The 56313-nt window shown below is 67.7% G+C and carries 56 protein-coding genes and 1 tRNA gene (2 of these 57 only partly in view); 35 read left to right on the top strand and 22 right to left on the bottom strand.

Going from position 1 to position 56313, the window contains the following annotated elements:
* Positions 1 to 1482, top strand: partial view of an ABC-F family ATP-binding cassette domain-containing protein gene (locus H5J31_RS00595; RefSeq protein WP_181770402.1) — the 3' portion only. It extends 291 nt beyond the left edge of the window; 1482 of the gene's 1773 nt are visible here — the last part of the coding sequence; the start codon falls outside the window, past its left edge; its stop codon occupies positions 1480 to 1482.
* 51 nt (positions 1483 to 1533) lie between these two features.
* A complete protein-coding gene (locus H5J31_RS00590; protein ID WP_181770401.1) occupies positions 1534 to 3225 on the top strand; it encodes a fatty acyl-AMP ligase in 1692 nt (563 codons plus the stop codon).
* A gap of 60 nt (positions 3226 to 3285) precedes the next feature.
* Here the strand turns inward: H5J31_RS00590 and H5J31_RS40355 are convergent, their stop codons facing one another.
* From H5J31_RS40355 to H5J31_RS00570, 4 genes are all read right to left on the bottom strand, one after another.
* A complete protein-coding gene (locus H5J31_RS40355; protein ID WP_181770400.1) occupies positions 3286 to 3615 on the bottom strand; it encodes a DivIVA domain-containing protein in 330 nt (109 codons plus the stop codon).
* A complete protein-coding gene (locus H5J31_RS00580) occupies positions 3615 to 3974 on the bottom strand; it encodes a DivIVA domain-containing protein (RefSeq protein WP_181770399.1) in 360 nt (119 codons plus the stop codon). The genes H5J31_RS40355 and H5J31_RS00580 overlap by 1 nt, the downstream gene beginning before the upstream one ends.
* Positions 3975 to 4133: 159 nt before the next feature.
* The gene (gene pth, locus H5J31_RS00575) at positions 4134 to 4730 is read right to left on the bottom strand and encodes an aminoacyl-tRNA hydrolase (RefSeq protein WP_181770398.1); all 597 of its coding nucleotides are present in this window, start codon (positions 4728 to 4730) and stop codon (positions 4134 to 4136) included.
* A 10-nt stretch (positions 4731 to 4740) separates the two neighbouring features.
* On the bottom strand, positions 4741 to 5352 hold the full coding sequence (locus H5J31_RS00570) for a 50S ribosomal protein L25/general stress protein Ctc (protein ID WP_181770397.1): 612 nt from the start codon (positions 5350 to 5352) through the stop codon (positions 4741 to 4743).
* 340 nt (positions 5353 to 5692) lie between these two features.
* Between H5J31_RS00570 and H5J31_RS00565 the strand changes: the two genes are divergently transcribed.
* Together H5J31_RS00565 and H5J31_RS00560 are read left to right on the top strand one after the other, a co-directional pair.
* Positions 5693 to 6814, top strand: coding sequence for a hypothetical protein (locus H5J31_RS00565; RefSeq protein WP_181770396.1), 1122 nt, complete (start codon positions 5693 to 5695; stop codon positions 6812 to 6814).
* Positions 6815 to 6909: 95 nt separating this feature from the next.
* Positions 6910 to 7527, top strand: a complete 618-nt coding sequence (locus H5J31_RS00560) for an NAD(P)-dependent oxidoreductase (RefSeq protein ID WP_181770395.1) — start codon at positions 6910 to 6912, stop codon at positions 7525 to 7527.
* On the opposite strand, the gene H5J31_RS00555 is transcribed toward H5J31_RS00560, so the two are convergent.
* The 5 genes from H5J31_RS00555 to H5J31_RS00535 all read right to left on the bottom strand — a co-directional run bounded on the left by H5J31_RS00555 (position 7521) and on the right by H5J31_RS00535 (position 12899).
* The gene (locus H5J31_RS00555; protein ID WP_181770394.1) at positions 7521 to 8390 is read right to left on the bottom strand and encodes a TIGR03621 family F420-dependent LLM class oxidoreductase; all 870 of its coding nucleotides are present in this window, start codon (positions 8388 to 8390) and stop codon (positions 7521 to 7523) included. The two genes, H5J31_RS00560 and H5J31_RS00555, sit on opposite strands and share 7 nt — an antisense overlap.
* A 127-nt stretch (positions 8391 to 8517) precedes the next feature.
* Positions 8518 to 9498: a ribose-phosphate diphosphokinase gene (locus tag H5J31_RS00550; RefSeq protein WP_181770393.1), complete on the bottom strand. Its 981-nt coding sequence runs from the start codon at positions 9496 to 9498 to the stop codon at positions 8518 to 8520.
* Positions 9495 to 10982 (bottom strand): bifunctional UDP-N-acetylglucosamine diphosphorylase/glucosamine-1-phosphate N-acetyltransferase GlmU, encoded by a 1488-nt coding sequence (gene glmU / locus H5J31_RS00545; RefSeq protein WP_181770392.1) that lies wholly within the window; start codon positions 10980 to 10982, stop codon positions 9495 to 9497. Before glmU ends, H5J31_RS00550 begins: the two co-directional genes overlap by 4 nt.
* A gap of 44 nt (positions 10983 to 11026) precedes the next feature.
* Positions 11027 to 12784 (bottom strand): GGDEF domain-containing protein, encoded by a 1758-nt coding sequence (locus H5J31_RS00540; protein WP_181770391.1) that lies wholly within the window; start codon positions 12782 to 12784, stop codon positions 11027 to 11029.
* A gap of 43 nt (positions 12785 to 12827) precedes the next feature.
* A tRNA-Gln gene (locus tag H5J31_RS00535) sits at positions 12828 to 12899 on the bottom strand.
* Between the two features lie 172 nt (positions 12900 to 13071).
* On the opposite strand from H5J31_RS00535, the gene H5J31_RS00530 reads away from it, so the two are divergent.
* The 3 genes from H5J31_RS00530 to H5J31_RS00520 all read left to right on the top strand — a co-directional run bounded on the left by H5J31_RS00530 (position 13072) and on the right by H5J31_RS00520 (position 15429).
* Positions 13072 to 14022 carry an acyl-CoA desaturase gene (locus H5J31_RS00530; protein ID WP_181770390.1) on the top strand — a complete coding sequence of 317 codons (951 nt, stop codon included), beginning with the start codon at positions 13072 to 13074 and terminating at the stop codon, positions 14020 to 14022.
* A gap of 98 nt (positions 14023 to 14120) precedes the next feature.
* The gene (locus tag H5J31_RS00525; protein WP_037318732.1) at positions 14121 to 14714 is read left to right on the top strand and encodes a TetR/AcrR family transcriptional regulator; all 594 of its coding nucleotides are present in this window, start codon (positions 14121 to 14123) and stop codon (positions 14712 to 14714) included.
* 82 nt (positions 14715 to 14796) lie between these two features.
* The gene (locus H5J31_RS00520; RefSeq protein WP_181770389.1) at positions 14797 to 15429 is read left to right on the top strand and encodes an LppU/SCO3897 family protein; all 633 of its coding nucleotides are present in this window, start codon (positions 14797 to 14799) and stop codon (positions 15427 to 15429) included.
* Positions 15430 to 15433: 4 nt separating this feature from the next.
* Here H5J31_RS00520 and H5J31_RS00515 read toward each other — a convergent pair whose 3' ends face one another.
* Together H5J31_RS00515 and H5J31_RS00510 are read right to left on the bottom strand one after the other, a co-directional pair.
* Positions 15434 to 15826, bottom strand: coding sequence for an NUDIX hydrolase (locus tag H5J31_RS00515; protein WP_181770388.1), 393 nt, complete (start codon positions 15824 to 15826; stop codon positions 15434 to 15436).
* A gap of 3 nt (positions 15827 to 15829) precedes the next feature.
* Positions 15830 to 16351 carry an isochorismatase family protein gene (locus tag H5J31_RS00510; protein ID WP_181770387.1) on the bottom strand — a complete coding sequence of 174 codons (522 nt, stop codon included), beginning with the start codon at positions 16349 to 16351 and terminating at the stop codon, positions 15830 to 15832.
* 32 nt (positions 16352 to 16383) lie between these two features.
* Here H5J31_RS00510 and H5J31_RS00505 point away from each other — a divergent pair, with 32 nt between their 5' ends.
* Complete coding sequence (locus tag H5J31_RS00505; RefSeq protein ID WP_181770386.1) at positions 16384 to 17109, top strand: SDR family NAD(P)-dependent oxidoreductase; 726 nt, start codon at positions 16384 to 16386, stop codon at positions 17107 to 17109.
* A gap of 160 nt (positions 17110 to 17269) precedes the next feature.
* On the opposite strand, the gene H5J31_RS00500 is transcribed toward H5J31_RS00505, so the two are convergent.
* Together H5J31_RS00500 and H5J31_RS00495 are read right to left on the bottom strand one after the other, a co-directional pair.
* Entirely contained in the window at positions 17270 to 18454 is a 1185-nt protein-coding gene (locus tag H5J31_RS00500; RefSeq protein ID WP_181770385.1) for a PQQ-dependent sugar dehydrogenase, read from the bottom strand.
* 47 nt (positions 18455 to 18501) lie between these two features.
* Positions 18502 to 19266: a helix-turn-helix transcriptional regulator gene (locus tag H5J31_RS00495; protein WP_181770384.1), complete on the bottom strand. Its 765-nt coding sequence runs from the start codon at positions 19264 to 19266 to the stop codon at positions 18502 to 18504.
* 86 nt (positions 19267 to 19352) lie between these two features.
* Between H5J31_RS00495 and H5J31_RS00490 the strand changes: the two genes are divergently transcribed.
* The 4 genes from H5J31_RS00490 to H5J31_RS00475 all read left to right on the top strand — a co-directional run bounded on the left by H5J31_RS00490 (position 19353) and on the right by H5J31_RS00475 (position 25864).
* A complete protein-coding gene (locus H5J31_RS00490; protein WP_181770383.1) occupies positions 19353 to 20267 on the top strand; it encodes an LLM class flavin-dependent oxidoreductase in 915 nt (304 codons plus the stop codon).
* Between the two features lie 56 nt (positions 20268 to 20323).
* Positions 20324 to 23878, top strand: coding sequence for a transcription-repair coupling factor (gene mfd, locus H5J31_RS00485; protein ID WP_181770510.1), 3555 nt, complete (start codon positions 20324 to 20326; stop codon positions 23876 to 23878).
* A gap of 76 nt (positions 23879 to 23954) precedes the next feature.
* Positions 23955 to 24950, top strand: coding sequence for a hypothetical protein (locus H5J31_RS00480; RefSeq protein WP_236004419.1), 996 nt, complete (start codon positions 23955 to 23957; stop codon positions 24948 to 24950).
* Positions 24947 to 25864 (top strand): MazG family protein, encoded by a 918-nt coding sequence (locus H5J31_RS00475; protein ID WP_181770381.1) that lies wholly within the window; start codon positions 24947 to 24949, stop codon positions 25862 to 25864. Before H5J31_RS00480 ends, H5J31_RS00475 begins: the two co-directional genes overlap by 4 nt.
* Here the strand turns inward: H5J31_RS00475 and H5J31_RS00470 are convergent.
* On the bottom strand, positions 25861 to 26784 hold the full coding sequence (locus H5J31_RS00470; protein ID WP_181770380.1) for an NADP-dependent oxidoreductase: 924 nt from the start codon (positions 26782 to 26784) through the stop codon (positions 25861 to 25863). The two genes, H5J31_RS00475 and H5J31_RS00470, sit on opposite strands and share 4 nt — an antisense overlap.
* A 66-nt stretch (positions 26785 to 26850) precedes the next feature.
* On the opposite strand from H5J31_RS00470, the gene H5J31_RS00465 reads away from it, so the two are divergent.
* The 6 genes from H5J31_RS00465 to H5J31_RS00440 are packed head-to-tail and all read left to right on the top strand — an operon-like array spanning position 26851 to position 31442.
* On the top strand, positions 26851 to 27267 hold the full coding sequence (locus H5J31_RS00465; protein WP_181770379.1) for a winged helix-turn-helix transcriptional regulator: 417 nt from the start codon (positions 26851 to 26853) through the stop codon (positions 27265 to 27267).
* A gap of 54 nt (positions 27268 to 27321) precedes the next feature.
* A complete protein-coding gene (locus tag H5J31_RS00460) occupies positions 27322 to 27864 on the top strand; it encodes an RNA polymerase sigma factor (RefSeq protein WP_181770378.1) in 543 nt (180 codons plus the stop codon).
* Positions 27861 to 28676: a zf-HC2 domain-containing protein gene (locus H5J31_RS00455; RefSeq protein ID WP_181770377.1), complete on the top strand. Its 816-nt coding sequence runs from the start codon at positions 27861 to 27863 to the stop codon at positions 28674 to 28676. The genes H5J31_RS00460 and H5J31_RS00455 overlap by 4 nt, the downstream gene beginning before the upstream one ends.
* Before the next feature lie 17 nt (positions 28677 to 28693).
* A complete protein-coding gene (locus H5J31_RS00450; RefSeq protein WP_181770376.1) occupies positions 28694 to 29497 on the top strand; it encodes an ABC transporter ATP-binding protein in 804 nt (267 codons plus the stop codon).
* A complete protein-coding gene (locus H5J31_RS00445) occupies positions 29494 to 30876 on the top strand; it encodes a hypothetical protein (protein WP_181770375.1) in 1383 nt (460 codons plus the stop codon). Before H5J31_RS00450 ends, H5J31_RS00445 begins: the two co-directional genes overlap by 4 nt.
* Positions 30873 to 31442 (top strand): hypothetical protein, encoded by a 570-nt coding sequence (locus H5J31_RS00440; protein WP_207897212.1) that lies wholly within the window; start codon positions 30873 to 30875, stop codon positions 31440 to 31442. The genes H5J31_RS00445 and H5J31_RS00440 overlap by 4 nt, the downstream gene beginning before the upstream one ends.
* A gap of 69 nt (positions 31443 to 31511) precedes the next feature.
* On the opposite strand, the gene H5J31_RS00435 is transcribed toward H5J31_RS00440, so the two are convergent.
* From H5J31_RS00435 to efeU, 4 genes are read right to left on the bottom strand one after another with little or no spacing between them, the layout of a single operon-like run.
* Complete coding sequence (locus H5J31_RS00435) at positions 31512 to 31922, bottom strand: PPOX class F420-dependent oxidoreductase (RefSeq protein WP_181770374.1); 411 nt, start codon at positions 31920 to 31922, stop codon at positions 31512 to 31514.
* 33 nt (positions 31923 to 31955) lie between these two features.
* Positions 31956 to 33221: an iron uptake transporter deferrochelatase/peroxidase subunit gene (efeB, locus tag H5J31_RS00430; protein ID WP_181770373.1), complete on the bottom strand. Its 1266-nt coding sequence runs from the start codon at positions 33219 to 33221 to the stop codon at positions 31956 to 31958.
* The gene (gene efeO / locus H5J31_RS00425; protein ID WP_181770372.1) at positions 33218 to 34348 is read right to left on the bottom strand and encodes an iron uptake system protein EfeO; all 1131 of its coding nucleotides are present in this window, start codon (positions 34346 to 34348) and stop codon (positions 33218 to 33220) included. The genes efeB and efeO overlap by 4 nt, the downstream gene beginning before the upstream one ends.
* Positions 34349 to 34353: 5 nt before the next feature.
* A complete protein-coding gene (gene efeU / locus H5J31_RS00420; RefSeq protein WP_181770371.1) occupies positions 34354 to 35196 on the bottom strand; it encodes an iron uptake transporter permease EfeU in 843 nt (280 codons plus the stop codon).
* A 264-nt stretch (positions 35197 to 35460) separates the two neighbouring features.
* On the opposite strand from efeU, the gene H5J31_RS00415 reads away from it, so the two are divergent.
* A complete protein-coding gene (locus H5J31_RS00415; protein ID WP_181770370.1) occupies positions 35461 to 36171 on the top strand; it encodes a lysozyme family protein in 711 nt (236 codons plus the stop codon).
* Here H5J31_RS00415 and H5J31_RS00410 read toward each other — a convergent pair.
* Positions 36144 to 37064, bottom strand: coding sequence for an NAD(P)/FAD-dependent oxidoreductase (locus tag H5J31_RS00410; RefSeq protein ID WP_181770369.1), 921 nt, complete (start codon positions 37062 to 37064; stop codon positions 36144 to 36146). The genes H5J31_RS00415 and H5J31_RS00410 overlap by 28 nt on opposite strands.
* Positions 37065 to 37118: 54 nt before the next feature.
* Here H5J31_RS00410 and H5J31_RS00405 point away from each other — a divergent pair, with 54 nt between their 5' ends.
* Entirely contained in the window at positions 37119 to 37688 is a 570-nt protein-coding gene (locus tag H5J31_RS00405) for a helix-turn-helix domain-containing protein (RefSeq protein ID WP_181770368.1), read from the top strand.
* A gap of 28 nt (positions 37689 to 37716) precedes the next feature.
* Here H5J31_RS00405 and H5J31_RS00400 read toward each other — a convergent pair whose 3' ends face one another.
* Positions 37717 to 38130: a tetratricopeptide repeat protein gene (locus H5J31_RS00400; RefSeq protein ID WP_181770367.1), complete on the bottom strand. Its 414-nt coding sequence runs from the start codon at positions 38128 to 38130 to the stop codon at positions 37717 to 37719.
* A gap of 72 nt (positions 38131 to 38202) precedes the next feature.
* Between H5J31_RS00400 and H5J31_RS00395 the strand changes: the two genes are divergently transcribed.
* The 12 genes from H5J31_RS00395 to H5J31_RS00340 all read left to right on the top strand — a co-directional run bounded on the left by H5J31_RS00395 (position 38203) and on the right by H5J31_RS00340 (position 51183).
* A complete protein-coding gene (locus H5J31_RS00395; protein ID WP_181770366.1) occupies positions 38203 to 38703 on the top strand; it encodes a VOC family protein in 501 nt (166 codons plus the stop codon).
* Positions 38704 to 38807: 104 nt separating this feature from the next.
* Positions 38808 to 40094, top strand: a complete 1287-nt coding sequence (gene eno / locus H5J31_RS00390; RefSeq protein WP_181770365.1) for a phosphopyruvate hydratase — start codon at positions 38808 to 38810, stop codon at positions 40092 to 40094.
* Positions 40095 to 40280: 186 nt separating this feature from the next.
* A complete protein-coding gene (locus tag H5J31_RS00385; RefSeq protein ID WP_207897211.1) occupies positions 40281 to 40643 on the top strand; it encodes an FtsB family cell division protein in 363 nt (120 codons plus the stop codon).
* 57 nt (positions 40644 to 40700) lie between these two features.
* Positions 40701 to 41177 (top strand): DUF501 domain-containing protein, encoded by a 477-nt coding sequence (locus H5J31_RS00380; protein WP_407925034.1) that lies wholly within the window; start codon positions 40701 to 40703, stop codon positions 41175 to 41177.
* Between the two features lie 183 nt (positions 41178 to 41360).
* On the top strand, positions 41361 to 42524 hold the full coding sequence (locus H5J31_RS00375) for a lytic transglycosylase domain-containing protein (RefSeq protein ID WP_181770363.1): 1164 nt from the start codon (positions 41361 to 41363) through the stop codon (positions 42522 to 42524).
* 77 nt (positions 42525 to 42601) lie between these two features.
* On the top strand, positions 42602 to 43555 hold the full coding sequence (locus H5J31_RS00370) for a Ppx/GppA phosphatase family protein (protein WP_181770507.1): 954 nt from the start codon (positions 42602 to 42604) through the stop codon (positions 43553 to 43555).
* A 257-nt stretch (positions 43556 to 43812) separates the two neighbouring features.
* Positions 43813 to 45429: a peptide ABC transporter substrate-binding protein gene (locus tag H5J31_RS00365; RefSeq protein ID WP_181770362.1), complete on the top strand. Its 1617-nt coding sequence runs from the start codon at positions 43813 to 43815 to the stop codon at positions 45427 to 45429.
* A gap of 93 nt (positions 45430 to 45522) precedes the next feature.
* On the top strand, positions 45523 to 46449 hold the full coding sequence (locus H5J31_RS00360; protein ID WP_181770361.1) for an ABC transporter permease: 927 nt from the start codon (positions 45523 to 45525) through the stop codon (positions 46447 to 46449).
* On the top strand, positions 46442 to 47395 hold the full coding sequence (locus tag H5J31_RS00355; RefSeq protein WP_181770360.1) for an ABC transporter permease: 954 nt from the start codon (positions 46442 to 46444) through the stop codon (positions 47393 to 47395). Before H5J31_RS00360 ends, H5J31_RS00355 begins: the two co-directional genes overlap by 8 nt.
* Positions 47396 to 47401: 6 nt before the next feature.
* Positions 47402 to 48394 carry an ABC transporter ATP-binding protein gene (locus tag H5J31_RS00350; protein WP_181770359.1) on the top strand — a complete coding sequence of 331 codons (993 nt, stop codon included), beginning with the start codon at positions 47402 to 47404 and terminating at the stop codon, positions 48392 to 48394.
* The gene (locus tag H5J31_RS00345) at positions 48387 to 49385 is read left to right on the top strand and encodes an ABC transporter ATP-binding protein (RefSeq protein ID WP_181770358.1); all 999 of its coding nucleotides are present in this window, start codon (positions 48387 to 48389) and stop codon (positions 49383 to 49385) included. Before H5J31_RS00350 ends, H5J31_RS00345 begins: the two co-directional genes overlap by 8 nt.
* Positions 49386 to 49461: 76 nt before the next feature.
* The gene (locus tag H5J31_RS00340; protein ID WP_181770357.1) at positions 49462 to 51183 is read left to right on the top strand and encodes a S8 family serine peptidase; all 1722 of its coding nucleotides are present in this window, start codon (positions 49462 to 49464) and stop codon (positions 51181 to 51183) included.
* Positions 51184 to 51276: 93 nt separating this feature from the next.
* Here the strand turns inward: H5J31_RS00340 and H5J31_RS00335 are convergent, their stop codons facing one another.
* Complete coding sequence (locus H5J31_RS00335; RefSeq protein ID WP_328701326.1) at positions 51277 to 52176, bottom strand: hypothetical protein; 900 nt, start codon at positions 52174 to 52176, stop codon at positions 51277 to 51279.
* 200 nt (positions 52177 to 52376) lie between these two features.
* A complete protein-coding gene (locus H5J31_RS00330) occupies positions 52377 to 53873 on the bottom strand; it encodes a S10 family peptidase (RefSeq protein ID WP_181770355.1) in 1497 nt (498 codons plus the stop codon).
* A 28-nt stretch (positions 53874 to 53901) separates the two neighbouring features.
* On the opposite strand from H5J31_RS00330, the gene nfi reads away from it, so the two are divergent.
* The 3 genes from nfi to H5J31_RS00315 all read left to right on the top strand — a co-directional run.
* The gene (gene nfi, locus H5J31_RS00325; protein ID WP_181770354.1) at positions 53902 to 54582 is read left to right on the top strand and encodes a deoxyribonuclease V; all 681 of its coding nucleotides are present in this window, start codon (positions 53902 to 53904) and stop codon (positions 54580 to 54582) included.
* On the top strand, positions 54579 to 55271 hold the full coding sequence (locus H5J31_RS00320; RefSeq protein ID WP_181770353.1) for a uracil-DNA glycosylase: 693 nt from the start codon (positions 54579 to 54581) through the stop codon (positions 55269 to 55271). Before nfi ends, H5J31_RS00320 begins: the two co-directional genes overlap by 4 nt.
* Positions 55272 to 55355: 84 nt before the next feature.
* Positions 55356 to 56313, top strand: the 5' portion of a protein-coding gene (locus H5J31_RS00315; RefSeq protein WP_181770352.1) for an NAD(P)/FAD-dependent oxidoreductase. 371 nt of this gene lie beyond the right edge of the window; 958 of the gene's 1329 nt are visible here — the first part of the coding sequence; the start codon lies at positions 55356 to 55358; the stop codon falls past the right edge of the window.

The following is a 56313-nucleotide window of genomic DNA, read 5'->3' as shown; positions in this document are numbered from 1 at the left end:
TGGGCCGCTGACGCGCGAGTCAGGTCCATTATGGACGGTCTGGGGATCACCGCGCTCGGGGTCGAAACGCCGACGGCGAACCTGTCCGGTGGTGAACGCCGCCGCGTCGCACTGGCTGCGGCTCTCACCGGCGAACTCGATCTCGTGGTCCTCGACGAGCCGACCAACCACCTTGACGTCGAAGGTGTGCGCTGGCTGGCGGATCACCTGCTCAACCGCAGGATCGCGGTCGTGGTCGTCACTCACGACCGGTGGTTCCTCGACACGGTCGCGAGTCTGACTTGGGAGGTCTCCAACGGTCGCGTAGAGCAGTACGAAGGTGGCTACGCGGACTGGATCTTCGCGCGCGCCGAACGGGCGAGGTTGGCGGCCACGGCCGAAGAGAAGCGGCAGAACCTGGCGCGCAAGGAACTCGCATGGCTGCGTCGCGGCCCGCAGGCCAGGACCTCGAAGCCGCGCTACCGCGTCGAGGCAGCCGAGGCGCTGATCTCGGACGTGCCGGAGCCGCGTGATTCAGTCGAACTGCAGGCGTTCGCCCGGCGACGGCTGGGGAAGACCGTCCTGGAGGTCGAGGACGCCAGCCTGACCGCCGGCGATCGCACACTGCTCGATCACGTCACCTGGCGGATCGGACCCGGCGACCGGATCGGACTGGTCGGCGTCAACGGGTCGGGCAAGACGACATTGCTCAAGCTGCTCGGCGGTGACACGGAACCTGTGACGGGTCGCCGTATCCAAGGGAAGACGGTCAGCCTCGCGCATCTTCGGCAGGAACTCGACGACTTGCCGGGCGACCTGCGCGTCCTGCAGGCGATCGAGGAAGTCGCCGGACGGGTCGTGTTCGGCAAACAGGAGCTATCCGCGTCGCAGTTGGCTGAAAAGCTGGGGTTCCCGGCCTCACGGCAGTGGACCCCGGTCGAGGACCTGTCCGGTGGTGAACGGCGTCGCCTGCAGCTGTGCCGGCTCCTGATGGCCGAGCCGAACGTCCTGCTGCTCGACGAGCCGACGAACGACCTGGACATCGACACGTTGCAGCAGCTGGAGGATCTGCTCGATTCGTGGCCGGGCAGTCTCGTCGTCGTTTCGCACGATCGGTACCTGGTGGAGCGCGTTTGCGACACGATCGTCGCCCTCTTCGGGGATGGGCGTGTGACCCACCTGCCGGGCGGTATCGAGGAGTACCTCGAACGCCGGACCAAGAGCCTGGAGAAGGCAGGCAGCGACCGGAAAGCGGCAGGCGGGCAGGCGGCCGAGCCCAAGAAGAGCGCTGCTGAGCAGCGGGCGGCGCAGAAGGAACTGTCCCGGCTTGAGCGCAAACTCGACCAGTTGCACTCCAAGGAGGAGAAGCTGCACGCAGCGTTGCTCGCGGCGGCGACCGATCCGACGAAGCTCATCGAGCTCAACACCGAACTGAAGTCCGTCGAAACGGAGAAGGAGGAGGTCGAGGCCCAATGGCTCGAGACCTCCGAAGCGATTGAGTGAGTTCACTCGACGGTGAGCGGGCGTTCCAGGGCGGACAGTAATGTGACGCGCATGAGTCGGTTCGTGGACACGCTCGTCGCCACCGCGGCGGGGCGAGGTCAGCAGCGGGGAATGGTCACCGGGGAGCCCAAGGAGCCGGTTCGGCGTACCTGGGCCGAGATTCACGAGCAGGCCAAGCGGGTCGCCGGAGGACTGGTAGCCGGTGGTCTGGAGCCGGGCAAGGCGGTGGCGGTCCTGGCGGCGGCGCCGTCGCTGATCGCGCCGACGGTGCAGGCCGTTTGGCTTGCCGGCGGCAGCGTGACGATGTTGCACCAGCCGACCCAGCGCACCGACCTCGCGGAATGGGCCGAGGACACCGTCCGCGTGCTGCGGATGATCGGGTCCGGCCTGGTTCTGCTCGGTGAACCGTTCGACCAACTGGCGCCAGTCCTCACCGAGCACGGCATCGCGTTCCAGGTGATCACCGAGCTGCTCGAAGCCGAGCCGCTGGCGGAGGCCGTGCCGACGGCCGAAGCCGACACCGCGCTCCTGCAGCTGACCAGCGGGTCGACAGCCGATCCGAAGGCCGTGCAGATCACCTACGGAAACCTGTACACGAACGTCAAGGCGATGGTGGACCGCGCCGAGTTCGACTTCGACGTCGATGTGATGGTTTCGTGGCTGCCCACCTTCCACGACATGGGGATGGTCGGTTTCCTGACGGTTCCGATGACATTCGGCGTCGAGCTGGTCAAGATCACGCCGCTCGAGTTCCTCTCGGGACCGTTGATCTGGCCGCAGCTGATCAGCAAGTACAACGGGACGACCACGGCCGCTCCGAACTTCGCCTACGCAATTGTCGGCAGGCGGATGGCCCGTGTCGATGACGACAACGCCTACGACCTGTCGAAGCTTCGGATCGCGCTGAACGGTGCCGAGCCGATCGACGAGACGGCTGTGCAGACTTTCGTGGACGCCGGGGCGCGGTTCAAGATGGCCGCCGAGTGCGTTTTTCCCGCATACGGCATGGCTGAGGCGACTCTCGCGGTTTCGTTCGCGCCGTTGTTCACCGGGCTGACCCTGGATGTCGTCGAAGCCGAGGCGCTCGAGTCGGACAACCGCGCGGTGCCGGTGCCTGAGGGCGACTCGCGGCGCGGATCCGATGGCGTTCGCTCGTTCGCGATTCTCGGGCCGCCGCTCGACGGGCTCGAGGCCGAGATCGTCGACGACAAGGGCACTGTGCTCGGAGACCGCCAGGTCGGGGAGATCCGCCTGCGTGGCGAGGCCGTGACACCGGGGTACCTGACCATGGATGGCCCGCTCGCGACACAGGACGAGAACGGCTGGCTGCTCACTGGCGACCTCGGCTACCTGGTCGACGGCATGATCGTGATCTGTGGCCGTCGCAAGGACGTCATCATCATGGGCGGCCGGAATCTGTACCCGACCGATATCGAGCGGGCGGCGACGTCGGTCGAGGGCGTTCGGGCGGGGAACGCCGTGGCCGTGCGGATCGACGCCGGCAGCCGCCGGGAGCGCTTCGCCGTGGTCGTCGAATCGAAACTGGCTGGAGACCCCGACACCGAGAAGGCGCTGGCGAAGGAGGTCGCGGCCAAGGTCCGCGACGCTGTCGATATGCGTCCGTTCGCGGTCGTGGTGCTTCCTGCCGGGAGCTTGCCCAAGACACCCTCGGGCAAGGTGAAGCGGGCCGCTACCGCCACTCAGTTCGCGGACAAGATCGCCAAGAACGCCGCGACCACCTGACACGAGAGGGCTGGACTCGCGAAGTCGCGGGTCCAGCCCTCTCGCAGCACCTCCCGTGGGTCAGCGGCGCCGCCAGAGCGGTTTACGGGTGTGGGTGTGTTCCAAGGCCGGGGCTATGTAGTAGCTCGCTGATTGCGAGATACCGGCCAGCGTGCTTTCGACGTCCCGGAGGAACGCATCGACTTCGGATGGGTCGTAGCCGCGTTTCGAAAGTGGTGCTTTGGCGAACGCCACATTGTGGACGTCCGAAACCGACAAGTCGTCGTCGCCGTCGAGCGTCGCCGCGACCCGTTCGAGAAAGGCGTCGACCGCGGGTTCGTAGTAGCCCCGGGCGCCGATCGGCGCCCGGTCGAACTGCCGGGTTCTCGCCTCGAACGCGGAAACGGGCACTAGCGCTCCTGCATGAAGTCGACAGGACCGCGGTCCGGGACGGCGCGTTCGGCGGTGGCTTGGTCCTCTTCACGCGCACCGGGGACGCCGAGCACGTGCTGGCCGGTCCGGTGGGCGAGTTGCTCTTCGATCTTGTCGAGGAAATCGTCGACTTCGCGTTCGTCGTAGCCGCGCTTCCCGATCAAAGGCCGCGAGAACATGACGTGGTGGACCTCGGCCGCCGTCAGGTCGTCCCGGTCCGAGATCGTGTCCGCGATCCGCTCCAGGAACGCGTCGACCTCGTGCTTGGCGTATCCGCGCCGCCCGATCGGGGCGTTCGGAAAGGTGGCGCCGGTGATGTCTTCGGCCGTAAACGACATGAAACTCTCTCCGGTTTCGGTGGGGAATGCGATCTCCGCATTCCGTCCTAACTGGTTTGAGAGTTCCCCGGAAGGGCTCCCGCTATTCCACGACTCGATCAGGGGCGTGGTGAAACGCCTTCGAGTGACGGGTTGTAACGCACCGCCATGTGAGCCGGTTCACCCGGCGTGGAAGGTGTTCTGGGCCGCCGCGAGGCCGGTGCTGATGAGCGCTTCGACTGCGTCCGCGCAACGATCGATTTCGAACGCGAGCTCTTTGCGTTCGACCGTCGAGAAGTCCTTCAGCACGAAATCCGCCGGATCCTGCCGTCCTGGAGGACGGCCGACACCGAAACGGACGCGGTAGTAGTCCTTGGTGCCGAGTGATTTGGTAATCGAGCGGAGACCGTTGTGGCCGTTGTCGCCACCGCCCAGCTTCATCTTGAGCGCGCCGAAATCGACGTCGAGCTCATCATGGACGACTACGACACCGGCCGGGGGGATCTTGTAGAACCTGGCGGCGCCGACGACCGGGCCGCCCGAGAGGTTCATGTACGACCGAGGCTTGGCCAGGACCACTCGATGCCCGGCGAGCCTGCCTTCGAGGATCTCGGCGCCGCTCTTGTGGGCTTTGAACTTGCCGCCGACGCGGCCGGCGAGCTCGTCGAGCACCATGAAGCCGACGTTGTGCCGGTTGCCTGCGTACTGGGGCCCGGGATTGCCGAGGCCGGCGAGCAGAATCTGCTCGCCGGCCCCGGGAAGTACTGCTTCTGTCACACGAGTGACTTTATTCGGCGTCCTCGGCGGGGGTCTCCTCCGCCTCGGCAGCGGGCTCTTCGCCCTCGAGCGCGGCCTCGGACGGCGCCTCGTTGACGGCGACGACCAGCGCCTCGGGGTCGGTGACCAGAGTGGCGCCCTTCGGCAGGGTGACCTGCGAGGCGAGGATCTGGGTGCCGGCGGGGACGCCTTCGACCGAGAGCTCGACCTGCTCCGGGATGTGCAGCGCCTCGACCTCGATCTGGAGGGTGTCGAGGTCGGTGGTGACCAGGGTGCCCGGGCCCGCGGTGCCGGTGACGACGACCGGGATGTCGACGGTGACCTTCTCGCCGCGGATGACGACCAGCAGGTCGACGTGCTCGATGTAGTTCTTCAGCGGGTGGACGACGATGGTCTTCGTCAGCGCCAGCTCGCTCTTGCCCTCGAGGTCGAGGGTGATGACGGCGTTGCTGCCGTTCTCACGCACGACGCGGGCGAACTCGATGGCGGGCAGGGCGTAGTGGCGGGGGTCCGAGCCGTGCCCGTACAGCACCGCGGGGATCTTGCCGGCGCGACGCGTACGACGCGCGGCACCCTTGCCGAATTCGGTGCGGGGCTCGACGGACAGGCGTACCTCGGACACGGTGTAGCACTCCTTCAATTCACCAACATGTTCAGCGAAATCATGCTGAGGTGGGGATGGTTCGGGGCGGTTCGGGTGTTCGGCGGCGAATTCCACAGGCGTGCTCGATCGCGTGTGGCCACTCAAGCCGCCGCGTCGATCACGTCGGGCACCAGGTGCTCACGGAACCCGCCTCGCCGAGACCGGGAAAGTGTAGACCAACCAGTTGGACGGGGGTCCCGCCGGGTGGCTCGTTCAGGTGACAAGTCGGTGACAGCTGCTTCGGGAACCCGCGGATGCGGTGGTGCGCGACCCCTTTTCTAAGGTGTGATCTCTTGCAAGCCAAACCCAGGGAGCGGGCATGCCGGCACGACGGTTGAGGATCGGCGCGGTCGCCGTCTTGTGCTGCCTCGTGGCCGGCTGTGACGTCGCGATCGACGGCGCGGCGGGGATCTCGCCCGCCGAGCAGCAGCGGGTCGACAGGCGCACGGAGCAACGTGGCGCTGTCGAGAGTGCGTTGAAGGCGCTCGAACAGGCTCCGGCGGTTGTCTACAAGTCGACCATCAAGGATGCCGCGGGCAAACCCGCCGAATTGCTGTTCCGGATCACGCGCAACGGCAGCGCGCACGGTGCGCTGCCGGTCGACGGCCAGACCATCCAGGTCGTTTCGGCCGACAACCAGCTGTACCTCTCGGCGACGCCTGAGTACTGGAAGGCGCACGGGCTCGGCAACAGCGACCAGTACGGCACCAACTGGGTCCGGACGGACAGCACGGATCTGCCGGTGAACGCCGTCGAGGTGCTGAACCCGCGCAAAGCGGCTTCGACGCTCCGGGCCGCGGTGTCCGCGATGAACCGGCTGACCGATCCGGTCAAGTCGAAGTTGCCTGACGGGACCGAGGTCTACGACGTCGGGAGCGGGCTCGGGACATTGCGGGTGACCACCGCGGCGCCGCATCGCGTGATCAGTTTCGCGCCTTCCCTCGTCGACGCGGCGGGCGGGAAGACGCTCGGTGCAGAGATGCGGGTCGAACCGCTCGCCGGGGAATCGCTCAAAAAGCTGCAGACCGATCTGGACGGCGCGATCGGTGGGGTCGGGCAGCCGTTCGACGCGCTCACCCAGGTCAGTGTCAGCGTGGTCAACGACAAACTGGACTGCACGGATTTCGTCGGGAACTGCCGGGCGACCATCGACGTCGCCAACACGGTCATCGGCGGCGCGAAAGGGACGCCCGTGCACTTGATGCTGACCGTCGAGTTCACCGCCCAGTCCCTCGGCGCCCAAAGCTGCACGGCGGACGCCAACGCGGCCCCGGACACGACGACGAGCATGACCTGTGAGGTCAAGTTCAAACTGCCGAATCGGAACGCCAGCTATCAGGTTCTGGCGAAGCCATCGGCTCGTGGTGAGGTCCGGGCCCCGGTCGATGTCAACGGTGTGCGTGAAAAGCTCAAGTCCGAGTTCGCCACGCTGGGCGGCTGACCTGCACACTCACCTCGGGGTGCGTTGCGTACGTTGAAGTAGCCGATCTTGCGTTCTTACCATCGGCGTTCTAGCCGATGATGAGGAGAGACGCGATGGCGAAGCTGGTTGTTTTCGGAGGCACCGGATACGCGGGCGGCAAGATCACCGCCGAGGCGCGGAGCCGCGGTCATGAGGTCGTGGTGGTGTCGAGGAACGCCGAAGGAGAAGGGTCCCGGGCGGGGTCGCTGTACGACGAGGCATTCCTCGCCGAGGTCGCCAAGGGCGCCGACGTCCTGGTCATCGCGGTTCACGGGCAGGGTGGGCTGCTCGACGCGGTGCCCTCGATCGCCCAGGTCGCGAAGGACAACGGCGCACGGATCGGCGTGGTCGGTGGGGCCGGGAGCCTGCACGTGGCCGAGGGCGGGCCTCGCCTGATCGACACCCCCGAGTTCCCCGACGAGTACAAGGGCGAAGCGGGGTCTCACGCCAAGGTTCTGGAAGCGTTCCGCGAGCTTCCTGAGGACATCGACTGGTTCTACGTCAGCCCGGCCGCGGAGTTCGGCGCGTGGGCCGAGGGAGAGCGGACCGGGCAGTACCGGCTCGGCGGCGACGTCCTCCTGACCGACGAGAACGGTGCGTCGAAGGTCGGCGGTGCGGACTACGCGATCGCGTTCGTCGACGAGATCGACAAGCCGGCACACCGCCGTCAGCGCTTCTGCGTCGCTTACTGACCGGACAATGCCTTCACGACCGGCGCGAACGTTTCCAGCATCGGTTGGAACACCGTGATGTAGGAGAACCCGTATCGCTCGCGACGCTCCTGCAGTTGCCGGACGATTTCGTCGACGGTTCCGAACAGCAACTGAGGCGTTTCGAGCAGGGTGTCCACATTCAGGCCGTCCGGGTCCTCTTCATACCAGGACTCGGCGGCGGCGCGCCGGTCGTCGGTGACGACGACCCGCTGGACGAGCATGTTCAGTTCGGGATCCCTGCCGTTCGCGCCCGAACGGAAGAACGCGACACGTTCGTCCATCCGCTCGGCGTCGTCGAGTAGGAAGGTGCCGGGTGGTTTCCCGGGGGCCTGGCGCAGGCCCGCGAAACCGACGATGTCGGCGTGACGAGCGGCGAGGGAGAGCACGCCGTCGCTGTTGCCCGCGAGGAGCAGCGGTGGAGGCGTGACACCTTCCTCGGTGAAGTGTTCGCGCAGGTGGTCAAGGCTGTCGGCGAGGTATTCGATGCGCGCCTTGGCCGGAGTCCAGGGTAGGCCGGCGCCATCGAATTCCGACTTCATGTGGCCGGAGCCGAGGCCGAGATCGAGACGGTCACCGGTCATCTTCACCGTCGTGGCGACGTCGCGGGCGAAGAGCGCGAAGTTGTAGAAGGGCACGTTGGACACGAGGGTGCCTACGCGGGGCCGCTGGGTCACTGCGGCGGCCATCGTCAACGCCGGAAATGGCGAGTTCCGTCCTAGCCCGAGGTGGTCGGGCACGGAGATGACGTCGTACCCGAGGGCCTCGACGCGGAGGCATTTCGCGGTCCAGTCGGCACGGTTCTCGGCGCCCCACAGGTTCACACCGAACTTGAATTTCCCCATGAACGGCAACCTAGCCAGGCGGGGCACACCGGCGCGCCCCGTTTCGCGAGGAGCCGAAAACGCAGCAAGGGACCTTTGCTATCACTCTCCGAAAGAGAGCGGTAGCAAAGGTCCCTTGCTCCGTTGATCAGGCGTTGCCGTCGAAGAGGGACGTGACCGACCCGTCCTCGAAGACCTGCTGGATCGCCTGCGCCAGCAGCGGCGCGATGGACAGCACGGTCAGGCCCGGGAAGCGCTTCTCTTCCGGGATCGGCAGCGTGTTGGTGACGATGACCTCGCGCGCCTTGCAGTTCGACAGCCGCTCGGTGGCGGGGTCGGACAGGATGCCGTGGGTCGAGGCGATGACGACGTCGGACGCGCCTTCGTCGAGCAGGGCCTCGGTGGCCTTCACGATCGTGCCGCCGGTGTCGATCATGTCGTCGATCAGCACGCACAGCTGACCGCGGACCTTGCCGACGACGCGGTTGGCGACGGCCTGGTTCGGCTTGTCGGGGTCGCGGGTCTTGTGGATGAAGGCGATCGGCCGGTCACCCAGCTGCGCCGCCCACTTCTCGGCCAGCCGCACGCGGCCCGAGTCCGGCGAAACAACGGTGATGTTCTCGCCCTGGTAGGTCTTGTTGATGTGTGCGGCCAGCACGTTCTGGGCGAGCAGGTGGTCGACGGGGCCGTCGAAGAAACCCTGGATCTGCGCGGTGTGCAGGTCGACGGTCATGATCCGGTCGGCGCCGGCGGTCTTGAACAGGTCCGCGATCAGGCGCGCGGAGATCGGCTCGCGGCCCTTGTGCTTCTTGTCCTGCCGCGCGTACGGGTAGAACGGCATGATCACGGTGATCCGCTTGGCGCTCGCCCGCTTGAGGGCGTCCACCATGATCAGCTGCTCCATCACCCACTCGTTGATGGGCGCCGGGTGGCTCTGGATCACGAACGCGTCGGTCCCGCGCACAGATTCGTTGAACCGGACGAAGATCTCCCCGTTGGCGAAGTTGTGGGCGGTCTGCGGTACGACCGTCACGTTGAGGTGCTTGGCCACCTCCTCCGCGAGCTCCGGGTGTGCGCGCCCGGAGAAGAGCATCAGGTTCTTCTTCGGTGTGCCGGACTTCGAACTCATGCTGGCGACTCCCCGTCGTTTCCCTTATTTGAATCGGACACGGCGGTTGTGTCCTGCTTCGCGGCGGAAGCTGCTTCCGCCGCGGGTGTGCCCGGCCTGCGCCGGGACACCCAGTCTTCGATGTTGCGCTGCGGCCCGGTCGACACGGCGAGCGCGCCCGGGGGCACGTCTTGCCTGATCACGGTGCCCGCCCCACTGTAAGCGCCATCGCCGATGGTCACCGGGGCGACGAACGTGTTGTCCGCGCCGAGCCGTACATGGGAGCCGATCGTGGTGTGGTGCTTGTTCACGCCGTCGTAGTTGACGAACACGCTGGAACAACCGATGTTGCTGTTCTCGCCGATGGTCGCGTCGCCGACGTAGGTCAGGTGCGGCACCTTGGTCCCGGCGCCGATGTCCGCGTTCTTCGTCTCGACGAACGCGCCGAGTTTGCCCTTGGTCCCCAGCTTCGTGCCAGGACGCAGGTAGGTGAACGGGCCGACCTTGACGCCGTCGCCCAGTTCCGAATCGGAACCGTGCGTCCGCACGACCGACGCGCCCGCGCCGACCGAGACGTTCTCCAGGGTGCTGTCCGGACCGATCTGCGCGCCCTCGCCGACCGACGTCGAACCCTTCAGCTGCACGCCCGGTTCGATGACGACGTCGCGCGACAGGGTCACGCCCGCGTCGATCCAGGTGTTCGACGGGTCGACGACGGTGACGCCCGCCCGCTGCCAGCCGCGGACGATGCGCCGGTTCAGTTCGGCGCCGAGCACCGAGAGCTGCACGCGGTCGTTGACGCCTTCGGTCACCCACGGGTCGTCGATGACCAGTGCGCCGACGCCCTTGCCGTCGCCGCGGGCGATGCCGAGGACGTCGGTGAGGTAGAGCTCGCCCTGTGCGTTGTCCGTCGAAAGCTTCGAGAGCCCGTCGACCAGCACCGAAGCGTCGAACGCGTAGACGCCGGAGTTGATTTCGGAGATTTCGTGCTGTTCGGGGGTGGCGTCCTTCTGCTCGACGATCGAGGTGACGACGCCGTTTTCGTCGCGGACGATCCGGCCGTAACCGGTCGGGTTCGCGACGACCGCGGTCAGCACGGTGACCGCGTTGCCGGTGGAGTTGTGCTCCGCGACCAGGGAAGCGAGGGTTTCGGTATCGAGCAGCGGGACGTCGCCGTAGCTGACGACGACGGTTCCGGTCAGCCCGCCCGGCAGCGCCGAGAGCGCGCACGAAACGGCGTGCCCGGTGCCCTTCTGCTCCTCCTGGACGGCGGTGACGACGTCGCGGCCGAGCGCCTCGCCGACCTTCGCCAGCTGCGCGCCGACGGAGTCGCGACCATGGCCGATGACCACGACCAGGTGTTCCGGGCTCAGCCCCGCGGCGGCGCGGACCGCGTGCTCGACCAGAGAGCGGCCGGCGATCGGGTGCAGAACCTTCGGAGTGGACGAACGCATGCGGGTGCCCTCACCCGCGGCGAGGATCAACGTGCTCAGCGGGCCGGTCACGGCGCTCCCAACATTTCACCAACGGTGGTTGTCGGGCATTGATCCTACGTGGGCTGCTCGGCGTCCCACGCGGGGTCGGTCGGAGCATCCTCACCGGGCCATCCGGTCACCGGATCGATGGCCATCGAGTTCACCGACGACACCTGGTTCCCGCCGCCACGTTTCGCCTGGTACATGGCCGCATCGGCACGTGCGAGGACCTGTTCGGCGCGCTCCTGCGGCCGGAGCGAAACGAGCCCGACGGAGAGGGTGACGCCGTGCGAAAGGTGGTGCGGCAAAGATGCGACGGCATTCACAGAACGACCGAGCGCCTGCTTCGCCGCGGAGGCCGGAGCCCCAGGTAGAAGCACGATGAACTCGTCGCCGCCGTACCGGGCGACGACGTCGTCGCCGCGCAGGGCGTCGCGCAGCGTGCTCGCGATGACACGGAGCACGTTGTCACCCTCGGCGTGCGACTGCTTGTCGTTGACGTCCTTGAACCCGTCGAGGTCGACCAGTGCGACCGCGAGCGGCTGGGCATCCGCGGACGACGCCAGCGAACGCAGCTTTTCGTCGAGCGCGCGCCGGTTCGGCAGCCCGGTGAGCGGGTCCTGCAGGGCCTGCTGGGTGATCGCGCCGTGCTCGGCGGACAGGCGTTCGTGTTCGCGGCGCGCGTTCAAGGTGGCGATCTGCGATTCCCGCAGCGACCACATCTCCGATTCCAGGATGGTCGCGTAGTCGATCAGCGACTGGCTCGCCCCGGACGCGTAGTCCGGGCTGGTGTCGAGCCTGGCCAGCTCGCGGGCCAGGTTCAGCCGCATCGACGGCAGCGAGCCTTCCTCGTTGTCCTCGCGGACCTCTTTGAGGACTTGCAGCGCGTCTTCGCGACGGCCGGCGTTGTCGAGACAGCGGGCGAGCGAAATGGCGATGATCTCGCGTTCGTGCGGGAACGCCAGTTCCGGTCGCAGCAGCGAGGACAGTCGATCGATATGCGACGTATCGGGCGAGGCCAGCGCGGCCGCCGCGGCGAGTACGCCGACCTGGTCGATCGCGGCCATGTCCTTCTTGCGCGGGAACAACGACTCGGTGAACGGGCCTTCGGCGGCCTGAGCCATCGACGCGGCGGTGCGGAACTTGTCCGCCCCTTCGTCGTAGCGCTCGATGCGTTCGAGCCGTAGGCCCCAGCCGAGCAGCATCTTGACCCGGTTGATCAGCTGAAGTGCGATTTCGTGCGGGCTCGCGCTGTCGCGGATCGCCTGCGCGGCGCGGGCGATCGCCTCCTCTGCCGCTTCGTAGACGCCGAGCTGGTTCAGGACCAGCCAGCAGTCGACCAGGGTCGTGGACAGCATCCGGTCCCAGCTGCGCCTGCCGACCTGGCGGTCCGGGACCGCGGAGTCGTCGAGGATGGCGAGCGCCCTGGCGATCTCGGTGAGGGCGGCGTCCTCCTGCTTCGCGATCACGAGACGACGACCGCGCAGCGCGTGCGCGTCGGCGCGCATCAGCGCGAGACCGTGGCGCCGGGTGTGCGCGAGCATCTCGTCGAGCCTGGGTTCGGCTTCGGGGGCGAGGCCTCGGGTGATCAGCCTGGCCACCGCGGAGTAGCGCAGCAATTGGGCGACCAGCAGGGGTTCGCCGCGGCGCTGTGTCTCGTCGAGGAGTTCGTCGAGGCTGGTGATGATGTCCAGCTGCTCGTTGAAGCTGACGCGCTGGATGGCCGCACCGAGTTCGCGCGCGCGACCGTAAAGCCAGGCGTCGGACATCTCCGCAAGCGCCGGCCGCCTGCCACTGGTCGTCGGGTCGATCGCGTCCTCGGTCAGCCGCACACACCCCCACCGTTGAAAACGCCGCTGGTCATCTGTTCGTCTGCTCCGCCGCCAGGATTCGAACCTGAACTGTCAGAACCAAAATCTGAAGTGCTGCCGATTACACTACGGCGGATCGATCCTGGTCAGGATAGCCATGCCGGAGACGTCCTCGCGCGACCGGGGGTTCCCTCACGGTCGCGGGCACTCCACAGGGGACGAAACCTCCTGTACCGTAACTTACGGCATCGTAGGTAAGGACACCCTTAGGCTTGCCTCAGGGCTGCACGGAGAAAAGAAGTGACTGCATGACGGCTACCCTCGACCGTTCCCAGACGCCCGCGAAGGGCCCCAAGCCGGTACTAGAAGGACATCGATCGAGCGGCGTGCAGCTCTCGGTCTACCTCGGGGTCGTCTTTCCGCTCGCCGCGCTGCTCGCGGCCGTCCCGTTCGCCTGGGGCTGGGGACTGACCTGGGTCGACGTCGGTCTGTTCGTCTTCTTCTACGCGATCAGCGGGCTCGGTATCACCGTCTCGTACCACCGTTACTTCACGCACGGCTCGTTCAAGGCCAAGCCGTGGCTGCGCGTCGCGATGGCGATCGCCGGCAGCATGGCAGTCCAGGGCCCCGTGATCACCTGGGTCGCCGACCACCGGCGTCACCACGCCTTCTCCGACCGCGACGGCGACCCGCACTCGCCTTGGCTGTTCGGCACCTCGCCGCTCGCCATCGCCAAGGGTTTCTGGCACGCCCACATGGGCTGGCTGTTCGAACGCGACCAGACCAACGCGGAGCGGTTCGCGCCGGATCTGGTGAAGGACCCGGCCATCAAGAAGGTCGACGACCTGTTCTGGCTGTGGAGCCTGCTCACCCTGGTCCTGCCCGCTGTACTGGGCGGGCTGATCACCTGGTCGTTCTGGGGCGCGGTGACCGCGTTCTTCTGGGCCGGGCTGGTGCGCGTCTGCGTGCTGCACCACGTGACCTGGTCGGTCAACTCGGTGTGCCACATGATCGGTGAGCGCCCGTTCGCCGCCCGCGACAAGTCGGCCAACTTCTGGCCGCTGGCGATCTTCTCCTTCGGCGAGTCTTGGCACAATCTGCACCACGCCGACCCGACCTCGGCCCGGCACGGTGTGCAGCGCGGCCAGATCGATCTTTCCGCGCGTCTCATTTGGATCTTCGAGAAGTTCGGCTGGGCCTATGACGTGCGCTGGCCGACTCCTCAGCGCCTCGCGCGCATCGCCGCTGAAAGCAAATAGCGAGGTCACGTTAGTCTTCTGCAATGGCGGGGAGACGGCGAACCAAACGTGAAGCGGTCACCGGGGCACGTCCAGTCGCTCCGGTGGCCCGGGTGCGGATGACGGGGACCGAGCGCAGGCAGCAACTTCTCAATGTCGCCAGAGCCCTTTTCGCGGAGAAGGGTTTCGAAGGCACTTCCATCGAGGAGATCGCGCATCGGGCGAACGTCTCCAAACCGGTGGTGTACGAGCACTTCGGCGGCAAGGAAGGCATCTACGCGGTCGTCGTCGACCGCGAGACGCAGTTACTGCTCGACCGCATGGTCTCCACCCTCCACGGTGGACATCCGCGGGTGATGCTGGAGCAGGCGGCGATCGCGTTGCTCTCCTACGTCGAAGATTCGCATGACGGCTTCCGCATTCTCGTGCGGGATTCGCCGGTCGCGAGTTCGACGGGCACTTTCTCCACGGTGCTGAACGACATCGCCAGCCAGGTCGAGCACATCCTCGCGCAGCAGTTCGCCGCGAGGGGTTACGACGAGAAGCTGGCCGCGCTCTACGCGCAGGCGCTCGTCGGCATGGTCGCGCTGACCGGGCAGTGGTGGCTCGACGCCCGCAAACCGAAACGCGACGAGGTCGCCGCGCATCTGGTCAACCTGGCCTGGAACGGTTTGTCCAATTTGGAGCACAAGCCGAAGCTTCGGCTGTACTGAGATCTGCGTCGCGTGGCAGTAACGTTTGCCGATCGGTGAGCGCTGTGTCCCCCACAGAGATCATCAAACTGGGGGAAGCACCGTGGAGAACCATCCCGCGCCCGCCGTGGAACAGATGGTGCCGCAGAAGAGAACGTGGCTGAAGCCTGTCATCTGCCTGGGTATTTTAGCCGCCATCGTCGTGCTCGGGATCTTCGTCGAGAATCCGTTGACGGCGTCGCGTACCGAGGTCGGCGCCTGTCTCAAGGGTGACGTCGACAACGCGGAAAGTATCAAGAACGTCGATTGCGGGACGCCCGACGCGAACTTCAAGGTCGTCGGGAAACAGGGCGGAAAGTCCGAAATCGGGCTCCAGCTTTCGGGCGCAGCCGAATGCGACGAGTACCCCACCGCAGACCTCTACTACTTCCAGGGCAAGAAGACGGCTACCGACGGCATCCTGCTTTGCCTGGAAAATCTCAAGAACCCGGGCGCTCGACTGCCCGCCGTCGGTGACTGCCTCCCCGGGGATGCCTTCGCGGCGAAGAAACTCGAGACGGTGGACTGCGCGGGAGCGCACTTCAAGGTGCTCGCCATCGAAAGGCAGTCCGGGCTCGCTCTGGAGAGCTCGGCTTGCGCCTCGGTGCCGTCGACGGACATGAAGCTCACCTCGCACTCGGGCACGGGAGGGCTGATCCCGCGCGACCGGGTGCTGTGTCTCGACGAACTGAAGTAACTCGTCAGCGCAGGAGGCCGGTCTCCAACAGGTGGTCGAAGATGATCTTGTCCACCGCGGAGACCCGGTCCCTGTCCTCGTAGCCCAGCCACGCGATTTCCTCGATCTCGCTGCTGGTCGCGAGCGTTCCGCTGAACTCGGCGGTGTAGCAGGTCATCCGCACCACGACGTCCGACGCGTGCCCGTCGGCTCGGGCTTCGAAGATCCCGGCGGGCGCGATGCTCGCCGGGGCGATCTCCACGGTCAGTTCCTCGCGGACCTCGCGGACGAGTGTTTCCGTGTCGGATTCGCCGGGTTCGCGTTTCCCGCCGGGCAGGTAGAACACGGACTTCCCCTGCGAGCGGGTGCTCAGGATCCGGCCGTCCCGAAGGTGGAGCCACGCGATCTTGTCGATCATGGTTCAGCCCAGCGCCGCGGCGGTCTCGACCGTCGTGAGCACCTCGCCCAGCCGCGGGAACACCTTCGTGATCGCGGATTCGTGGGAGATCGCGGCGATCCCGGCCATCGCGTCGGAAACGGCGATGGTCTCGTAATCGTGGTCGATCGCGGCGCGCAGCGTCGATTCGACGCCGTACTCCGTCGCGATCCCGCCGAGCACCAGCGTCTTCACGCCGAGTCCGCGCAGGAGTTCGTCGAGACCGGTGCCGTAGAACGCGCCGATCGTGTGCTTGGTGATCAGGTGCTCGCCGTCGCGCGGGGTCAGCTCGGCCACCAGTTCGCTGCCGGGCGGCTGTTCATCCACGCCCGGGCGGTGTGCCCGCACGTGGATGATCGGCGAGCCGGCCGCGCTGAAGGCGTCTCGCAGCAAGACGGCGTTCGAAACGACTTCGGTGCCTTCGAGGGGGACGGTCTCCAGCGCGACGATCCGCGTCTGGAGGTCGATCAGGACGAGCGCGGTCGTCGCCGGGTCGATCTTCGTCATGCGGGAAGCCTAGTGTTGCCTATGCTGGCCGTATGGGGCAGCACAGGGAAATCGTGATCACCGGCGGCGGGACAGGGATCGGTTACGCGGTCGCGGCGGCGTTCGCCGCGCAAGGCGAGCGGGTGACGATCACCGGCCGCCGCGAGCAGGTCCTCACCGAAGCGGCCACTTTGCTCGGCGCGAATCCGGTTCCGTTCGACGCGGCCGATCCGGACGCGGTGGAGCGGGCGCTGGCGGATCTGCCGGAGCGGGTCGACGTCCTGGTCAACAACGCCGGCGGCAACACCGACTTCCAGACCGGGCCCGCCGGCGATCTGAAAGCGTTCGCCGCGAACTGGCAGGCCAATCTGGACGCGAACGTGTTCAGCGCCGTGCTGGTCACCCGCGCCCTGCGGGACAGGCTCGCCGACGACGCGCGGATCGTCACCATCGGCTCGATCGCCGCCCACACCGGGGCCGGTTCCTATGGTGCCGCCAAAGCCGCGCTGGAAGCCTGGAACATCGACGTGGCCAGGGAATTCGGACCGCGCGGGATCACCGCGAACATCGTCGCGCCCGGGCTGGTCGGGGACACCGAGTTCTTCCACGGCAAGCTCTCCGACGAGCGCCGCGCGATGCTCGTCGGCAACACGCTGACCAAACGCGCCGGCGAGCCCGCGGACGTCGCCGAAGTCGTGGCCTTCCTGGCGAGCCCGGCCGCGCGGCACGTCACCGGCCAGGTCGTCCACGTCAACGGCGGCGCGCACCTCGGCCGCTAGGCCGTGTCCGGCGAGTCGAGTTCGCGGTCTCCACGCCCAGACGGCCCCTGACGGCATGGGCGGATCACCCGAGTACAACCCCGGTACGAGGGTGAACCGCCCGCGCCGTCAGGAACCGTCTGGATCACGAAGCCCATCGAACAGACTCACAGGACACGCGCTAGCCGCCCGGCGTGACGCGCAGCAGCTTGTCGTCCTTGCCTTCCGAGGTCGTCACGTAGAGAGAGCCGTCCGGCGCGCTGCGGACGGCGCGCAGCCTGCCGAACTTGTCGTCGAACTCGGGCGGCAGTGTCACTTCGGTGACGGCACCGGCGTCGTCGAGGCGGAACAGCAACAGCTTCTGCCCCTTCAACGCGGTCACGGCGAGCGAGCCTTCGAGCGCGCCCCACTGCGATCCGGTGAGGAACTCGGCGCCACAGATCGCTTCGGTGATCTCTCCGGTTGTCCACAAAGGACGGACGGCGTCCGGGAACCGTTGCGTGTCCGTCATCGGGACGCTTTCGTCGTAACTGGTTTCGGTGCCGCCCTTGGACGGGTCCCAGCCGTAGTTCGCGCCCGCGCGCTCCAGGTTGACCTCGTCGTCGATGGTCGGCCCGTGTTCGGCGGTGAAGACCTGCCCGGAGCCCGGCCGCACCGTGACGCCCTGGACGTTGCGGTGTCCGTAAGTGAACACGCGCTGCTCGTTCGGGTTCGCCGAGGAGATGAAGGGGTTGTCCGGCAACGGGCTCCCGGTCTTCGCGTCAATGCGCAGCACCTTCCCGCCGAGGCTCGTGCGGTCCTGCGGGAAGGCCGGGCGTGCGGTGTCGCCGGTGCCGACGAGCAGCGCGCCGTCCGCGCCGAAGGCCGGACGGCAGCCGGAATGCCTGCCGCTCGGGTTCACCGGCAGTCCGGTCAGCAGGTCCTTGACCTTCGTGGCGCTCGCGCCGTCCTCGGAAAGGCGCCAGGTGACCAGCCGGATGTCGACGGCGTTGTCGCCCTCCTTGTGGGTCTGGCACGTGATGAACTCGCGCGACGTCGCGAAGTCCTTGCTGATCACCATCCCCATCAGGCCGCCTTCGCCGCGTACGTGGACGTCGGAGAAGTTAGCGGTGACGTCGCGCTTCGCGCCGTTGTCGATCAGGGCCAGCTTCCCGGGCCGCTGGGTGACGAGGATCTTCCCGTCCGGAAGGAAGCCGACGTCCCAGCCGTGTTCGAGACCGGCCGTCACCTGCTCGACCTTCAGTGACGTCACGGCGGGCTTCGAGGTGACCGGTGGCGCGCTCTGCACCGGCTCACTCGACGCCCCGGAACAGGCCGTGACCAGCAAGGACAGGGATGCGATCGCGACGACGGCGGTAGTGCGCATGGCATCAGCATGCCATCGTGCCCAATCGCCCGCGAGGAACGAACCGGTCATCCGGTCAGGATCTTCGCCGTTTCGGCGTCGGCGGGCAGGAACGTCTCCAGTTTCAGTTCCGAAACGGTGACGTCGGCGGCGGTCGCGAACGTCGTGATCGCCGTGATCAGCCGCAGCTCACCGGCCGAAGTGGACAGCCTCATCGGGACGGCGAACCCGAGGTGATCGGGCCCGGGCGGGCCGGGCTCCGGAACGTAACCTTCGAGTTCGGCCAGCAACGCGGTGAGCCGCTCGTCAGGGGCGTGCGCGATCTCCTGCGTCAGCCGCTCCAGGATGTGCCGGGCCCAGTCGGCGAGGTTCCGCACACGTGGCGCCATCCCCTTCGGATGCAGCGCGAGCCGCAGCGTGTTGACCGGCTCTTCGAGCAGTTCCGGTGCGACGTCTTCGAAGAGCAGGTCGACCACCTCGTTGTGCGCGACGAGCACGCCGTAGCGGTCGACCACGATCGCCGGGTACGGCCGATGGCCTTCGAGCAGCCGCCGCATGCCTTCGAGGACCGGCAGCAGCCGGGGATCGTCCAGCGACGTTTCCGGGAACCCGGGGGCGAAACCGGCCGCGAGCAGCAAACCGTTGCGTTCGCGGAGAGGGAGTTCGAGCGACTCGGCGACACGCAGCACCAGGCCACGGCCGGGAATCGACCGGCCGCCTTCCAGGAAACTCACGTGCCGTTGGGTGGTTCCGGCCCGGAGCGCCAGTTCCAGTTGGGACAACCGCCGCCGCTCACGCCAGCCCCGGAGCGCGGGGCCGAATCCGGAAACCATGGTCGTCATCTTGGCCGAGGCGTCGACGGCGCCGCCATTCCCTCGAAGGAATTGAGACGATTCCCGGACGCGGAGATGCTTCCGGCATGAAATTCGGTCTGGTCGTCCCCACCTATCGGTCCATCCTCGACGCCGGGCGCACCGCGCCGGAAATGGTCGCCATCGCGGTCGAAGCCGAACGCCTCGGCCTCGATTCGGTCTGGGTCGGCGACACCCTCGCGAAGGCGCCCGTCGATCCGCTGACCTTGCTCGGCGCGTTCGCCGCCAGAACCGAGCGCGTCACCCTCGGCACCGCCGCGTTGCTTCCGGCGCTACGCGATCCGCTTCTTTCCGCGAACACGATCCTTTCGCTCGACCTGCTCAGCCGAGGCCGGATCACGCTCGGTGTCGGCGCGGGATTCGCGGGCCGCAGCGAACCGGAATTCGCCTTCACCCGCGTCCCGTGGGCACGCCGTCGCGCCCGGCTCGACGACATCGTCGCGTTGTGGCGGCACGTCTGGAGCGGGAAGAGCGGCCCGTTCCACGGCGAAGTCCTGCATTACGACACGCTTCCGGAGTACGCGGAGCCGCATCGTCCCGGAGGCCCGCCGGTGTGGCTCGCCGCGTTCACCCCCGGGGCGTTGGAGCGCGCGGGACGGCTTTACGACGGCTGGCTGCCCTACCCGCCCGACGTCGCGGACTACGCCGAAGGTCTCGCGAAGATCCGCGAAGCAGCCGTGCGGCCGGTGACGCCCGCGTTGTTCGCGACAGTGCTCATCGAGGACGACCCGATCCGGGCCCGCGAGCGACTGGAGGACTACGCGCAGCGCAATTACGGTGTTCCGCTGGACTTCGTCGAGAAGATCCAAGTGCAGATCGCGGGTAGCCGCGAGCAGGTCGCCGACCGCTTGCGCGAATTCGCCCGGGCGGGTGCCGAACACGTGCTGATCCGCATCGCCACGCAGGAACCGGCCGAGTTCGACGAGCAGCTTCCGAAGGTGGTCGAGGCCTTGCCCAGGTAATGGCGCGGCGGACTGTCGGTGACCCCACGTAGGCTGGGACGGTGACAAACGCTCCATTGTCCGGACTCCTTCATTCCATACTTCCCGATCCGGCCCTTCGCGGGGTCGTCGAGCGGGCCGGCGCCCCGTTGCTCGAACTGCAGGGGGCGATCGCGACCCGGCAGCTGGTCGCGGCCGCTCTCGCCGCGGACGAGGGCGCCGGTCGCCCCGTGCTCGCGGTGACCGCCACCGGCCGCGAGGCCGACGAGCTGACAGCTTCACTGACGTCGTTCCTCGGCGAAGGCGCCGTCGCCGACTTCCCGTCCTGGGAGACGCTGCCGCACGAGCGGCTGTCCCCGCGTGCGGACACCGTCGGTCGGCGGCTGGAGGTCCTGCACCGGCTCAAGACCGGCGACGACGACCTGCGCGTCGTCGTCGCGACCGTGCGCAGCCTCATCCAGCCGATGGCCCCGGGGCTCGGTTCACTGGCGCCGATCGACCTGGTCGTCGGCGAGGAACAGAGCTTCGAAGGGCTGCTGGACCAGCTCGTCGAGCTGGCGTACACGCGGGTGGACATGGTCGAGAAGCGCGGCGAGTTCGCCGTGCGCGGCGGCATCCTCGACCTGTTCGGGCCGACGGCGCAGCATCCGGTGCGCGTCGAGTTCTGGGGCGACGAGGTCAGCGAGATCCGCGCGTTCGCGGTGTCCGACCAGCGGTCGCTGCCGGGGGAGATCCAGCACGTCAGCGCGCCGCCGTGCCGTGAACTGCTGCTCACCGAGCCGGTGCGCGCGAAGGCCGCCGAGCTGGCGACGACGTACGAGGCGGACGCGCAGCTCACCGAGATGCTCACCAAGCTGTCCGGCGGGATCCCCGTCGAGGGGATGGAAGCGCTCATCCCCGTGCTTTGCGAGGGCGAGCTGGACCTGCTGACCGACGCGATGCCCGAGGGTACGCACGTGCTGGTGGCCGATCCGGAGAAGATCCGCGCCCGCGCGGCCGACCTGGTCCGCACCGGGCAGGAGTTCCTCGAAGCGTCCTGGACCACGGCCGCGGCGGGCGGGCAGGCGCCGATCGACCTCGGCGCGTCGGCGTACCGGGACCTCGCGGAGATCGCGAAGCACTCTCAGGAGACGAAGCGCCCCTGGTGGACGCTGACACAGCTCGCCAGCGACGATCCCGACGTCTACCGCGTCGCCATCGAAGCCGCGCCCAACTACCGGGGAGAGGTGGAGCGCGCGACGACCGACCTGCGCGCCCACACCGCCGCGGGCGGGACGGCCGTACTCGTCGTCGCCGGCCACGGCACCGCGGCGCGCGCCGTGGAGCAGCTGTCGGCGGGCGACGTGCCCGCGTCGCTCGCGGAAGGCATCACCGGGCCGCTGACGGCCGGCGTCGTGACAGTGACCTGTGGCGGCCTTTCGGACGGCTTCGTCTCGCCCGAACGCGCCCTGGTGGTGCTGTCCGAGTCGGATCTGACCGGGCGGGGCTCCGGCGCCGGAACGTCCACAAAGGACTTCAGCACCAAGATGCCGTCGCGGCGCCGTAACGCCGTGGACCCGCTCGCGCTGAAGACGGGCGACTACGTCGTGCACGATCAGCACGGCATCGGGCGATTCGTCGAAATGGTGCAGCGCACCGTCGCCGGCGCCACCCGCGAATACCTGTTGCTGGAGTACGCCTCCTCCAAGCGAGGGCATCCGGGGGACAGGCTGTTCGTGCCGACCGACCAGCTCGACGAGGTCTCCCGCTACGTCGGCGGCGAGCTGCCGACGCTGAACAAACTCGGCGGATCCGACTGGAAGAACACCAAGGCCAAGGCGAAGAAGGCGGTCAAGGAGATCGCCGCGGAGCTGGTGCAGCTCTATGCCGCGCGGCAGGCCGCCCCGGGGCACGCTTTCGGGCAGGACACGCCGTGGCAGGGCGAACTCGAGGACGCCTTCCCGTTCACCGAGACCAACGACCAGCTCGCCGCGATCGACGAGGTCAAGTCGGATATGGAACGCGGTGTCCCGATGGACCGCGTCATCTGCGGCGACGTCGGCTACGGGAAGACCGAGATCGCGGTGCGCGCGGCGTTCAAGGCGGTGCAGGACGGCAAGCAGGTCGCGGTGCTGGTGCCGACCACGCTGCTCGCACAGCAGCATCTCAACACCTTCGTCGAGCGGATGAGTTCGTTCCCGGTGAAGATCAAGGGACTCTCCCGGTTCACGAACAAGGTCGAGTCCGACGCGATCCTGGAGCAGCTGTCCTCCGGTGACGTCGACATCGTGATCGGCACGCATCGCCTGCTGCAGACCGGGATCCGCTACAAGGACCTCGGCCTGGTGATCGTCGACGAGGAGCAGCGGTTCGGCGTCGAGCACAAGGAGCACATCAAGGCGCTGCGGACGCACGTCGACGTCCTGACGATGTCGGCGACGCCGATCCCGCGGACGCTGGAGATGTCGCTCGCCGGGATCCGCGAGATGTCCACGATCCTGACCCCGCCCGAGGACAGGCATCCGATCCTGACCTACGTCGGCGCGTACGACGACAAGCAGGTCGGCGCCGCGATCCGGCGCGAGCTGCTGCGCGACGGCCAGGTCTTCTACGTGCACAACAGGGTTTCCTCCATCGAGAAGGCCGCGAAGCGCATTCGCGAACTCGTGCCGGAGGCGCGCGTCGTCACCGCGCACGGGCAGATGAACGAGGACAAACTCGAAAAGATCATCCAGGGTTTCTGGGAGAACGAGTACGACGTGCTCGTCTGCACCACGATCGTCGAAACCGGGCTGGACATCTCGAACGCCAACACGCTGCTGGTGGAACGCGGTGACCTGCTGGGTCTCGCGCAGCTGCACCAGCTTCGCGGCCGCGTCGGCCGCGGGCGCGAGCGCGGGTACGCGTACTTCCTGTATCCGCCGGAGGCTCCGCTCACCGAGACGGCGCACGACAGGCTCGCGACGATCGCGCAGAACACCGAATTGGGCGCGGGTATGGCCGTCGCGATGAAGGACCTGGAGATCCGCGGCGCGGGCAACATCCTCGGCGCGGAGCAGTCCGGGCACATCGCGGGCGTCGGTTTCGACCTGTACGTGCGGCTTGTCGGGGAAGCGGTCGACGCGTTCCGGCGGCACGCGGGCGCGGACACGGCGGAAGAGGAAGAGCTCGCCGATGTCCGCGTCGATCTCCCGGTGGACGCGCATATCCCGCACGACTACGTGCCGGGCGAGCGGCTGCGGCTGGAGGCGTATCGCAAGATCGCGGCCGCGCCGGACCAAGCCGGGCTCGACGCGGTGCGCGAAGAACTCGTGGACCGCTACGGCCAGCCGCCTGCGCCGGTCCGTCGTCTGCTCTCGGTCGCGGCCTTCCGGCACACCTGCCGCGCGGCCGGTGTCACCGAGGTCGCCGTCCAGGGCACGTCGATCCGGTTCGCGCCGTTGCCGCTGGCGGATTCGCAGATGGTGCGGCTGAAGCGCCTGTACCCCAAGGCTCTCTACAAGGCCGTGACGAACACGGTTTCGGTGCCGAAGCCGACCGAGGGCGCGGCCGGCGGCCGCATCGGCGCACCGCCTTTGCGAGACGAGGAACTGCTGGACTGGTGCGCGAAACTGCTGACGAATCTGATGAAGTCGCCGGCACCCGTCGCGTGAGGAAGCCGAAACGCGACTTACGACCTGGTTCTCTCGCCGGGGCCGGTGTGAGAGGGTATGCGCTGTGATGCGGATCATGAGGCGCCGTCGTGCGCTGGTCGGGGTTCTTGCCGGTTCTCTCCTCCTCGCCGGCTGCAACGCCGGACCCGGGCAGGTCGGTGCGGCGGTGCTCATCGACGGCAAGTCCGTTTCGGTGGATCGCGTGCAGCAGATGATCGACAAGGCCGTCCGGGAACATCCGTACGGACAGAAGCTCGCCAAGGAGCACAAGCTCGATCTGGTCGGCCGCGAGATCGTGCGCCAGGAGATCCTCCACGAGCTCACCGAGCGAGCCGCCCAGCGTGAGGGTGTCCGGGTCGACGAGTCCCTCGCCGTGGCCGCGTTGCAGAAGGACCCGCTGGCGACGCCGATGGAGGCGACACAGCAGGGCGACACCGAGACCAACGTCCAGCAGCTGGTCGCGCGCGTACGGGATCACCGTGACGCCCTGGTCGACGCCGCGCTGCAGACCCAGCTCGCGCTGAAGTACGTCGACAAGCTGGTCGTGACCGTCGACCATCTCGCGATCTCCGCACCCGAAGGCACCACGCCCAACGCGAACGAACTGCGTGAGCAAGCGTTCGAGAAGGCCCGTCAGTTCGCTGCTTCGCCCGACGCCGCCGCGCAGGCCGTGGCCCAGGAGGCGCAGGGCGACTCGCAGCGCGCGGGTCTCGGGGACAAGGCGGCGGCCGCGCAGTCGCCCGCGTTCGCGTCGACCGTCATGTTCGGCAGCCCGGTCAACTCCGTCACGGCCTTCCAGCCGACGCCGGAGCGGCCGGAGTGGCTCGTGGTCGCCGTGCGCGAGCGAGTCGCCGACAAGCCGGTTTCGGTCGACCAGGAGGCTCAGCCGACCGCTCAGCAGCTCGCCAAGGTCGGTGTCCGTTTTCTCCAGCCGTACCTGGACCAGGTCGACTTCACGGTGAACCCGCGTTATGGCGTGTGGGACGTTGTGGGCATGGACCTCGCCGCCAACGAATCGTCGAAGAAGGGCATCGTGCTGACCGTGCACGGTGCCACCCCGCAGCAACGGTGACCCCTGTCGTCGTGATCGCCCGCGGGGCGACACTGCCCGCCGCGGCCCTCCCGATCTTGCGAAGCAGCGACGCTGTGTACGCGGCATCGGACGTCGATCCCGCCGTTTTCGGTGTACCCGCCTTCGGTGACGAGAGGGTCCGCGATCTCGTGCTCATCGCGGGTTCGCGCAAGGAACCGAAGGCCGCGTCGCTGATCAGGGCAGGCGCCCGGGTGATCGAAGCACCCGTTCCGCCGCTGGTCGAGGCCGCCGAGGTGATGGACCGGCTCCGCTCGCCGGGCGGATGCCCGTGGGACGCCGTCCAGACCCACGAGTCGCTGCGGCAATATCTGGTCGAGGAGACCTACGAACTCCTCGACGCGATCGAAGAGGGCGATCGGGGCGCGCTTCGCGAGGAACTCGGCGACGTCCTGCTTCAGGTCCTCTTCCACTCGCGCGTCGCCGCCGAGGACGCGGGCGATCCGTTCGGAATCGACGAGGTCGCCTCCGACCTGGTCGCGAAGCTCGTCGGACGTCACCCACACGTATTCACCGACGCGCCGCGCGTGGACACGGTCGAACACCAGAACCTCAAATGGGAAGAACTGAAGCAGGCCGAGAAGAGCCGCCAGTCCATTGTGGATGGCGTCGCGCTCGGTCAGCCCGCCGTGGCGCTGGCCGGGAAACTCGGACAGCGCAGCGGCCGAGCCGGGATTCCGCTCGACCTGTTCCCCGAAGGTTCCGAAGCGGCGGCCCAGTTGTTCCGGGTCGCCGCCACCGCACGCCGGGCCGGAGTCGACCCCGAAGACGAACTCCGAGCCGTCGCGAAGCAGTTCGCTCGCGACATCCGCGAAGCCGAACGGGCGGCCCGCGACGCCGGGCTCGAACCGACGACGCTGGAGGCCGACGGCTGGCGCAAGTTCTGGCCCAGCTAGATCGTCAGTACGAGTTTGCCGCGAACGCGTCCGGATTCACTGAGTTCGTGGGCCTTCGCCGCTTCTTCGAGCGGCAGGACGCCGGCGACCGAGACCCGCAGTGAACCCGCGTCGGCCGATTTCGCGATTTCGGCCAGGTCCGCTCCGGACGGGGTGACGTAGAACTCGGCGAAACGCAGGCCGAGTTCGTCCGCCTTCCGGCGGACCTCGGCCCGATCCGGACCGTGCCCGACGATGTCCACCAGGGAACCGTCCGGTTTGAGGGTGTCCAGGGACCGGGGCCCGTAGTCACCGGAGATCGGATCCAGCACGAGGTCGACGTCCCGCGATTTCGCGAAATCGCTGGTCGTGTAGTCGATCAGTTCGTCCGCGCCCAGCTCGCGCAGGAAGTCGTGTTTCGCCTCCCGGGCGGTCGCGATGACGTACGCACCGCGCGCCTTCGCGATCTGGACGGCGAGGTGACCGACTCCGCCCGCCGCCGCGTGAACGAGAACCCGGTGCCCGGGGTCGACCGGGGAGACCCGGGTCAACGGCTGCCAAGCGGTCAGTGCCGCGATCGGCAGGGCCGCCGCGTGGACGTGATCCAAACTTCGCGGTTTCGACGCGAGGAAGTCCGCGCTGACCGCGACGTACTCGGCGTACGAGCCGTTCGGTGGGAAAGTGACGCCGTAGACCTCGTCGCCAGGCCGGAAGCCGGTCGCCCCGGGACCCGCCGACTCGACGACGCCCGAGAGATCGAGCCCGACGGTCAGCGGAAGGTCCCCGGTCACCAGCCCGTTCCGGATCTTCCAATCCGCCGGGTTCACCCCCGCGGCGTGGACGCGCACGAGGACCTGACCCGGACCGGGGACGGGCTTCTCGGCTTCGACGATGTCGAGCACGTCGGGTCCGCCGAAGGAAATCTGCCTGATCATTCGCATGAAACGAGCATTCAGGCCCTTGGTACCCGTTGTGAAGTAGGCACTTGAATGGTATCTAGGTACCTTATGGGTACCTTCGCTGAGCGGCGGATGTTCGAAGAATGGGTGGCTGTGCACGGGCGCGACTGCCCATCTCGCACGGTCATCGAAGTCCTCGCGAACAAATGGGCGCTGTACGTCCTCGGCGCGATCCGGCGCTATGAGCGGCCGATGCGGTTCAGCGAACTTCGCCGTTTGCTCGACGGGATCACGCAGAAGATGCTGACCCAGACCTTGCGGTCATTGGAACGGGACGGGCTGATCCGGCGGGACGTCTATCCGACCGTTCCGCCGAGGGTCGAGTACGGCCTCACTCCGCTCGGCGTCGACGTCGGCCGGCTGACGAACGCCGTCGCCGAGTGGGCGGTCGAGAACGTCGACCAGATCTTCGCCGCGCGCACCGCCTACGACGAGAAAGCCGTCGAAACGGCGAAGTCGCTGTGACGCGGCACACAATCGGGTGAGAACCGTTTCCGCGATCACGGCGTCTTGCCGGGTGTGAAGGGAACGGAACCGGACGAAGAGCAGCTCGTCCGCCGCACGGCCAAAGGGGACCGTGCGGCGTTCGAGGAGCTCTACCGCCGCACGTCGCCGTGGCTGGCCGTGCGTCTGCGCCGCCGCTGCGCAGACGAGCAGATCGTCGCCGAAGTGATGCAGGAGACCTACCTCGCGGTGTGGCGTGCGGCGGGGGCGTTCGCCGGTTCGGCCGTCGGCGGTAGCGCGGTCGGCTGGTTGTGGACGATCGCCGCGCGGCGGCTCGTCGACGCCTTCCGCCGCCGGGCTCGCCACGCGCAGCCACTTCCGGTCGCGGAAACCACCGTCGCGCCGGCCGCCGAGGAAGAGGCGTTGGCCGGGGCGGTCGGTGACCACGTCGGGGACGCGCTGCGCCGCCTGGCTCCCGAACTACAGCAGGTCCTGCGGGCCATGGTCCTCGACGGGCTGACCGTCCGCGAGACCGCGGTCCTGCTCGGCCTGCCCGAAGGAACCGTCAAGACCCGCGCCAGGCGGGCTCGGATCGCGATGCGGGAGGCGCTGTCGTGAACAAGGAACACGTGTCCGAACGGCTCCTCACCGGCTACGTCCGCGGGGACGACGGCCTGGCGGGCGACGCGGTTTGGGCGGTCGAAGCCCATCTGGAGTCGTGCGCGGAATGCCGGGGACGGCTGGCCGTGATCAGCGCGCCTTCGGTGACGACCCTGGTGGACGACGTCTGGGCCGGACTCGGCCCGAGGCTGGCCGAAGCCGGGCCGCAACCGTTGCGGAGCCGGTGGACCGGGCGGCTGCACACCTGGGTGACGCCGGTGATGCTGCCGTGGCTGGTGATGATCCTGCTGATCCCTGGACTCGGATTCGTCCTGGACTGGGTCGGGTTCACCCGGAGCGAAAGCTTCTCGTTCGTGCAGCTGTTCTCGCCGGTGCTGCCGGTCCTCGGGGTCGCCGTGTCCTGGTCCAAGGGCCTCGATCCCGCTTACGAACTAGTCACCTCCGCGCCGAGGGGCGGCCTCTACCTGGTCCTGCGCCGGACGACCGCCGTGCTCGCGGTCGTGCTTCCGGTGCAGGCCGTCGCGGGCTGGCTCGGCGGCGGCGGATTCGGGCTCGGGCTGCTGCCGAGCCTGGCCTTCACCACCGGGACGCTCGCGCTCGGCGGGCTGATCGGGGTGACGCGGGCCGCGTACGTCCTGGCCGGGATCTGGGTGGCGGTGATCCTGGCGCCCGCGGTGGCCGAGGAAGGACGGGCCGCCGCTCTCGAACCACGAATGCTCCCCGTCTGGGGTGCGATCTTCGCGCTGACCACGGTCGTGGTGGTGCTCCGCCGGGGCGCCTTCGGCCTGCTCGGCGGATCCGAACGATGAACGAAGGGGAGAACATGATGCGTGCTGTCGGGGCCGCGGAGGTCGCTCCAACGACCTACGCGTGGCAGATCAAGGCGGAAGGACTGAAGGTCCGGGTCGGTAAGCGAAAGTTCGCCGTCAACGGGCTCGACCTGGAACTGGGCACGGGGGTGCACGGTCTGCTCGGCCCGAACGGGGCCGGGAAGACCACGCTGATCCGGGCACTGGCGACGGTGCTCCGGCCGGCGGAGGGCGGGTTGGCGCTGCTCGGTGATTCCGTCGGGGGATTCACCGATCAGCGCCGCCTGCGCCGCCGGATCGGCTACCTGCCGCAGAACTTCGGCTACTACAAGCGGTTCACCGTCCGCGAGTTCGTCGAGTACATCGCCTGGCTCAAGGAAATGTCCAAAGAGGACATTCCTGGTGCGGTGCAGCGTTCGATCGAACGGGTCGGCCTCGCCGACCGTGCCGACGACAAGATGAAGACGCTGTCGGGCGGGATGGTGCGGCGGGTCGGGATCGCGCAGGCGATCGTGAACGACCCGGACATCCTCCTGCTGGACGAGCCGACCGCCGGGCTCGACCCGGCGCAGCGCGTGCGGTTCCGGGACCTCATGCAGGAGTTGGGGCGCGACGCCTGCGTCGTCGTCTCGACGCACCTCGTCGAGGACGTCGCCACCGCCTGCACCGACGTCGTCCTGTTCGAAGACGGGAAGCTCGTCTTCCAGGGCACGCCGGACGAACTGGCCGCGGCCGGGAGCCACGAGTACGTCGGCGACAGCGCGATCGAGCGCGGCTATTCCGCGCTGCTGGGTCACGAGCCGGGAAAGGGGAACTGGTGAACGCGCGGATTCTGCGGATCGAACTCCGCCGCACCATCGCCCCTTGGGCCGCGCTCGCGGCGGTCGTCGTCGCGTTCGGATTCTTGTTCTCGTTCACCGGGCCGTGGACGAGGTTTCCGCTGGCCTGGAACGAGCACTGGACCTTCGCCGCCGAGTGGAGCCGGTTCCTGCTGGTGTTCCTGTGGCCGATCGCGATCGGTGCCGGCGTCCTCCAGGGCATGCGCGACAGCCGATCGGGAATGGTCGAACTCCTGGCCACGATGCCGCGTCCGGGCCGGCATCGGGCCGCGAAACTCGCCGGCGCCCTCGGTGGGCTGCTGACGCTGGGCTACCTGCTGGTCTTCGCCGTCGGCGCGATCCAAGTCCTCTTCCACGGAGGGTTCTTCACGATCGGCTGGCTGCCGATCGTCGTGGTCGGCGCGCTCGCGATGGTCGCGGGCGCCTGGATCGGGCTCGGGATCGGCAGGCTGTTGCCGCATCCGCTGACAGCGCCCGCCGTGGCCATCACCGCCTTCGTGGCCGTGGTCGTCTTCCAGGTCGTCCCCTCGGAAGGCAGCGCGTTCGAAGGGGCGCTGCCGATCCGGCTCACCCTGCTTTCTCCCGCGATGGATGTCTTCAACGATCCCTTCATGACCACCGCGGGCCGGATGGACATCGGGCAGGCGGTCTGGCTCGCCGGCTTGGCCGCGACAGGGTTCCTGTTACTGGCCGCCGGAACCAAGCGGGCGAAGGCACTCGCCGCCGTCCCGGCGCTGGTGGCGGTCGCGATCGCGGTGCCCGTGCTGCCCGCCACCACGGCCGAGGCCAAGGTCGTCGACCCGCTGGCCACGGCGATGGTCTGCGACGGACCGGTGTGCCTGACCAAAATGCACGAGGCCGACCTCGCCCGCGTCGCTGGCCCGGGCAAGGAAGCGTTGCGGTTGCTGGGAACGCTGCCCGGAGCCCCGACCAAGATCGTGGAACTGGACCGGCGCCTCGGTTACGATGAAGTGCCGCCGCGTGCCGCCGACACCATGCTGATCGATCTCCTGGATTGGTCACTGCGGCTGTCCACCGAGCCGAAAGACGTGACGCGCGCACTGGTCGCCGGAGTGGGCACGCCGTCGTGCCACTCGGTCCGGGGCGGCGGCCGGCTCTATCTGAACGAGCTCACCGCGCGGACGATCGCCGCGAGCTGGTTCCTCGGCGAATGGAAGCCGTTGCGGGGAACCACGCTGTGGACGAGCGAGGAGACCAAGGGAGAGATCACCCAGGCCTGGGAGGCGTTCCGGGCGTTGCCGCCGGACGTTCAGCGCACGCGGATCATCGCGCAGCGGCAGGCCGGGCTGACCTGCCAGGGCGACCAGCTCGAGATCCTGACCGGCGGGCAGGCCCGATGAGGTGGGCGGTGCTCTACGCGCGTTCGCGGTCGGTACCGGCGTCGCTCTCGGCGCTGGTGGTGAGCATGGCGGTGCTGTGGTTCCTGGCGCGGGACCACTGGTCGCTGCTGCCGGTCTCCCTCGCGCTCACGGTGGGGATCGCGGTGACCGCCACCGGCCTGAGCGGGCAGGACGCCGACCTCGACCGATCCGCCGCCATCCGCTGGCTACCTCGGCGCGGCCTGCATCTGCTGCTGATCGGCGGCCTCGCCCTCGGGGCCGTTCTGCTGCCGCGACTGTGGGAGACGGCGCAGGTCCCGGTGGGGATCATCGTGCGGGACGCGGCCGGCCTGCTCGGGCTCGTCGGACTCGCCGCGGTCCTGTTCGGTGGCGCCTTCGGCTGGACGTTGCCGCTGTTCGCGTTCACGGTCGCGTTCTTCACGCCGTTCGATCGGGACAGCGAGACGGTCACGCAGATCGCGACCTGGCTCTTCCAGCCCGTGGACGTCGCCGCGGCCACGTGGACCGCGGTGGGGTTCGCTGTGGTCGGCTTCGGTTCCTACGCGGTCTTCGGCACTCGTCGCTGACCTAACTTGTGTCATGAACGGACCTTTCATAACAAAACCTGTTATGAAAGGTCCGTTCATGACACGCGTTCAGACGTTCCGGTTGTGCGGAACGAGGTCCAGCGGGTCGTGGTCCGGGTCGTCGACGCCGAGGCTGATGATCCGGGACGGGTGGATCCTGATCACCGCGCCGTCGAGATGGCCGTCGGGGGTCAGGACCCCGGTCAGCGCCTCGGCGCGACCGCGGATCTCCAGGCAGCGAACCCTCGGCGGGTCCTGCGACGGCATGTCGTCCACCACGAACGCGGCGCGCCCGTTCTCGGCCACGTTCCGGAACTTCTTGCTCTTCGCCAGTTCGTAGCCGGCGATGTCGATCGTCCGGGTCTCGGTGTTGTAGGTGTAGCCGACCGGGCTGATCTGCAGCGTGCCGTCCGGCTGCGCCGTGGCCAGCCGTCCGAGGCCTTGCGTGGCGAGGTAGTCGATTTCCGCTTCACTGAACATGATGCGAGTGTGCGACCTCCAGTTAGCTGGAGGTCAAGCGAACAGTCCTTCACCCCAGAAACCGCCTTCGCGTACGCCCGGAGGTACGGCGAAATGGGCGGATCCGGTGTGCTGCAGGTACTCCATCATGGCGTCCTTCGACGACAGCGCCTGCTGCATCGGCACGAACTGTTTGCGCGAGTCCCGGTTGAAGGCGAGGAAGAACAACCCGGCCTCCAGGTGTCCGACGCCGTCGGAGCCGTCGACGAAGTTGTAACCGCGCCGCAGGATGCGTGCGCCGTTCAGGTTCTCGTGCGAGGCCAGCCGGACGTGCGAGTCTGCCGCGATCAGTTTCTCCCCGCCGGCACCGCCCACGGTGAAATCGGGTTCGTCGAACTCGGCGGCCTGGCCCAGCGGCGCGCCCGTGCCCTTGGTACGGCCGACGATGCCTTCCTGGCCCTGCAACGATTCCCGGTCCCAGGTCTCGATATGCATCCGGATCCGGCGCGCCACCAGGAACGTCCCGCCCGCCATCCACGGCTGGCCGTCCTCGGCGGTCGTCCACACCTGGTCGCGGAGCAGGTCGGCCTCTTCGGCCTTGATGTTGCGCGTGCCGTCCTTGAAACCGAACAGGTTCCGCGGCGTGGCCTGCGCCCGCGACGTCGACGAGCTCCGGCCGAATCCGAGTTGCGACCAGCGCACCTCGGTGACGCCGAAGCCCAGCCGCACCAGGTTCCGGATCGCGTGCACCGCGACCTGCGGATCGTCGGCGCACGCCTGGATACAGATGTCGCCGCCGCTGCGCGCGGGGTCGAGCTTGTCCGCCGGGAAGAGAGGGAGATCGATCAGCGCGGCCGGGCGCTTCGCAGCCAGGCCGAACCGGTCGTCGAACAGCGAAGGGCCGAAACCGATGGTGAGCGTCAGTGACGACGCCGCGAGATCGAGCGCCTCGCCGGTGTCGCTCGGCGGGGCGGCGGGGGCGCCACCGACGGCGCCGCCCGTCCCGACCTCCTGGCCCGCGGTCATCCGCCGGGCCGCGTCCGTCCAGGTGCGCAGCAGTTTGACCAGCTTCTCGCGATCCTTCGTCGTCACGTCGAGCGCCACGAAGTGCAGGTTCTCCTGCACCGGCGTGACGATCCCGGCCTGGTGCTCGCCGTGGAACGCGACGACCTGCTGTGCCGCCTGCGCCGGATCGCCCTCGCCGAAGAGCCGTTCGGCGCCGATCCCGGCCGCCGCGCCGGTGCCGACCAGAGCGGCACCCGCTCCCGCCATGCCGAACAGCTTCCGGCGGGAGACCCGGGTGTGCTCGGTATCGGTCATTGCGCCGCGACCTCCGCGACCTTGCTCAGCGGCTCGCTCAGCGCGTCCACGGCCGACGCGAACTCCTTGATCTGGTCCTGGCTCAGCGCGGTGTACAGCTTGAAGCCGTCGCCTTCGCGCTGCTTGTCCAGCAGCGCCTGCACGGTGCCGAATTCCTTGTCCAAAGTGGACACCAGGGCCGGGTCCTTGGCCTGCAGCAGCGGGCGCAGCGAGTTGATGGCGGCCTTCGAGCCGTCGAGGTTTCCCTGGAAGTCCGAGAGGTCGGTGTGCGAGAACGCTTCTTCCTCGCCGGTGATCTTGCCGGTGGCGATCTCGTCGAGCAGTTCCTTGGCACCGTTGGCCAGGTCGAGCGCGTTCAACTCGATCGCGGCCGATTTGGCGACCAGTTCCTTGACGTCGGCCAGCAGCTGGTCGGCGATCTGCGGGGCGTCCGCCTGCAGGCCGGTGACCCAGAGGTCCTTCTCCAGCCGGTGGAACCCGGTGAACTTCTGGCCCGCTTCGAGGTCGGCCTCGCGCGCGTCGATCTTCGGGTCGAGATCGCCGAACTTCTCGGCCACCGGCTCGACACGTTCGAAGTAAACGCGGGTGCGGGCGTACGCGGCCTTCGCCTCGTCGACCTTCTTCGCCTTCACCAGGTCGACGAACTTGGTCGTCTCCTCTTCGAGCGCCTTCGTGTTGTTCGCGACGTATTCCGCGTAGCTCTTGACCGCCTGCGCCTTCTGCGAGTTCGGGTCGGTCTGCTTCGCGGCGCCGCCGGTGACGGTGAAATCGCCCCGGATGCCGGCGCCGGTCATGCCCGGTTTGCACGCGGTCTGGTACTTGCCCGCTTCGGCGACCTCGACGATGAGCCGCCGGTTCAGCCCCGGCGCGATGTTTTCGACCTCGCCCATGATCCGGTCGCCGTCGGCGTAGAGGTAGAACTCGGTGACCTTGCTGCCCTTGTTGGTGATCTCGAAGGTCAGGTTGCCGGCGTTCGCGGTGGTGACCGCGACGGCGCAGGCGCTGTCCGACGCTTCGACCTTGATCGGGCCACCCGCCGCGGCGGGGGTCTCCTCGCCGCCACCGCAAGCGGTGAGGACCAAGGCGCCGACGCCGGCGAGCGCGGCGAGCGGGAATCGACGAGACACGGGGGTCACTCCTTAACCGCGGCCGCGGCGGGATCCGCCGTGGCCTTGTTCTTGGGCCTGAGGAAGAGGGGCAGCACGATGGCCACGTACGCGACCCACGCGACGGCCTGCAGGACCGTGGTCTGCTGCGAATAGTTGAAGATCCCCTTGAGCAGGGCGCCGTACCAGCTGGTCTCCGGCAGGACGGCCGAGGCGTCGAACGCGAGCGTGTTCAGGCCGGGGAGGAAGGCGGCTTCCTGCAGGTCGTGCAGGCCGTAGCCGAGCACTCCCGCGGCGACGAACACGAGCAGGACGCCGGTGATCGTGAAGAACTTGCCGAGGTCGAATCGGACGGCGCCGCGATAGAGCAGGTACGCCAGCGCCACCGCGACGAGGATTCCGGCGGTGAAGCCGATCAGCGGTTCGGTCGTGCCGGTCTGCGCGGTCTGGACGGTGGAGTAGAAGAACACCGCCGTCTCCAGGCCTTCGCGGCCGACGGCGAAGAACGACAGGATCAGGACGGCCAGAGGCCCGACGTCGAGTGCCTCGTCCATCTTCCCGCGCAGTTCGGCGGCGATGGTCCGCGACGCCTTGCGCATCCAGAAGATCATCGCCGTCACGAACGCGACCGCGACGATCGACAGCGCACCGCCCAGCAGTTCTTGCTGTTCGAACGAAAGCTGCGCGGTGGAGTAGGTGAGGATCGCGCCGACTCCGACCGACAGCGCGATCGCGACGCCGACACCCAGCCAGACCCACCGCAGCGCGTGCTGCCGCTCGGTCTTGACCAGGAAAGCGACGAGGATGCTGACGACGAGAGCGGCTTCCAAGCCTTCACGCAGGCCGATGAGCGCACTCGCGAACCACACCGTCGTCTCCCTGGCTGTTGTGACAGAACCTCATGGTTTTAGGTAAGGCTTGCCTGAAAGTCCAGGTGAAGTGAGCGATTCGAAATAGGGATGAAACGCCCTGGGAGACCTTGATCGGACGTGGTCGCGGAACTGATCCGCAGGTCAGCGTGGCCTGCGGAAATCACATAACGAATCGACAGGTGCGCGGGAAGGTTTACCGTCTGCTTGCACTGTCCTCCGAATGGGTCATCACCCGGCAGTGTGGCGAAGTAGGGTGACCGGGTGGCCGAAACCACCCAGTCGAGTGTCGATGCCCCTGAAGAGTTCCCGCGTCCGCCGGTGCGCCCGTTCGTCCCGAGGCTGGCCCTGGCGGGCGGGCTCGTCGTCACCTGCGTGGTGCTGATCATGACCGTCGGGGTGAACCGGCCGGGCGGGGAAGAGCCGCCCAAGCCGACGGAACCCCAGCCCGCGCTCCCGGTTCCGGATCAGAAACCGCAGCCGGGGGTGGCGACGCCGCGAGCCGGGCTCGCCGCGCCGCCCGACCGGCCCACGGTCTCCGACGAAGCCGAACTCGACACTTGGGCGCGGCGCGTGGCAGGCAAGACGCGGATCGCCGTCGCCGATGTCTCCGCCTACGGCCGCGCCGAGATGTGGCTCCGGCGGCAGAAGCCGGGTTGTCACCTTTCGTGGGCGACCCTCGCCGGGATCTCCCGCGTCGAGGCGGCTCAGGGCAGGCCCGGCCCGATCACCCTGCCGGCCGACGTCTGGGCCAAGCAGGCCGTGCGCGCCAGCGGCGACGGGAAGCAACCGGATCCGAAGAACCTCAGTGACACCGCGTTCGCCACCGCCCGCTATCTGTGCGCCGACGGCGACGACGTCGCGACCCCGGCGGGCTGGTGGAAGTCGATGCGGGTGTTCAACCCGGCCGTCCCGTACGTCCAGGAGGTCTTCAGCGCGGCCGACGCCTACGCGGACGCCAGCGTCGCGCCCTGATCCTCGGTGACCAGATCGAAGTTGAGGACCGTCGCCAGCTTGTAGGCCTCGCCGGCCGCGACGACGAGCTGCGCCATCGGATCGACGACGTTCCCGGCCGCCCAGACGCCGTCCACGCTCGTGCGGCCCTGCTCGTCCACCGCGACGAAACCGGTTTCGGTGCGTTCGCAGCCGATCTGGTCGAGGAGCTTGTCGTGCGGGACGAACTTCGGGCCGACGAACACGACATCGCGTTCGACGAGTTCGCCGTTCACGAGCCGGACGCCGGTCAGCCTGTCGTTCTCGACGGCGAGCTCGGACACCTTCCCGTCGACGATCCGGATGCCCAGCCCGGTCAGCTTCGCCCGGTCTTCGGCCGAGATCTCCTGTGTATGCGTGAAGAACGTCAGGTCCTTGCTCCACTGCCAGACGATCAGCGCCTGGTGCACCGACTTGTCGGAAGTTGCGAGGACGCCGAAGCGCTTGTCGCGCACTTCCCAGCCGTGGCAGTACGGGCAGTGCAGCACGTCGGTGCCGAAGCGTTCCGCGACGCCGGGGACGTCCGGCAGTTCGTCGGCCAGCCCGGTCGCCATCAGGATCCGGCGCCCGGTGACGACGCGTCCGCTCCCCAGCTCCACCGCCTTGTCGCGCCGCAACCGGTGGACGACGTCGTCGATGATCTCGACGCCGTAGCCGCGGATTTCGTCGCGGCCCAGCGCGAGTAGTTCTTTAGGTGGAATGCCGTCCCTGGTCAGGAATCCCTGCGCGTGCGCGGCGGGCGTGTTGCGAGGGGTGCCCGCGTCGATCACGACGACCTTGCGCCGCGCCCGGCCGAGGACCAGGGCCGCGCTGAGACCCGCGACACCGCCACCGATGATCACCACGTCGAATTCGTTGCTCATGGTGACGAGCATCCGGTTCCGGCGGAGATCTGGCAAAGTTCATTGCCGGTTTGGCAAACTGGAGAAATGGAGGACATCGAACGGCGGCTCGCCGAGGTCGGCCCGAGGCTCAAGCAGCTCCGCAAGGAACGCGGCACCACCCTCTCCGCGCTCTCGGAAGCGACGGGGATCTCCGCCAGCACGCTCTCGCGGCTCGAATCGGGCACGCGGAAGGCCACTTTGGAATTGCTGCTGACGTTGTCCGAGGCACACAAGGTCCCGCTCGACGAACTGGTCGGCGAGCCCGAACCGTCCGACCCGAGGGTCCGGATGAAACCGCAGAGGTTCGGCCGCTTCACCGCCTGGTCGCTGAGCGCGCAGCCGGGCCAGCCGCAGGCGTTCAAACTGCTGATCCCGGTCGAGGACATCGAGCCGGTGCAACGGACGCACGAAGGCTACGAATGGATGTACGTCCTCAGTGGACGGCTACGCGCGGTGCTCGGCGACCGCGACTTCACGATGGGGCCGGGCGAAGCGGCCGAGTTCGACACCCGGGTGCCGCACTGGTTCGGCAGCGCGGGGCCGGGGCCGGTGGAACTGCTGGTGCTGTTCGGGAAGCAGGGCGAGCGCGCGCATATGCGGGCCAAGTCGAAGTGACAGCAAAGGTCCCTTGCTCTCTTCGACGCTAGTCACTCAGCGCGATACGCGCGTTGACCTCGCTGATCGCTTCCAGATACTCCGGGATCGGATGCATCGCGGAGGCGATGCGCAACTGGGCGAGCGCCTCGGTGAACCGGCCGAGGCGCTGCAGCGTCCGCCCGAGCACGAACCGCGCGTAATGATCGGTGGGGTCCAGTTCCAACACCCGGGTGAAGGCGCGCTCGGCCCGCCGCAACTGCGCGGAGTGGAAGTACGCGCGGCCCGCCAGCAGCTGCACGCTCGGTTTGTCGGTTTCGTGCTCCAGCAGCGGCTCGAGGGCTTTCAGCGCGTCGAGCGGTCTGCGTTTTTCGACCAGTGCCTCGGCCTGCCGGAAGGCGTGAAACCGGGCTTCGCCGGACGGTTCCGGACCGGGTTCTGGGGCGGGTTCGGCATCCATCATGGTCCGCTCCACTTTACGCCGGGAGAGGGCCGTTTCTCGACTGCTGAAACGGTCATGGTGGACTGTCCTGCCATGAGCAGTGCCGACAGCGCCGATCACCCCGACACCGACAGCCCCGAGCCGGGCTATCTCGGACTCGCGCCGTACCTCTACTACGCCGACGCGACCGAAGCGGTCGCGTGGCTGGTCAGGGTGTTCGGGTTCACCGAGGAGGTCCGCTTCGCCGACGCTTCCGGCGAGGTGTTCCAGGCCACGGTGTGCGCCGGACCCGCCAAGATCCAGCTGGCCGGGGTCGGCCCCGAGTACTGGGACGCGAAGGGTGTCGACGGTCCGGTCGGCCAGCTGAACATCGTCTACGTCCCGGACGCCGACGCGCAGTACGAGCGGGTCCGGGCCGCCCTCGGCGACGACGCCGACCTCGACGCGCCCCAGGACCAGCCCTACGGCGCCCGCGTGTTCACGGTGTCGGACATCGGCGGCAACAGCTGGACTTTCTGGCAGCAGTTTTCCGACACCGTCGAGCTTCCGTCGGGCTGGCGTGAAGTCCGTGCAGGTGAACCACCCACCGAGTAGGTCCGCATCGGCGCGCATGTGGCGCGTGCCTCCAACGGGTGAACGACGCCGACGGCTAGGCTGGGGCCCGTCACCGCAGGCACAACCCACATGAGGAGCATGGCGTGGCGCTCATCGAGCAGGTAGGCGCTCGCGAGATTCTGGACTCGCGAGGCAACCCGACGGTCGAAGTGGAGGTGGCTCTCGACGACGGCACGCTGGCGCGGGCCGCGGTCCCCTCGGGTGCGTCCACCGGCGAACACGAAGCCGTCGAGCTGCGTGACGGCGACACCGGCCGGTACAACGGCAAGGGTGTCGAGCGCGCGGTCGCGGCCGTCCTGGACGAGATCGGCCCGGATCTGGTCGGCACCGACGCGGTGGACCAGCGCATCGTCGACCAGAAGCTGGTCGACCTCGACGGCACGCCGGCGAAGTCCCGCCTCGGCGCGAACGCCATCCTCGGCGTTTCGCTCGCCGTCGCGAAGGCAGCCGCGGAGTCGGCCGAGCTGGAGCTGTTCCGCTACCTGGGCGGGCCGAACGCGCACGTTCTCCCGGTGCCGATGCTCAACATCCTCAACGGTGGCGCGCACGCCGACACCGATGTGGACATCCAGGAGTTCATGATCGCGCCGATCGGCGCCGAGTCGTTCCGCGAGGCCCTGCGCTGGGGCACCGAGGTCTACCACTCGCTGAAGTCGGTTCTGAAGGGCCGCGGCCTGGCGACCGGCCTCGGCGACGAAGGCGGCTTCGCACCCAGCCTGAAGAACAACCGCGAAGCGCTCGACCTGATCCTTCAGGCGATCGAGAAGGCCGGGTACGCCCCGGGCCGCGACGTCGCGCTCGCGCTCGACGTCGCCGCGACGGAGTTCTTCTCCGACGGCGCGTACACCTTCGAAGGCGCGAAGAAGAGCGCCGAGCAGATGTCGGCTTACTACGCCGAACTGCTGCGCGACTACCCGCTCGTGTCCATCGAGGACCCGCTGAGCGAGGACGACTGGGACGGCTGGGTCCAGCTGACCGCCGAGGTCGGCGAGAAGGTCCAGATCGTCGGCGACGACCTGTTCGTCACCAACCCGGACCGCCTCGAAGAGGGCATCACCCGCCGCGCCGCCAACGCGCTGCTGGTGAAGGTCAACCAGATCGGCACGCTGTCGGAGACCCTCGACGCGATCTCGCTGGCCACCTCGTACGGCTACAAGTCGATGATGAGCCACCGGTCCGGCGAGACCGAGGACACCTTCATCGCCGACCTCGCCGTCGCCACCGGCGTCGGCCAGATCAAGACCGGTGCCCCGGCGCGCGGTGAGCGGATCGCCAAGTACAACCAGCTGCTGCGGATCGAGGAGACTCTCGCCGACGCCGCACGCTACGCCGGCGACCTCGCCTTCCCGCGGTTCAGCCCGGAGGCGTAACCGGCTATGGCGGACCGGGGGAGGGCGCGGACCCGTCGTAGCGGGCGCGCGGACGGCGGTGGCTCCAGCAGGGGCCGCCGACCGGAGCGCGCCCGGCGTACCACGACGACGGAGGTTCGCGCCCGAACCCGGCTTCGCCGCAGCCTGGCGGCGAAGCGGGCATCGGGCGCCGCGAAGGTGCTCGGCATGTCCACCACCCGCCGGGCCGCGGTGGTGGCGATCGTGGTGTGCGCGCTCGCGTTCACCATCGCCGTCCCGCTGCGCACGTACCTCACCCAGAAGTCCGAGGTGACCGAACAGCAGCAGTTGCAGTCCGAACTGCAGCGGAGCGTCGCCAACCTCGAAGGGCGCAAGGCCGAGCTGAGCGACCCCGCCCAGATCGAGGCCGAAGCCCGCAAACGCTTCGGTTTCGTGAAGCCCGGCGAGACGCCATACATCGTGCAGTTGCCCGAGGACAAGGCGCCCGAGCAGGGACAGCCGCAAGGTCAGCAGCCGGTGCCCGAAGGCTCCTGGTACGAGAAGCTGTGGGATCAGGTCGCGGGCGGCTGAAGCTCCCCGGTTAGCCTTGACGGCGTGAACAGCGCGGAAAAGTCTTCTTATGAGCCTGTGACCGACGCCGACCGCGAAATCATCGCGGAACAGCTCGGCCGGGCACCCCGTGCGCTGCGTGCCGTCGCGGCGCGCTGCCCGAGCGGTCACCCGTCGGTCGTGCAGACCAGCCCTCGCCTCGAGGACGGCACACCCTTCCCGACGCTCTATTACTTGACGTGCTCGAAGCTCACTTCGCTGGTGGGCACGCTCGAGGCGACCGGGGTGATGAAGGAGATGACCGACCGGCTCGCGGAGGACCCCGATCTGGCCGCGGCCTACCAGCGGACCCACGAGAGCTACCTCGCCGAACGCGACGCCATCGACTCGCTCGGCCACCAGGTCAGCGCCGGCGGGATGCCCGGACGCGTCAAATGCCTCCACGTCCACCTCGCGCACACGCTCGCCGCCGGACCCGGCGTGAACCCGTTCGGGGACGAGACCCTCGCGCTGCTCAAGGCGAACGGTTGGCCGTCGGGCGACTGCCAGGGGTAACACCTACCCCCGCTGCACAGATAGTTCCTCCAGGTGGGTTAATTCACCCGTTATCGACCAACTGGTCTCCCCGATGGGGTGAAACCGGTCACCGCATGCGGCAGGCTGTGCACCAGGTTTGGGTTTTCGGGGTGGACCAGTAACGGATCGCCGGGGCGTGATCCGCCGGGAGGGTTCTGAGGTATGCGCGTGAGGCACGTGCCAGGCGCGGCGACAGGTCATGTCCGCAGACTCTGTCTCCGGCATCGCACGCTGGCCGCGGTGACCGGAGGTGTCCTCGCCATCGTCCCGGCCTGCGCCGCGGTCATCGGTGCCGGTAGCTGGGCGGCGACGGCGAGCACGATCCATTCCGACAACGTCGCCCTCGTCGGCGGCTACGACCCGAAGAACCCGCTCGTCCAGCAGATCGGCGTCGACGGCAGCTTGCCGAACGCGCCGACCCCGTCCCCGCTCCCCGCGGACGAACTCCCCAACGGTCCGCTCGGCATCCCGGTCACCGCGCTCGCCGCGTACCGCAAGGCCGCCGACATCCTCATCGCCGAACAGCCCGGTTGCCATATCGACTGGGCACTGATCGCGAGTATCGGCCGGATCGAGTCCAACCACGCGCGCGGCGGTTTCGTCGACGCCAAGGGCAACACCCTGGAACCCATCCTGGGCCCGCAGCTCAACGGCGCCGGGCCGTTCGCGGCCATCCCGGACACCGACGGCGGCAAATTCGACGGCGACACGGTCTGGGACCGCGCCGTCGGCCCGACGCAGTTCATCCCGTCGACCTGGGCCGGCTACGCCTCCGACGGGAACGGCGACGGCGAGTCCAATCCGAACAACATCTTCGATGCCGCGCTGGGCACCGGCCGCTACCTGTGCTCGGGTGGCCTGGATCTGTCCAAACCGGACCAGTTGCGCGCGGCGGTGTTCCGCTACAACAACTCCGACACCTACGTGAACACCGTGCTGATCTGGGCCGAGGCCTATCGCACGGGAGTGCTGCCGACGCCGGACAGCAAGGTGCCCATCGGCGCGCCGAACGCCGCGGCCGCTCCGCCGCCCGCCTCGGTTCCGCCGCCTCCGGTGCCGTCGACACCGCCGGGTTCGGTGACACCGCCGCCGTCGAGTTCGCTGCCGCCGTCGAATAGTTCGTCCTCGTCGTCGAAACCACCGACGACCAGCTCGAAGCCGCCGCAGTGCCCGACGGCCACCGTGACGGAGACGATCCCGACTCCGACCACCAACCCGTCGACGTCTACCTCGCCCTCGGCGCCGCCGACGACCTGTTCGTCGCCGACGACGACCACAACGACAACGACGGTGCCGTCGACGAGCGGCAGCACCCCACCCACCTGATCGGCACTGTCCAAGCCGCCCGGGCCCCCACCGCCACCCTCGACGGAGAAGCTTCGCTCCGCTGTAATCTCCTGGGCATGCCTCGTGTTGCCGCGATCGACTGTGGAACGAACTCCATCCGCCTGCTCGTCGCCGAGCTGACCCCGCGTCACGACGGGACGGTCGACCTGCGCGACCTGCACCGCGAGATGCGGATCGTCCGCCTCGGCCAGGGCGTGGACGCCACCGGCAAGCTGGCGCCCGAGGCGCTCGAACGCACCCGCAAGGCGCTGGCCGACTACACGATCGCCGCGCGTCGCAAAGGCGTCGAGAAGGTCCGCATGGTCGCGACGTCGGCGACCCGTGACGCGAGCAACCGCGACGAGTTCTTCGCGATGACGCGCGAGGTGCTCGGTACCGAGGCCGAGGTCATCAGCGGCGACGAAGAGGCGCGGTTGTCGTTCACCGGCGCCGTCGGCGAGCAGGACCCGGACGACGGTCCCTTCGTGGTCGTCGACGTCGGCGGCGGCTCGACCGAACTCGTCGTCGGCACCTGGGACGGCCGCAAGGCCGAGGTCATCGCGGCGAAGTCGGTCGACATCGGCTGCGTGCGGATCACCGAACGCGCGTTGAAGTCCGACCCGCCGACCGCCGCCGAGATCGCCGAAGCCCGCGAGCTGGCCGCGAAGGTGCTCACCGAGGCTTTCGACGTCGTGGACGTCTCGGCCGCGAAGACCTGGATCGGCGTCGCCGGGACGGTCACGACGCTGACCGCCGTGGCGCAGGGCCTGTCCGAGTACGACTCCGAGCGCACCCACCTCTCGAAGCTCTCGCACGCCGACATCGACCGCGTCGCGCGGTCGCTGCTCACCGCCGACCACGCGACCCGCGCCGCGAACCCGGTGATCCACCCCGGACGGGTCGACGTCATCGGCGGCGGCTCGGTGATCGTGCAGGTACTGGCCGAGCAGTTCGCCACTCGCGGTGGTCCTGACGAGCTCGTGATCAGTGAACACGACATCCTCGACGGGATCGCGCTGTCACTGGCCTGAGAACGCCGTTTTCTCTTACAGGAAGCCATTTCTGTCGGTGATCACTTGGTGACCTCCTGTCCGGGTTAGACCATTCGGCGCAGCGTTGTTCCTACCAACGTTGTGCTCTAACCGGGTGGTCCGGGAGACCGTCACACATTTGCAACACCAACGCACTGTGATCGCCTTCACGTGTCCCATAGCGTCGTCTCACCTTCTGGGCGGTAGGGCGCGACCAGCGCCCGCCGGACTATCCGACGACGAGAGTTGGAGGGGACATGCGGGCTTCACGCGGGTTCTGGGGAGCGACGGCGGTGGTGGCCACGGCGGCCCTGCTGCTGACGGCCTGTGGAGGTGGTGGATCCAGCGAGGACAAGGGATCCGGCGCCACCGACGCCAACGCGGCGGTTTCGGTCTACGGCACCGAGCCGGAGAACTCGCTGATTCCCGCGAACACCAACGAACTCGGTGGGTCCAAGGCCCTCAAGCCGGTCTTCTCGGCGCTGGTCGGCTACAAATCCGACACCGCCGAGCCGTACAACCTGATGGCCGAATCGATCACCACGACCGATTCCAAGGTCTTCGACATCAAGATCAAAAAGGGCTGGAAGTTCCACGACGGGACCGAGGTCAAGGCGAAGAACTTCGTCGACGCGTGGAACTACAGCGCGAACGGCAAGAACGGCATGCAGAACGCGTCGTTCTTCGAGCAGATCCAGGGCTACGACGAGATCAGCGCCAAGGAGCCCACGGTCAAGGAGATGTCCGGGCTCAAGGTCGTGGGCGACTACGAGTTCCAGGTCACCCTCAAGGGCCCGTTCTCGGTGTTCGCCACCAAGATCGGCTACCTCGCCTTCGCGCCGCTGCCCGACAAGTTCTTCGCCGACCCGGAGGCGTTCGCCAAGAACCCGATCGGGAACGGCCCGCTGAAGTTCGTCTCGCGCACGCCCAACCAGAACATGAAGCTCACCCGGTTCGACGAGTACCAGGGCGAGGACAAGGTCAAGTTCAAGGACCTGGAAGTCCGCATCTACACCAGCCAGGAGACCGCGTACCAGGACCTGCTGAGCAACCGCCTCGACTTCATGGAGGCGCTCCCGCCGGCGGCGAAGGCCGGTGGCAAGTACAAGACCGACCTCGGTGAGCGGCTGGTCGAAGGAAACCTCCTCGGCATCAGCGCGCTCGCGATCCCGTACTACGTCCCGGGTTACAACAACCTGGACCTGCGTAAGGCGATTTCGCTGGCCATCGACCGCGAGCAGATCGTCAAGACCGTCATGAACGACACCTATTCGCCCGCCGACGGGTACGTTTCGCGCGGTATCGAGGGCTACCGGCCCGGTGTCTGCGAATTCTGCAAGTTCGACCCGGTGAAGGCCAAGGAGTTCTGGGCGAAGTCCGGTTACACCGGCAAGCTGACCATCGCGTCGAACGCGGACGGCGGCCGTAAGGAACCGCTGGTCGCGGCGTGCAACAGCATCAAGAACGCGCTCGGCGTCGAATGCGACTTCGTCCCGGCGACCGACTTCGGCCAGTGGCGCAGCATCGTCAACGGCAGGCAGCTGACCGGCATGGGCCGCTCGGACTGGTCGGCCGACTACCCGTCGATCGAGAACTACCTGAACCCGCGCTACAAGAGCTCCGGTTCGTCGAACGACTCGACGTACAACAACCCGGCCGTCGACGCGCTGCTGAACCAGGCTGACCAGACCGCCGACAAGGCGGCCGCGATCAAGCTGTACCAGCAGGCCGAGGACCTGATCGCGAAGGACCTCCCGCAGATCCCGGTGTGGGAGGAGAAGGGTGTCGGCGGCAAGTCGAACCGCTTGAAGGTGGCGAAGCTCGACTTCGGTCGTCTCGCGGACTACTCGTCCATCGAGGTCGCCGCCAAGTAATCGCGTGGTTGAGCCGGCCGTGAGCGGGAGGAACACCGCTCACGGCCGGCCGGACCCCCAGCTCCCACCACGCGATCTCAGGACGGCACGCCCATGTCCCAGTACATCCTCCGTCGGCTGCTCCAACTGATCCCGGTCTTCTTCGGCACCACTTTCCTCATCTACGCCCTCGTGTGGGCGGTGCCCGGCGACCCGTTCGCCGGCAAATGCGGTCAGGTCGCCTGCCCGCCCGCGTACATCGAGATGATGACCGCGAAGTTCAATCTCGACGATTCGATCTTCGTCCAGTACTTCAAATACCTCGGCAACCTGTTCACCGGCGACTGGGGCGAGACCTTCAACGGTGTCTCGGTCGGCGAGCTGATCGGGAACGCCTATCCGGTGACCGTCCGGCTGGCCCTCATCGCGGTGGCCATCGAAGCGATCATCGGCCTCTCCGCCGGCATCCTGACCGGCCTGCGCGGCAAGGGTTTCCTCGACAACCTCGTGCTGATGTCCACCACGTTCCTGATCTCGATCCCGGTGTTCGTCACCGCGATCGTGCTGCAGATCATCCTGGGTTCGGAACTGGGCCTCATCGACGCGAGCGTCTCCGAGGACGCCACGATCGGCGAACTGATCGTGCCCGGAATCGCGCTGGGCAGTTTGTCGATGGCCTATATCGCCCGGTTGACCAGAACGAGCATCGCCGAGAACCGGCACGCCGACTACGTCCGCACGGCCGTCGCGAAAGGGCAGCCGCGCAGCCGCGTCGTCGGGGTGCACCTGCTCCGCAACTCGGTGATCCCGGTGCTGACCTTCATCGGCACCGACATCGGTGCGCTCATGGGCGGGGCCATCGTCACCGAAGGCGTGTTCAACATCAACGGCATCGGCGGGCTCATCTTCCGCGGTATCCAGAACCGGGAGGGCGCCACCGTCACCGGCGTCGTCGTCCTGCTGGTGGTGGTCTACCTGCTGGTGAGTCTCATCGTCGACCTGCTCTACGCCGTTCTCGACCCGAGGATCCGTTATGACTGACCCCAATGTGGCCGGCGGCGTGTCCTCCGTGGACGTCGCGGCCGCCGGCGTCGCCGACGATTCCGCGCTGGCGCACAAGCCACGCAGTCTCGGTGGCGACGCCTGGCGGATGCTGCGCCGCAGGCCTTCCTTCATCATTTCCGCCGCCATCATCGCGCTCGTCGTGCTCATCGCGATCGCGCCCGATCTGTTCAGTTCGCGTCCGGCCGGGTTCAGCGATCTGACCCACGCCAACGAGGGTCCGTCCGCGGACGCCTGGTTCGGTTACGACAACCAGGGTTACGACGTCTACGCGCGGACCATCCACGGCGCGCGGGCGTCGCTGCTGGTCGGCGTGTTCGCGACGGTGCTGACGATCCTGATCGGTTCGATCGTCGGGATCATCGCCGGGTACTACGGCCGTCTCGTCGACAGCCTGTTCTCCCGGATCGGCGACATCTTCGCGGCGCTGCCGTTCGTGCTCGGCGCGATCGTCATCCTGACCACGTTCAACGCCCCCGGTACGAATCCCGGCGCGGTCACCATCATCGTGCAGGTGGTGTTCTCGATCGCGGCGCTGAGCTGGCCGGTGGCGATGCGCATCATGCGGTCGGCGACGCTGGTGGCCAAGCAGCTCGACTACGTCAAGGCCGCGCGCGGGCTCGGCGCGAGCACCCCGCGCATCGTGTTCCGGCATCTGCTGCCGAACACGGTCGCGCCGGTGCTGGTCTACGGGACCATCGCGCTCGGCGCGTTCATCGGCGCGGAAGCGACGCTGGCATACCTCGGCGTGGGCGTACGGCCTCCGGTCGTCTCCTGGGGCGTGATGATCAGCGACGCGCGGGACTACTTCCGGGTGAACCCGCACATGCTGTTGTTCCCCGCCGGGTTCGTCACCGTCACCGTGCTCGCGTTCGTCATGCTCGGTGACGGGATCCGCGACGCGCTCGACCCGAAGGCCCGGTGATCGGCTGTGTCCAACGAACTGCTCCTCGAAGTCGAGGACCTGCACGTCGAATTCCGCACTTCGGACGGCGTCGCGACCGTGCTCAACGGCGTCGACTATTCCGTGCACGCCGGGGAAACCCTCGCCGTGCTCGGAGAATCGGGTTCGGGCAAGAGCGTCACCGCGCAGACGGTGATGGGGATCCTCGACAGCCCGCCCGCCGTCGTCACCGGGGGCGCCGTCCGGTACCGCGGTGAGGATCTGCTCACCGCCACCGAGGAACGGCGGCGCGAGATCCGGGGCGCCGGGATCGCGATGATCTTCCAGGACGCGCTTTCCGCGCTGAACCCCGTCTTCACCGTGGGGTTCCAGATCGAGGAACAGCTGACCGTCCGGCTCGGGATGTCCAAAAAGGACGCCCGAAAGCGGGCGATCGAACTCCTCGACATCGTCCGTATCCCGGCCGCCTCCCGGCGGATCCGCGAGTATCCGCACCAATTCTCCGGTGGGATGCGGCAGCGCGCGATGATCGCGATGTCGCTCGCGCTCGACCCGGATCTGCTGATCGCGGACGAGCCGACGACCGCGCTCGACGTCACCGTGCAGGCCCAGATCATGGACCTGCTGGCGGAGATCCAGGCCGAACGCCAGATGGGACTGATCCTGATCACCCACGACCTGGCCGTGGTCGCCGAGGTCGCCGATCGGATCGCGGTGATGTACGCGGGCCGGATCGTCGAACAGGCCGACGTCTCCGAGCTGTTCCGGTCCCCGGGGCATCCCTACACCGAGGCCCTGATGGCTTCGCTGCCGCGCTTGGACCTCAAAGGACAGACACTGGAAACCATCAAGGGCCTGCCGCCGAGCCTGCTCAACATCCCACCCGGCTGCCCGTTCCATCCGCGGTGCAAGCGCGCGGATTCCCGGTGCGAGTCCGAGCGCCCGGCCCTGCACAGCCTGGGATTCGGCCGGGTCAGCGCGTGTCATTTCGCCGACGAGGTGGTGAGCGGCCGTGCCTGAACCCATTCTGCGCGTCCAGGATCTGGTGAAGTACTTCCCGGTGCGGGCCGGGGTCCTGTTCAAACGCACGATCGGCCACGTGAAGGCCGTGGACGGTGTTTCGTTCGACCTCATGCCGGGGGAAACCCTTGGCGTGGTGGGAGAATCCGGCTGTGGCAAGTCCACTCTGGCCCAGGTGCTGATGCGGCTGGAGGAACCGACGGGCGGGCTCGCGACGTTCGAAGGCCGCGACATCTTCGCGCTGCGAGGCGCGGGGCTGCGGAAGCTGCGGCGCGAGATCCAGATCGTGTTGCAGGACCCGTACACGTCGCTGAACCCGCGGATGACCGTCGGCGACATCATCGGCGAACCCTTCGAGATCCATACCGAGGTGGCGCCGAAGGGATCGCGGGCGGCGAAGGTGCGGGAACTGCTCGACGTCGTCGGGCTCAACCCCGAACACATCAACCGCTATCCGCACCAGTTCTCCGGCGGGCAGCGTCAGCGCATCGGGATCGCGCGGGCGCTGGCCTTGCGGCCGAAGGTCATCATCTGCGATGAACCGGTTTCCGCGCTGGACGTTTCGATCCAGGCGCAGGTGATGAACCTGCTCGGTGAACTGCAGAAGGAATTCGGCCTTTCCTATGTGTTCATCGCACACGACCTCTCCGTTGTTCGTCACCTTTCCACCCGGGTCGCGGTGATGTATCTCGGCAAGATCGTGGAAATGGGGACGGAAGAGGAGATCTACGAACATCCGTCGCATCCGTACACGCAGGCCCTGCTGTCCGCGGTCCCGGTCGCAGACCCGGCTTTGCGTGGTCAGCGCCAGGTGATCCGCCTGGAAGGGGACGTGCCGAGTCCGCTGGATCCGCCGTCCGGCTGCCGGTTCCGGACCCGGTGCTGGAAGGCGCAGGACATTTGCGCGGACCAGGAACCCGAATTGATCACGCGAACCGGTGGCCATTTGTCGGCCTGTCATTTCGCGGAGGAAAAAACGGTCGTCCCCTGACTTTCGTAGGGACTTCGTTGATAAGCACTGAACGCTGACGTAGTTTGCACGAATCGTTTTCTTTTGGAGGCAGGAAGTGAAAAGACCCAGATCTCTCGTCCTCGCACTGGCGGTACCGCTGTTCGGTGCAATCGTGGCGGCTCCGGCGGCGTCCGCGCAGCCGCAGCTTTCCGGTGAGACGACCGAATTCTCCGTTCTGGCCCGTGAAGGGCAAAGTGTCGTTTCGGTGGAGCGGGCGATCCGCGCCGCCGGCGGCACCGTGGTGACCAGCAACGCCGCCGTCGGTCTGATCACCGCGACCGCGCCCGCCAACGGTTTCGCCGAGCGCGTCTCCTCGGACCGTTCCGTTTTCGGTGCGGCCAAGGCGAAGCCGATCGGTAGCGCGCCGAAGGGCGGCAAGGCGAAGGTCAAGCCGAGCGTCGTCGAGAAGGAGAGCCGCGGCGCCGCGACGGCCAAGAAGCCGGCGCAGCCGAAGGCCGTCGGCATGGACCCGCTCGACGATCAGCTCTGGGGCCTCAAGTCCGTCCGTTCGGACCTTTCGCGCACCGTGCAGCCCGGCGACAAGCGGGTGAAGGTCGGCATCATCGACACCGGTGTCGACGCGAGTCACCCGGACATCGCGCCGAACTTCGACCGCGCCGCCTCGCGGAACTTCACCAAGGACATCGTCGCCGACGTCAACGGCGCCGTCGTCGACGGACCGTGTGAGTACCGCAGCTGCGTCGACCCTGCCGACGTCGACGACAACGGCCACGGCACGCACGTCGCCGGCACCATCGGCGCCGCCGCGAACGGTTTCGGCGTCTCCGGTGTCGCGCCGAACGTGACGCTGGTGAACATCCGGGCCGGGCAGGACTCGGGCTTCTTCTTCCTTCAGTCCACTGTGGACGCCATCACCTACGCCGGCGACGCCGGTGTGGACGTCGTCAACATGAGCTTCTACACCGACCCGTGGCTGTACAACTGTGCCGCGAACGCCGCGGACACCCCCGCGCAGCAGGCCGAGCAGCGTACCATCATCGAGGCGACGACCCGCGCGCTGAACTACGCGCACCGCAAGGGCGTCACTCAGGTCGTCTCGCTGGGCAACCAGCACAGCGACCTCGGCGCGCCGCAGGAGGACGTGGCGAGCCCCGGCTACCCGTCGAACAGCATCCACCCGCGGCCGATCGACAACGCGAGCTGCCTCTCGCTGCCCGTCGAGGGCCCGCACACGATCGGCGTCTCGGCCTTCGGGCCGTCGCAGGCGAAGGCGGACTACTCGAACTACGGCGTCGAGCAGATCTCGGTCTCCGCGCCCGGCGGATACTTCCGTGACTACTTCGGCACCCCTTGGTTCCGTACCGTCGAGAACCAGATCCTCTCGACGTACCCGCGGAACGTCGGCGTCGCCGAAGGCAACATCGACGCCTCCGGGAACATCACGCCCGAGGGTGTCACCGCCGGTGTCCAGAAGGCGACCGCCGCCGACGGCCGCGTCGGCTACTACCAGTGGCTGCAGGGCACGTCGATGGCGTCCCCGCACGCGACCGGTGTCGCCGCGCTGATCGTTTCGCAGTACGGCAAGGGATCGCGCGACTTCGGGATGAACCCGGACGCGGTACAGCGAGTGCTCGAAGGCACGGCCTCCGACATCGCCTGCCCCGTGCCGCGGACCGTCGACTACCTGGACGAAGGCCGGAACGACACGTTCACCGCGACCTGCACCGGTGACGCTTCGTTCAACGGCTTCTACGGTCACGGCGCCGTCGACGCCTGGTCGGCCGTGAAGCACGGTGCCCAATACCTGCGAGGCTGATCCGGCTTCTCAGGTTCCGTAAGTGTTATGAACGGCCCGTTACTTGCAAAATTTGCAAGTAACGGGCCGTTCATAGCATCTCGGGTCGAACTCTCAGGCCGCTCGCATCTCGTCTTCCATTGAAACATTCGGCCGGGGGCGCAGTGCTGCGGCTTCCGCAGCGGCACGGAGTTCCGCGATGACCTTGTCGGGCTCATCGCGTATCCGGGATGGCAAGGTCTGCACCACTATGATCCCGGCGGCCGCGTATCGGTTGTTCCGATGGAGCGTCTTCCTGAACGCCTCCCGGCCGAAATGGAATGCGTACGAGTCGACCTCCCAGGCCATGGCGAGTTCGTCGCACCAGGAGTCCGGCTTGCCCACGTAGTTTCCGTGAGCGTCGTAAATTCTGACGTTCTGCTTCGCCGGAGGTAACCCGGCGCGGTTCCAGATCGCCAATGCGGCAGCTTCAGGGACGGACTTGACGTCGGCTTCGAGCTCTCGGAGAACAGCACGTGGAAGGGCTGTTCCTCGTCTGCTGCCGGTCTCCAGCTCGGTGCTCAGTTCAGTGACCGAGCACAGTCCTGTCTCGACGGTCTCGATCAGAAGGGCGCGTACCGGATCGACTTCGCGGATGCGTCGCACACCGTCCAAGACCGCGCGAGCAGGAGCCGCCAGTGGAACTCCCGCGAGCACGCGATGTGCCGGCATGGAGATCGTCCTTTCGACGATCGTGAACTTGGAACTTCGGATGTGGTGGCCTTCGGGGATCAGTACGTGGACGGTTCCGTGTGGCTCGGCCTGTCGTAAACCGTAGCGCCGCGCGGCCTCGAAGCCGGAAACGACGCCTACGCCGGCGGTGTGCAAGAGCGCGGCCTCGACTCGCTGCCGCGCGGTCGGATGTTCCTTCGAGAGAAGGACGATGCCCGGCAGTAGGTGGGTCCACCTGCCGCCGGGCTGGCATCTTCGGTACGACGTGCTTTGCGGCACCCCGAGCTTCTCCAGGGTCGCCACACGTATTACGCCGTGCCGGCTGTGTTGACGTAGGTGTGAGTCTTCGAATGGAGCTCTAGATAGGTACATGCCCCCATGGTGGGCGGAAGGACCGACAGAACTCGCCACCCGCGTGCTATGAACGGCCCGTTACTTGCAAAATTTGCAAGTAACGGGCCGTTCATAGCATCGGTAGCGACCGCGAGGGAGGTCGAAGCGAGCTACTTCTCCGAAGCGGCCTTGATGAACTTCGCCAGATCCTTTGACTGCCGCACCCGGGACTCCTCGTGCACGTACATCATGTGCCCGGCCGGGTAGTAAGCCGTGTCGATGTTCTCCCGCAGCTCCTCAGGGATCTGCAGTCGCGCCAGAACGTGCTCCGAAGCGAAGTAAGGTGTCGCTCCATCGTAGTGACCGAACGCCACGTGCACCTTCAAGTGCGGATTGGCGCGCATGGCCGAAGCAAGAGAATCCACGGAGGACACCGAGCGACCCTCGAAGTCGGAGTACGACCAAGCCTTGAAGACGTCCATCGAAAGGACCTCGTAAGGAAGGTCGTTCTCGTAGCCCAGTTCGGCGCGCACGTAGTGGTTGAGGCCGCCGGCGTAGGCGCCGATGATCCGCGAGATCGACGGGTCGTCGCTCATGTGCTCGCGGCCGCCGTCCGGTTCCCAGGTGGTGAACCGGCCGTCCATCCGGCCGACGACGAGGCCCTTGTCCCGCAGCAGCTCGGTGAAGTATCGGACGTGTTCGATCCGGAGGTTGACGCGGTCCACATAGGACTCGCTCAGTCCGGTCAGGGAAGCGAGCGTCGCGACGGCTTCGGCTCGGTCCTGTGTGGACAGTCGGGCACCGCGGGCGAGGGCCCAGGGGAGTTCCTTGGCCGCGAAGTCCTCGGCGTCCGCGAGGACGTCGTCGAGTGGGCGGTCGCCGTGCAGGCCATGGTAATGCGCGATCGCGGCATACGTGGGCACGTAGAGCGTGTAGGGCAGGTCGTTGCCCTCGGTGAATCGCAGCGTGCCCAGGTCCAGTACGGACGAGATCAGCAGTAGCCCGTTCAGGTACATCCCGTGACGTTCCTGCAGATGCGACGCCAGCCCGGCCGCCCGCAGCGTGCCGTACGACTCGCCGGCCAGGAACTTCGGTGACAGCCAGCGCTGCTTGCGCGAGACCCACAGGCGGATGACCTCGCCGATGGACTCGATGTCGGCCGTGTACCCGTGGTACTCCTTGGCCTTCTCACCGTCGACGGCGCGCGAGTAGCCGGTCGACACCGGATCGATGAACACCAGGTCGCTGTGCGCCAGCAGGGTTTCCTGGTTGTCGGTCAGCCCGTAGGGCGGCGCGACCGGGTCGTCGACGTCGCCGGACAGCACGCGGCGCGGGCCGAGCAGGCCCATGTGCAGCCAGACGCTCGCCGAGCCGGGCCCGCCGTTGAACGCGAACGTCACCGGGCGCGTGCCGGGCTCCGCGTCGTCCAGGGTGTACGAGGTCAGGAACACCTCGGCCTTGGCCTTGTGGCCCTCGGACTTGCCGTCGGTGATGACCTCCTTCCGCAGCACGATCCGCCCGGTCTGGGCCGTGTACGCGAGCTTCTTGCGCTTCAGCGTCAGCGTGTGCTTCGTGGTGACCAGGTCGTCGATCGGCTCGACCTTGGTTTCCGTCGACGGGGTGTCCTTCTCGTCGGCGGTGTTCGCATCGGGATTCGTGTCCGGCATGATCCCAACTTACTGGCAGTCTGTACCGGTGGACATCGTCACGGCGCATGATCGCCCGAACACGACCGCCGAAGCGATCGAAATCCAGGAGACCCTGCGTGGCCTGGTCGAGCTCGAGGATCGCTGTCCACAAGAGATCGTCACGGTCACCGGGCTGGACGTCGCCTACGACGAGGGCAGCGACCTGATCGCCGCCGCCGCGGTCACCCTCGACATCACGGATTTCCGCGTCGTGGAAAAGCGAACCGTCGTTTCCGAGGTTTCGTTCCCGTACGAACCGGGCCTTTTCGCCTTCCGCGAGCTGCCGCCGCTGCTCGATGCCTTGCGCGCGCTCGACCACACGCCGGATCTCCTGGTCTGCGACGGGCACGGGCTGGCCCATCCGCGCCGGTTCGGGCTGGCTTGCCACGTGGGCGTCGTGACCGGCCTGCCGACCCTCGGCGTCGGCAAGACCCGCTTCATCGGAGAGCACGGCGAGCTCGGCCGGGAGCGCGGCGCCAGGGAACCGCTGGTGGACGATGACGAGGTCGTCGGCGCGGTTCTGCGCACCCAGGACGGCGTGAAACCCGTTTACGTCTCCGTCGGCCACAAGATCTCCCTGGACAACGCGTGCCGCCAGGTGCTGCGGCTGTGTCCCGCGTTCCGGCAGCCGGAGACGACCAGGCACGCCGACCGCCTCTGCCGCGACGCGTTGAAAGAAGCGCTATGAGGTTCCGTTCCATCGCCGAACTCGACGCCGAGGTCGTCGGCTGCCGCGCCTGCCCTCGGTTGGTCGCGTGGCGAGAGGAGGTCGCCGCGGTCAAGCGCGCCGCCTTCGCCGGCGACACCTACTGGGCGCGGCCGGTGCCCGGCTTCGGGCCGCCGGACGCGTCACTGGCGATCGTCGGCCTCGCGCCGTCCGCGCACGGCGCGAACCGGACCGGCCGCATGTTCACCGGTGACCCGTCCGGTGACGTTCTCTTCAAGGCGCTTCACCGGGTCGGTGTGGCCTCGCAGCCGACGTCGACCCGTATCGGCGACGGTCTCGAACTGCGGGGGACCCGCATGGTCTCGCCGGTGAGATGCGCGCCACCCGCCAACAAACCGACACCTGAGGAACGGGATACCTGCCGATCCTGGCTCGCCGAGGAGCTCGGCTTGCTGAGACCGACCCTGAAGGCCGTCGTGGTGCTCGGCGCGTTCGGCTGGCAGGCACTGCTGCCGGTGCTCGCCGAGGCGGGCTGGCCGGTGCCGACGCCACGCCCGAAGTTCGGGCACGGTGCCGAAGCAGGACTCGGCGACCTGCGCCTTTTCGGCTGTTACCACGTGTCGCAGCGCAATGTCCAGACCGGCCGTCTGACGCTTGACATGGTGTGCGACGTGCTGGCCTCCGCGACCTCGGTGGCGGGCCTGAACTGAATCGGTGCGGAAACCGTGGCGACGCTGGTCACAGCGGGATGGGGTACACGAGCGATCTCAGCTCATGGGTGCGACTATAGGAATATGGCTGGTGTTAAGTCGGAACCGACACGGATCCTCGTCCTTGGTGGTGGGTACGTCGGGCTCTACACGGCGTACGGGCTTCAGAAGATGCTCCGGGCCAACGAAGCGTCCGTGACGGTCGTTGATCCGCAGCCGCACATGACCTATGCCCCCTTCCTGCCCGAGGCGGCGGCCGGTGCGATCGAACCGCGGCACGTGGTCGTGCCGCTGCGGCGCGTGCTCAAGCGCTGCCACGTGCTCACCGCGCGTGTCACGAAGATCGAGCACGACCGCAAGGCCGTCACGGTCGAGGCCGCCGACGGTCACGTCGAGCAGCTGAACTACGACGTGCTCGTGGTCGCGCTCGGAGCCGTCGCGCGCATCCTGCCGATCCCCGGCCTGGTCGAGGAAGGTATCGCCTTCAAGACCATCGGCGAGGCGATCTACCTGCGCAACCACGTCATGACGAAGCTGGACGAGGCCGCCAGCACGCTCGATCCCGAGCAGCGCAAGCGCCTGCTGACGTTCACCGTCGTCGGTGGCGGGTTCGCCGGTATCGAGGCGCTCGCCGAACTCGAGGACATGACCCGGTTCGCGGTGGAGAACTACTACCCGAACCTCAAGGTCGAGGACATCCGCTGGGTGCTGGTCGAGGCCGCCGGGCGGATCCTGCCCGAGGTGCGCGAGACGCTCGGTGTCTACACCGTCGAGCAGCTCGAGAAGCGCGGCATCGAAGTCTATTTGTCGACAGCGGCGAAGTCGTTCGAGAACGGCCACGTCGTGCTTTCGGACGGCACCGAGTTCGACACCGACACGATCATCTGGACCGCCGGCGTCAAGGCGAACCCGGTGCTCGCCAGCTCGGACCTGCCGCTGGACAAGCGCGGCCGCGTCGAGGCCACCGCCGCGATGCAGGTCGTCGGTCACCCCGACGTCTGGACCGCCGGTGACAACGCCGCCGTGCCGGACCTCTCGCGGA

It is taken from the genome of Amycolatopsis pittospori (genome assembly GCF_013870525.1).
Classification (GTDB): Bacteria; Actinomycetota; Actinomycetes; order Mycobacteriales; family Pseudonocardiaceae; genus Amycolatopsis; species Amycolatopsis pittospori.
Note: the sequence above shows the minus strand (reverse complement) of the source record. Positions and strands in the feature narration are given on the sequence as shown.

Excerpts from the sequence above, each read along its gene's own strand:
- H5J31_RS00360 (WP_181770361.1), top strand. The coding sequence starts at position 45,523 with ATGTCCCAGTACATCCTCCGTCGGCTGCTCCAACTGATCCCGGTCTTC.
- H5J31_RS00560 (WP_181770395.1), top strand. The coding sequence starts at position 6,910 with ATGGCGAAGCTGGTTGTTTTCGGAGGCACCGGATACGCGGGCGGCAAG.
- H5J31_RS00470 (WP_181770380.1), bottom strand. The coding sequence starts at position 26,784 with ATGCGAATGATCAGGCAGATTTCCTTCGGCGGACCCGACGTGCTCGAC.
- H5J31_RS00505 (WP_181770386.1), top strand. The coding sequence starts at position 16,384 with ATGGGGCAGCACAGGGAAATCGTGATCACCGGCGGCGGGACAGGGATC.
- H5J31_RS00510 (WP_181770387.1), bottom strand. The coding sequence starts at position 16,351 with ATGACGAAGATCGACCCGGCGACGACCGCGCTCGTCCTGATCGACCTC.
- H5J31_RS00450 (WP_181770376.1), top strand. The coding sequence starts at position 28,694 with ATGCGTGCTGTCGGGGCCGCGGAGGTCGCTCCAACGACCTACGCGTGG.
- H5J31_RS00580 (WP_181770399.1), bottom strand. The coding sequence starts at position 3,974 with ATGTCGTTTACGGCCGAAGACATCACCGGCGCCACCTTTCCGAACGCC.
- efeB (WP_181770373.1), bottom strand. The coding sequence starts at position 33,221 with ATGACCGATACCGAGCACACCCGGGTCTCCCGCCGGAAGCTGTTCGGC.
- H5J31_RS00410 (WP_181770369.1), bottom strand. The coding sequence starts at position 37,064 with ATGCTCGTCACCATGAGCAACGAATTCGACGTGGTGATCATCGGTGGC.
- H5J31_RS00500 (WP_181770385.1), bottom strand. The coding sequence starts at position 18,454 with ATGCGCACTACCGCCGTCGTCGCGATCGCATCCCTGTCCTTGCTGGTC.
- H5J31_RS00400 (WP_181770367.1), bottom strand. The coding sequence starts at position 38,130 with ATGATGGATGCCGAACCCGCCCCAGAACCCGGTCCGGAACCGTCCGGC.
- H5J31_RS00440 (WP_207897212.1), top strand. The coding sequence starts at position 30,873 with ATGAGGTGGGCGGTGCTCTACGCGCGTTCGCGGTCGGTACCGGCGTCG.
- H5J31_RS00555 (WP_181770394.1), bottom strand. The coding sequence starts at position 8,390 with ATGGGGAAATTCAAGTTCGGTGTGAACCTGTGGGGCGCCGAGAACCGT.
- H5J31_RS00480 (WP_236004419.1), top strand. The coding sequence starts at position 23,955 with ATGAGGCGCCGTCGTGCGCTGGTCGGGGTTCTTGCCGGTTCTCTCCTC.
- H5J31_RS00405 (WP_181770368.1), top strand. The coding sequence starts at position 37,119 with ATGGAGGACATCGAACGGCGGCTCGCCGAGGTCGGCCCGAGGCTCAAG.
- H5J31_RS00525 (WP_037318732.1), top strand. The coding sequence starts at position 14,121 with ATGACGGGGACCGAGCGCAGGCAGCAACTTCTCAATGTCGCCAGAGCC.
- H5J31_RS00355 (WP_181770360.1), top strand. The coding sequence starts at position 46,442 with ATGACTGACCCCAATGTGGCCGGCGGCGTGTCCTCCGTGGACGTCGCG.
- H5J31_RS00465 (WP_181770379.1), top strand. The coding sequence starts at position 26,851 with ATGGGTACCTTCGCTGAGCGGCGGATGTTCGAAGAATGGGTGGCTGTG.
- H5J31_RS00395 (WP_181770366.1), top strand. The coding sequence starts at position 38,203 with ATGAGCAGTGCCGACAGCGCCGATCACCCCGACACCGACAGCCCCGAG.
- H5J31_RS00550 (WP_181770393.1), bottom strand. The coding sequence starts at position 9,498 with ATGAGTTCGAAGTCCGGCACACCGAAGAAGAACCTGATGCTCTTCTCC.
- H5J31_RS00515 (WP_181770388.1), bottom strand. The coding sequence starts at position 15,826 with ATGATCGACAAGATCGCGTGGCTCCACCTTCGGGACGGCCGGATCCTG.
- H5J31_RS00435 (WP_181770374.1), bottom strand. The coding sequence starts at position 31,922 with ATGTTCAGTGAAGCGGAAATCGACTACCTCGCCACGCAAGGCCTCGGA.
- H5J31_RS00565 (WP_181770396.1), top strand. The coding sequence starts at position 5,693 with ATGCCGGCACGACGGTTGAGGATCGGCGCGGTCGCCGTCTTGTGCTGC.
- H5J31_RS00385 (WP_207897211.1), top strand. The coding sequence starts at position 40,281 with ATGTCCACCACCCGCCGGGCCGCGGTGGTGGCGATCGTGGTGTGCGCG.
- H5J31_RS00530 (WP_181770390.1), top strand. The coding sequence starts at position 13,072 with ATGACGGCTACCCTCGACCGTTCCCAGACGCCCGCGAAGGGCCCCAAG.
- H5J31_RS00365 (WP_181770362.1), top strand. The coding sequence starts at position 43,813 with ATGCGGGCTTCACGCGGGTTCTGGGGAGCGACGGCGGTGGTGGCCACG.
- H5J31_RS00330 (WP_181770355.1), bottom strand. The coding sequence starts at position 53,873 with ATGCCGGACACGAATCCCGATGCGAACACCGCCGACGAGAAGGACACC.
- H5J31_RS00590 (WP_181770401.1), top strand. The coding sequence starts at position 1,534 with ATGAGTCGGTTCGTGGACACGCTCGTCGCCACCGCGGCGGGGCGAGGT.
- H5J31_RS00375 (WP_181770363.1), top strand. The coding sequence starts at position 41,361 with ATGCGCGTGAGGCACGTGCCAGGCGCGGCGACAGGTCATGTCCGCAGA.
- H5J31_RS00320 (WP_181770353.1), top strand. The coding sequence starts at position 54,579 with ATGAGGTTCCGTTCCATCGCCGAACTCGACGCCGAGGTCGTCGGCTGC.
- H5J31_RS00370 (WP_181770507.1), top strand. The coding sequence starts at position 42,602 with ATGCCTCGTGTTGCCGCGATCGACTGTGGAACGAACTCCATCCGCCTG.
- H5J31_RS00495 (WP_181770384.1), bottom strand. The coding sequence starts at position 19,266 with ATGGTTTCCGGATTCGGCCCCGCGCTCCGGGGCTGGCGTGAGCGGCGG.
- H5J31_RS00490 (WP_181770383.1), top strand. The coding sequence starts at position 19,353 with ATGAAATTCGGTCTGGTCGTCCCCACCTATCGGTCCATCCTCGACGCC.